The sequence below is a fragment of the Arthrobacter sp. B3I9 genome (assembly GCF_030816935.1).
GTDB lineage: Bacteria > Actinomycetota > Actinomycetes > Actinomycetales > Micrococcaceae > Arthrobacter.
On record NZ_JAUSYO010000001.1, the window covers coordinates 166,883 to 221,547 of the forward strand.

Consider the following 54,665-nt stretch of genomic DNA (forward strand, 5'->3'; position numbering starts at 1 on the left):
GGAAAAGTACGGGTGGGGCGTGCTCATGCCTGAAGCGTACCGGAGCCCGCGGGCGCCGCCTGCCGCCGGCAGTGCCGGGGTCAGGAGGGGGAGAGAAAAATTTCGACGCCGTCGCTGCAGTGCAGCAGCGTCCGCCCCCGGCCGCCGTCGAGATCCACCCAGACCACCGTGTGATCGTCCGTCACGGCGTCGATGAGACCGCCGGTTTCGTAGCCGGGGCGCGTGCGGACGGAGACCCTGTCTCCGCGGCGCAGGTCCTTCCAGCGCGGGTCCGGTTCCACCCGGCGCACGGGTTGTTCGTCCGTCAGTTGCATGCGGTGCCTGGCCATGATTTCCCCACTGTCGCTCGAACGGTCCGTCATGGCATTCAACCTATGGGGCCAAAGTGAACGCGAGTTGGCCGGAAGCTGGGAATCCGGTGATAGGCCGGCAGGCCGGCCTGGATCAAAGGGCCGGGGTCAGGTGAGCCGGACCCCGAGGGCGGCGAGCTTGGCCTCGAGAATCTGGGCCACGCCGTCGTCGTCGAAGTGCGGAGCCTGCTGACCGGCCGCGCGGATGGCTTCCGGATGTCCGCTGGCCATCGCGTACCCCTGCCCGGCCCAGCGCAGCATCTCAATGTCATTGGGCATGTCCCCGAACGCCACCACGTCCCCGGCGTCGATGCCCAGGGCGGCCGCGTACTCGGCCAGCGTGACAGCCTTGTTGACGCCCGGGAGGGACAGTTCCAGGAGGGCGACGTTCGGTGCGGAATGGGTGGCCGAGGCCAGATGCGCGACGGCGGGCGTGACTTCGGCGAGGAACTCGTCCGCGGTGCCCTCCCGCACGACAGCGAGGAACTTCACCACAGAGTCCTCCGCGGTGAGCGTGCTGTCCAGCGGCGCGGGCGTGAATTCTGCGAGCAGCTCGCTGGACCCGTTCTCGATGAAGCCCGGCTCAAGGTGGAATCCCGTCAGGGTTTCGGCGGCGAACAGTGCAGAGGGCCGGATGCCCTGGATGATCCGGCGCGTCTCGAGAACGGCCTCGAGGTTGAGGCCCCGGGACGAAATCACTCCGTCGGCTTCGAGGTCCCAGACCACGGCGCCGTTGGAACAGATCACGGTCCCGGTGTGCCCGAGCTGGTCCTGCAACGGGTGCAGCCAGCGCGGCGGGCGCCCCGTGACGAAGACGAGTTCGACCCCCGCTTCGCGGCAGGCATGGAAGGCACGGACCGTGCGTTCGCTGATTTTGCCGTCGCGGCCGAGGATCGTTCCGTCAATGTCACTCGCTACCAGCCGCATACTGCCAGTCTACGTGGGCGCGCCGAGGCAGGGGCGCGGGCCGTTTCGACGGATGAGCACCCGTTTCGACGGCACGAATCATCGAGTGCGCACGGAACCGTCGAAACGGCCCGGTGAAGAAGGGCTCTGGCGGCCAGGAACGACGTCGGCCGCCTAGCGCCGTTCGTAGACCCCCGTGAGGGTGGCCTTGGCCAGGACGTGGTCCGAGAGCCTGGATTCCAGGCTTGCCGGCGAGGTGCGGCTGTCCACCCCTGACTGCTCCACGTCGAGGGCGTGGACCGTCATGAGGTAGCGGTGCGGACCGTGGCCCGGAGGCGGCGCAGCTCCCACATACCCATGGAAGCCCGCGTCATTCTTCAGCTGCAGGGCACCCGGCGGGAGCTGCGGGCCGTCCTCTGCGCCGGCTCCCTCGGGCAGGGACGTGACGTCGGGCGGCAGGTCCACGACGGCCCAGTGCCAGTACCCGCCGGCGCCGGGGGCGTCCGGATCGAACACGGTCACGGCGTAGCTACGCGTTCCTTCCGGGGCGCCGCTCCAGCTCAGCTGCGGTGATTCGTCCCGTCCGCCGGCGCCCAGCCTGTCGCTGCGCTGCGCCGGCGGAATGGTCTGTCCTTCCTCCAGCGACCTGCTGCTGAGGCGGAAGGTGGGGGCATCGTTGCTTGTCATGGCTTCCTTTCAGTTGGTGGAAAGATCGGCGCTCTCGGGGTCGGCGGCTTCTGACTCCGCAGGCGCGGGAGCCTCCGCTTCGAGCTCCATCCGGTTCAGTTCCGCCCGGGTGGGCGGGTTGGCACCGGCGCGCGAGACCGTCACAGCAGCTGCCCAGGAGGCGCGGGCCAGGAGTTCACGGAGGCTTCCGGCGGCGAGTTCCCTCAGGTCCTTGCGGTTCTGCGCCCCGTCCAGGCCGAGGTCCACGATGCCGGACAGCAGCGCAGCCATGAAGGAATCGCCCGCGCCCACGGTGTCCGCCACGTCGACGGAAGGGGCGGGGAAGTGGGTTTCGCCGGACGCGTTCACGCCCCACGGCCCTTCCGCTCCGCGCGTCACCACGACCATGGCCGGGCCTCCCGAGCCGCCCAGGGACAGCCAGCGGCGGGCGGAATCCAGCGGGTCCTGCCCGGGATAGAGCCACTCCAGGTCCTCATCCGAGGCCTTCACCACGTCCGCGAGCGGAACGAATTTTTCGGCTTGCCGGCGGGCGTAGTCCACGTCGGTGATGATGCTGGGCCGGCAGTTCGGATCGAAGCTGACGGTCACGGACGGATGGGCATGTTCGACGGCGGCCAGCACGTCCGCGGCCCCCGGTGCAAGCATGGTGGCGATCGAGCCGGTGTGCAGCAGGGTGGTGCCCTGCAGCATGAACGGCAGCCGGTCAGCGAGGCCGGGAAGCTCCCAGGCGAGGTCGAAGGTGTAGCTGGCGGCACCGTCGTCGTCGATCAGGGCGGTGGCCACGCTGGTAGGGAGCGCGTCCGGTCCCACCGGAAGCAGCACCGAGCTGGACCGCAGGTGCGCTGCCACCGCCTCCCCGTAAGCGTCCCGTCCGTAGCGGCCGATGAACTGCACCGGGTGGTCCAGCCTGGCCAACCCCACTGCAACGTTGAGGGGACTGCCGCCCACGTGCGCCTGGACACCGGAAGAGCGCTGGACGACGTCGACAAGGCCCTCGCCAATTACTGTCAGCATGCTCATACTCTGCCAGAGAACGCCGCCCGGCGCGCCAGTGTTTCAGCCACTGTCCGATCAGTTCGGCGCGGACCCGGTCCGGTCAAGGGGCATCCCGGCGGTCCCGGCGTCGTGGAAACTGGCGTCGATGTGGACCACGTCCCTGCCGGCCCGGTGCAGGAGACTGGCGGCAATGCCGGCCCGGTACCCGGAGGCGCAGTGCACCCACAGCTTTCCGGCGGGCACTTCCGCAAGCCGGGGCAGCACGTCGTGGAGCGGGATGTTCAGGGCACCGGTTACCCGGGACCGGGCGTATTCGTCGGCGCGGCGCACATCGAGCACGGTATCCTCCGGCGCGCGGCCGGCCAGGACCCCGTCCCAGCCCACCCGCGGATAGGAGTCCAGGCGCGCCTGCGGCGCCAGCCCGTGCGGGTCTGTTCCGACGGCGGTATCCGGGGAGTCGATTCCGAGCCGGGAGAGATCGCGGACGGCGTTCTCCACATCCTTCCGCGAGCCCACCAGAGTCAACGGCTCCCGCACCGGAAGGAGCCAGCCCAGATAGGTGCTGAAGCTGTTGCCGTATTCGAAGCTCACGCTGCCGTGCAGGTGCTGGTGGGCAAAGGCCACCCGCTGCCGCAGGTCCACCACCCATTCGCCATCCGCAAGGCGCCGGCCGAGCTCGGCGGCATCGAGCGATTCCGGCACGGCCAGCTCCGCCGGCCCCGGCCCCCGGGCGTTGGCCTCAGCCATGTGCGCGTAGTAGGAGGGATAGGCCGTGAGGTTGGCGATGAGTTCACGGACGAAATGGTCCTCATCCGGGTCCGTGAGGGCGTGGTTGGCGGCCAGCTGCTCGGCGATGGTCGAGGATCCCGCTCCGCTGGCCGGGCCGGAGGAGCAGAAGGAGCCGAAGCCGTGCGTTGGGAACAGGGACGCGTCGACGGCGGCCTCGCCCACCAGGCGCCGCACCGAGGAGTACTGGTCGTGGGTGAGGCCGACAGTATCGGCAGGGGCGACGAGGTCGGTGCGGCCCACCGAGCCGTACAGCAGGCTGCCGCCGGAGAAAACGGCCTGCTGCTCGCCGTCGTCCACGATGAAGGACAGGTGGTTGTGGGTGTGGCCGGGGGTGGCGACCGCCTTGACGGTGAGCGAACCGACCCGGACGGTCTGGCCGTCCGTGATCGGCTGGCGGTCGAATTGCACAGGCTCGGCGGCGTTGACCAGGTAGGTCGCGCCGTGCGCCCGCGCCAGGGCGAAACCGCCCGTGACGTAGTCATTGTGCAGGTGGGTTTCCGCCACATGGGTGATCCGGACCCGGGCATCGCGTGCTGCCGCCTCGACCCGGTCGATGTCCCGCTGCGGGTCGATGACCAGCGCAACCTCACCGTCGTGGACGAGGTAGCTGCGGTCCCCCAGTTGCGGGGTCTCGATCACGATGACGTCCATGCTTCCTCCTGCTGGATGCGCACCAGCGCCGCTTCAGCCCGCTCTGCTGACTGTCGCGGCTCAAAGACGCCGGCCTGGCTCAGCCGTGGTCGACGGGAAGACCGCCGCGCTGCCATTCATTGATGCCGCCGGTGACGTTGACGGCGTCGTACCCCTGGTCCTCAAGGTAGGCGGTGGCCTGGGCGCTGCGGCCGCCGGCCGCACACATCAGGTAGACGGTCCCCGTGGCCGGGATATCGGCCAGGGACTGCACAAAGCGGGATAGCGGAATGCTCCTGCTTCCGGCGACGCGGACCGCTGCGAATTCGTCGTCCTCGCGGACGTCCACGATCTCCGCGTCCTGGCCCAGCCCTGCCAGTTCCTGGACGGAAATGCTCTTCATGTGTGTCCTTTCGGGTGCCGGTAAGCGGCGGTTGCCTGCCCCTCAATGATATCGGGGAGGCGGGTGAGGACCAGGGCCGGCCGGTGCCGCTAACCCGCACTGTCCTGCTGGTAGACGTCCGGAATGCCGTCGTGGTCCGAATCGATTTTCTCGTCCTCCTCGGCCTTGCGGTAGTGCCGGTTCCTGGTCCGCAACACCACCGTTGCCAGCAGCGCCGCCAGCACGGACGCGGCCAGGATGGCCACCTTGGCCTCGTTGTCGTGGGTGCTGCCGTGACCGAAGCCCAGTTCGGCCACCAGCAGCGACACTGTGAAGCCGATGCCGGCCAGGATCGCGACGCCGAAGATGTCGATCCATTTGAAGGTGTCATCCAGCCGGGCCTTCGTGGCCTTGGTCAGCAGCCAGGTGCTGCCGAGGATGCCCATTGGCTTTCCCAGCACGAGGGCAACGATGATGCCCACGGCAACAGGACTGCCCAGGGCCGAGCCGAGGCCCGCCCAGCCGCCAACCGCGACGCCGGCCGAGAAGAAAGCAAATACCGGCACCGCGATGCCGGCGGAGATGGGGCGGAAGCGGTGCTCGAAGACCTCGGCCAGCCCGGGCCCTGCCTCCGGTCCGCCGCTGGCCCTGGAGCGGAGGACCGGGATGGCAAAGCCGAGCAGGACGCCGGCCACTGTGGCGTGGATTCCGGAAGCGTGCACCAGCGCCCAGACGATGACCCCCAGGGGCAGCAGAATGACCCACGCGGCGACGGCTTTCACGCCGAAGAAGCGCGGGTACTTCTGCACCAGGAAGGTGTAGAAGCCCAGCGGAATCACGGCCAGAAGGAGCGGTACCGGATGGAGCTCGCTGGAGTAGAAGACGGCAATGATGGTGATGGCCAGCAGGTCATCCACCACCGCGAGGGTGAGGAGAAAAATACGCAGGGCACTCGGGAGGTGCGAGCCGATGAGCGCCAGCACCGCGACGGCGAAGGCGATGTCCGTTGCAGTGGGGACGGCCCAGCCGCGCAGGGTTCCGGGGCTGCCGAGGTTGACGAGGACGTAGAGGAGGGCGGGAACGGCCACACCCCCGACGGCGGCTGCCACCGGAACGATGGACTTGCTGAACTCACGCAGGTCGCCGGCGATGAATTCGCGCTTGAGTTCGAGCCCCACCAGGAAAAAGAAGATCGCGAGCAGCCCGTCCGCGGCCCAGGCCCCCAGGCTGAGGTTAAGGTGCCACGGCTCGTAGCCTACGGTGTAGTCCCGAAGCGCAAAGTAGCTGTCGGACGCCGGCGAGTTGGCCCAGACGAGCGCGGTCACTGCGGCCGCCACGAGCAGAGCACCACCCACCGTTTCTTTGCGGAGGATTTCCCCGATCCGCAGCGATTCGGCATAACTGCCGCGGCCGAAGACCGTGCGGCGCGGCGGGACGGGAGGAGGCGACTGGCTCATGCAGGTCCTAAATCTTGGCTCGACAGAATCATGCCGACCAGACTTCCCGGCGCACCTGCCTTCAGTCTAGGTGCAGGCCGCGCCGTGCCGCCAGCGGATGCGGCGCTCCCCCGCCAGCGGACTGCAGGCGTGGTCGGGGAGCGGGCGACGCCGGAAGAACTGACAAGGCCTACCGCGCACCGGTAAGGATAAGTACGCTTAGCGGACCAGGCCGGGAGGCGCGGCATTCCAGCTTCTACGGCTGGTCCAACAGCCTTGATCAACAGCCTTGTCCACAGCGCACTCACCGAGAGAGGACCGCGATGAACGACACGCCAAATCCCATCCAGATCCAGAAGTTCCTGGCGGGCGTCAGTTACCCGGCAGACCGGAGCACCCTCGTCTCTACCGCTGAAAAGGAGGGCGCGGACGGCCCCGTTCTTGAAGCGCTCAAATCCATTCCCGACAAGGAATATGACAGCCCCACCGCTGTGAGCTCTGCCGTTTCGGACAGCGACAAGAAGTAGCAGAGCAGCTTAGCTCAGCAGCAGCTCCACCATCTCGCGGCATTTCCGGTACGCGGGGGCCTTCGGGTCGATGAGCGCGAAGTGGTCCCCGGGGATCTTGAGCAGATGGACGGGCGCTCCCGCGGCTTTGGCCGCAGCCACGTACGTCTCCGACTGGCTCACGGGAACGTCGTCGTCTTCGGTTCCGTGGATAGCGTAGACGGGGATGTTCAGAGGGACGGCGCTCATCGGGTCCGCGTATTTATGCCGCTTCGGGTATTTCTCCGAGGAGCCGCCCAGCAGATTACTGACGGCACCGTTGCTTAGGTTCAGCCGTTCGGCAGCGGCGATGTTCAGCACGCCCGACTGGCTCACGACGCCGGTGAGCCGGACCGCGCCGTCGTCTTTGCGCAACAGCTGGCGGTCGGCATCCGGAGCTCCCACCTGGCCGAGCCGGTCCCGGCCTGCGGCCCAGACCGCCAGATGTCCGCCGGCCGAATGCCCCAGGGCAACAACCTTGTCCAACCCGAGTCCGTGCTCGCCCGCAACGTCGCGCAGCTTGTCGATTCCGGCGAGGACGTCGGAGAACGTGTTCGGCCAGCCCCCGCCGTTGCCCGCGCGGCGGTACTCGAGGTTCCATGCCGCCATGCCGCGGGCTGCGAGGTCCTTGGCCAGCGGCTCACCGAGCTCGGCCCCGTACTGGGAGCGCCAGTAACCGCCGTGGATGACGACCACGACGCCCTTGGGCACCGCCACATCCGGCAGGAAGAGCTCGCCCCACTGGCTCGGGCTCTCGCCATAGCTGTACTTGTGCCGCTTCACGTTGTCCTCCTCAGGGCCTGGTGAACCGGTAGCGGAGTTTGCCCCCAATGCCACCGTCGCTGCGGCCGCGATCAAAATTCCGACGCCGCACAGCAGCCATGTGCAGAGCCTACCTTGGGCAGGGTGCGGCACGGCTGAGCCTGCCGACTGGCCGGGCCGGTTCTTCCGGGCCGGACTGGTTCTTCGTGGCGGGCCGGGCTACTGCGGGTGTGGCGCCTGCCGGAGCCCGCCGGCGGGTGTCAGCCTTCCGCCGTCGGACCTCCGCCGTAAGCTGGACCTATGGCGAGCAACTGGGAACGGCTTGACCCGAGCCAGCGGGAATCCGTGCAGGAAAATGTGGAACTGTACGAGCGGCTCCGTCCTGCCCTGAAACTTGTCACCCGGGAGGTCTTGCTCACGCTGCGCAGCATGCTCAAGGGCACCGAGGTGACCCCGCTGTTCGTCACGGGCCGCACCAAGACGGTGGAATCCTTCCGTGAAAAGATCTCCCGGACGGAGAAGCCCCTGGAGCCGGGCGGGCCGCCGGTCCTGAAGTTCCCGGACCCCTTTCGGACGCTCAATGACATGGTGGGCATCCGGGTTATCACCAAGCTCCCGGCGGAAAACGCGGTGGTAGCCAACCTGATCAAGCGCCAGCGACAGCTCTTCGATTGCCGGGGGGACCGAGAAAAGGACATCGGCTCGATCGAATCGGGCACCTACGGCTACTCCAGCCGGCACCTGATCCTTCGGACCATCCAGAACGAGGCGGTCAAGGCCTACCAGCAGCTCTTGAACCCGGACATCCCGCCCAACGGCAGCTACTTCTTCGAGTGCCAGATCCGGACGGTGTTCGCGCACGCGTGGAGCGAGATCGAGCACGACATCCGCTTCAAGGCCAAGGATCCCCGCGCCTGGACCCCGCAGTTCGACCGGCAGTTCACCGCCACGGCGGCGATGCTCGAAACAGTGGAGGGGGCCTTCTCGGATCTGCACGACCGCTACGAGGAAGTCCGCAGCTACTGGGACATGGACGGTGAAGGCGCTGCCCAGCTCACCCCCAACCGGATCCGGGACGTCTGGCGGACTCTGCTGCCGCACGTGGACCGGAAGGTCGACGACGACTGGGGCTGGGCGGCAGAACTGATGGCGGCGCATGGGCTGAACCAGACCGTCCAGCTCGCCGGGCTGCTCAGCGCAAACCGCATCACCGAGGTCCGCCAGGCCCTTGACCACCGCTACTCCCCCGGCCCCGACCGGCTCCTGGATGACCTGCTGCTCTGGCAGTACGGCACCCAGCACATCGACCTCACCGCCGAACCGGCCGACGTCGTACCCCACCCCCGCCGCGATAGCCTGCTGCGGCGGCTCAAGCAGCTCGAACGGTACCGCCTGACGCAGGCGTAGCATCGGCGCGGCTGTGCGGCCGGCAGGGCTATTACTGCTGGCCCCGTCTGGACGCCCACGCCGATGGCGGCGGATTAGGTCACAGTATTGGGTCTTTTTGCTCGGCGCCCGCAGGCCTACCTTGGATAGAGCGGCAGCCCGCCCCGGGCAGCCGGACCACGGAGGATCTTCCCATGACAACGCACGTGGCAGACTGCACTGTTTCCAACTGCTCCTTCAACGACCATACGCACTGCAACGCCGCGGCCATCACCGTCGGCGGGACCGAAGACCATGCGTCCTGCGCCACCTTCATCGACACCGGCACCCACGGCGGGTTGCCCAAGGTTCTCGCGGATGTCGGCGCGTGCCAGCGTGCCGAGTGCGTCCACAACGACCACCTGATGTGCAAGGCTCCGGAGGTGCACGTAGGCCCGGGCGCGGACAACGCCGACTGCCTCACCTACGCGCACCGATAGGCGCAACCGCCAGAGCGGGCAGCTTCGCTGGATCGGGCTGCACCGGTCTTACGTCTGCCGGCCCCGGAAGCGGCGGACGTAGGCCCGTTGCCACGGTGTTTCCACAGCGCCCCGGCGGTAGTGCTTGCGGACGAAATCGACGGCCTCCGCCGGAGGGACGCCGTCGAGGACTGCGATGCAGGCAAGGGCGGTGCCGGTCCGGCCGCGGCCGGCCCAGCATGCCACCTCGACCCGCTCGCTTTCCGAGCGGCACCAGGCTTCCTGGAGGGCGTCCAAGGCATCAGCATCGTCCGCGGGCAGGCGGAGGTCCGGCCAGCGAACCCAGCGGAAGTCCCACCCAACCGGGCGCGGCCGCTGGCCCAGCAGGTACAGCCCGAACTCCGGCTGCGGCTCTCCCGGCGACGGCGCCCATAGCCCCCTGCCCCGGATGAGGCGTCCGGAGGGAAGACGGAGCACACCGGCATGGCCCGGCTCCCACGTCTGTGCCATAGCCAGAGCCTAGCCGTTCCGGCCGACCCGTTGAAGGACGATTGCGCGCGGAATCTCCCCAGGTTTGAAAGCACGACGGCGGGAGCTCCCGGCGGTTCTGCGGGACACGCCGGCGGGACCTGCGAAAGGTGGGGACATTCCGGCGGCTTCGTGCCGCCTCGGGACGGCTGGATCCCTGAAAACCAAGCCCGCCGGCGCTGGAGCGGCACAAAATCTGACATATTTGGGCCCTGACCGGTCACGAATTGGCGGGTTTGCGGCCGCAGTGCCACCATTCTTGGATGCTTGAGGCAACTAAATCCACCCAGTCCGCTCCGGAAGCCAGCGCCGAAGCTGTCCCGGTCAACCCCGCCCTCGCCGCCGAGGCCAAGATCGCCCGGATCGCGGTCACTGTCTTTCCGCTGCTCGTAGTCGTAGCAGGGGTTGCCGGTTACCTGATGCCGGGTGCCTTCAAGCCGCTCGGCCCGAGCGTGCCGTACTTTCTGGGCATCATCATGTTCTGCATGGGCCTGACCCTGACCCCGCCCGACTTCGCCTCCGTGGCCAAGCGTCCGTGGGCCGTGGTCCTCGGAATCGTGGCGCACTACGTCATCATGCCCGGGGCCGGCTGGCTGATCGCCGTCGCCCTGAACCTGCCCCCGGAACTGGCCGTCGGGCTGATCCTGGTCGGTTGCGCGCCTTCGGGCACCGCGTCCAACGTGATGGCCTTCCTGGCCAAGGGCGACGTCGCCCTGTCCGTCGCCGTCGCTTCGGTCTCCACGCTCATCGCGCCGGTGGTGACGCCGCTGCTGGTATTGTTCCTGGCCGGCTCCTACCTGCAGATCGACGCCGCGGGCATGTTCCTGGACATCGTCAAGACCGTCCTGGTGCCGGTGATCGCCGGCCTGCTGGCCCGCCTGTTCCTCAAGAAGCTCGTCGCCAGGGTGCTTCCGGTGCTGCCCTGGGCCTCCGCCGTCGTGATCTCCCTGATCGTGGCGATCGTGGTGGCCGGCAGTGCCAGCAAGATCGTCGCCGCCGGCGGGATCGTCTTCCTCGCCGTGGTGCTGCACAACGGGTTCGGACTGGGACTGGGGTACCTCGCGGGCAAGCTGGGCCGCCTGGATGACAAGGCCCGCCGCGCGCTGGCCTTCGAGGTCGGCATGCAGAACTCGGGGCTGGCTGCGACCCTGGCGACGGCGCACTTCAGCCCGCTGACCGCGCTTCCGTCCGCGGTGTTCTCGCTCTGGCACAACATCTCCGGCGCGATCGTCGCCGCGTGGCTGGCCCGGCGTCCGCTCCGCGACGCCTAAAGTCCAGCTGCAAGGCGTTCCGGCCTGGACTCAGGCGCCGGGGGCCGCTCCCGGTCCTGCCACTCCACCATCGATTGCTCCGTAACTGCCGTTTTCACGCCTGATAACGGCAGTTACGGAGCAATCGGCGTTATAGAGGGGCATCTGAGCCGGGGGGCGGTGGGGCACCGCCCTCGACACGTTCCGGGAACCGCGGCTAGGTTGTGGAGGGAACAAACAACCGCGCAGTCCCGGAACCGGAGGCACCCATGGCCGAACGAGTCGTCGCTGATCTGATCGTCGAGCGTCTGAAAGCGTGGGGCGTGGACCGCGTCTTCGGCTACAGCGGTGATGGCATCAACGGCTTCATGGGGGCCCTGCGGCGGGCCAAAGAGGACATCGAGTTCGTCCAGGCGCGGCACGAGGAGACAGCGGCCTTCATGGCTGTGGGGCACGCCAAATACACGGGCGGGGTGGGCGTGGTGACCTCCACCCAGGGTCCCGGCGCGGTCCACCTCCTCAACGGCCTTTACGATGCCAAGCTCGACGGCGTCCCCGTGGTCGCGATCGTCGGGCAGCAGGCGCGCACCGTGCTGGGTTCGGCCTATATGCAGGAGATTGACCTCGGCACGCTGTTCAAGGATGTCGCGGCCCAGTTCGCGCAGCTGGTGAGCACTCCGGAGCAGCTCCCCATGGTCCTGGATCGGGCTTTCCGGACAGCCCTGGCCACCCGCTCCCCCTGCGTCGTGATCGTTCCGCATGACATCCAGTCCGCTCCGGCCCCGGAGCTGGAGCAGAAGCACGGGATCGTGGTGACCGCGCCGGCGTGGGGCACCGCGGCGGCAGTCGCCCGCGACGAGGACCTGGACGCCGCCGCGGAAATCCTCAACGCAGGACAAAAAGTGGCGCTGCTGGTGGGGCAGGGCGCCCGGCACGCCCAGGAGGAAGTCGTGGCCATCGCCGAGAAGCTCGGCGCCGGGATCGCGACCAGCCTGCTGGGCAAACCGTACGTCAATGAAGCGCTGCCCTTCGCGGCCGGGACCATGGGACATCTGGGCAGCACCGCGAGCGCGCATCTGCTGGGCAACTGCGACACCCTGCTGATCATCGGCTCCAACGACCCCTGGACGGAGTTCTATCCGCCGCCCGGCGCTGCCCGTGCCGTGCAGATCGACATCGACGAGCGCAAGATCGGCAACCGCTACCCGGTGGAGGCCGGCCTGCCCGGAGACGCCGCCCGCACCATCACCGCCCTTCTGGGCAGGCTCCGGCAAAGGGAGTCCACGCCGTGGCGGCAGGACGTCGAAAACGAGGTACGCAACTGGCACCGGCTCCGCGCTGAGCGGGCTGACGTGCCGGCGCAGGGCGTCAATCCGGAACGCGTCGTCCGGGAGCTGAACGGGCGGCTGCCTGACAACGCCATGGTGAGCGTCGACGTCGGCAGTTGCGTGTACTGGTACGCCCGCCAGCTGGCGCTCCCGCCGGGCGTGCCGGCGCACCTGTCCGGAACGCTGGCAAGCATGGGCTGTTCCATCCCCTACGGGCTGGCCGCGAAGCTTGCCAACCCGGACCGGCCGCTCGTGGCGCTGTCCGGTGATGGCGCCATGCAGATGGCCGGTATCGCGGAACTGATCACCGTGGCCCACCGGTGGCGCGACTGGCAGGATCCGCGCTTTGTGGTCTGCGTCTTCAACAACCGCGACCTGGCCGAAGTGACATGGGAGCAACGCGAAAGCGAGGTCGAGCCGAGGTTCCGGGACAGCCAGGAACTGCCGGACTTCCCCTTCGCGGGCTACGGTGAACTGCTCGGCCTGCAAGGCATCAGGGTCGAGGCGCCGGAGCAGCTCGCCGACGCGTGGGAACGCGCCCTCGCAGCGGACCGGCCGGTGGTGCTCGAGGTCATGACCGATCCCGATATTCCGCTGCTGCCACCGTTCCCCGCGGGCGGCGAGAAGGCAGAGAACATGCGGACCGCCCTTGCAGCGGAAGGCGAAGAAGGCGCCGGCGCGGCCCGGCTGCTGGACACGTACACCGCCCAGGAGGAGGAAGAGCAGTAGGGCTGCGCCGGTACAGGAGAGCAGGGCGGAGCCGAAACAGAAGCCCCAGCATTACCCCAGGTTTCCCGGCGTGGCGCGGCAGGAAGTAGATCTGCGCGGGAGCGCATTACTGGCCTAGCCTGCTAAGTAAGCCCGCGGAACTCAGGAGGTGTGGGACTTGGCGGAGGACAGATTCACCACGGAACGGGACGGTTTCGGGCGTTTGCTGGCGGACCGCGAGGTGTGGCGGCAGGCTGCCAGCATTCCGGCGGCCGGTGAGCTGACTGCACGCTGGCTCGAAGGCAGGAGCGAGTACCAGCCGGGTACTTTTGCGCCCGGTTTCGACGACGAGACCCGGCTGATCGCCGTCGAGCTTGCGGAACTGAACCGCAACGGACTGTTCACCAAGGAATCCCAGCCCGGCGTGATCGCCGAGGGACATGCCCAACGCGCCTATGTGACAGGCTTCTGCTCCGTGGAATCGGCGGCCGCCCTGCTGGACCTTTCAGGCCGGACCGATCTGGTCACCGTTGCGCACGCCCCCGGCGAGACGAGCCAGGCCTCCATCCCCGTAACCCTTCGGGACGGGGAGGTCGTGACCGTGCTGGGCAGCAGCGAGGGCCCGGTGGGCGACGATCAGCTCCGTGACTGGTCCGAGGAGTCGAGCGGCAGCCTGGCCCTGGTACTGGCGGAGTCCTGGTATGTCGAGGTCTTCGACCCGGTCTGGGGCCGGAACGGTGTCCTGCTGCCGGCGGTGCTCGGGGCATTGACCGGCGGGGAGCCCGCGGCCGCGGTGCCTAACCGCCGGGCGCCGGGCGGTTAGGCCGTATCCCGGCCGATGCTGGCCGCCTCGTCCAAAGTGTGCGGCTCAAAATGTTCCAGCATGTCCTTCATGGCCTCGACGCCCTGCGTGAACATCGCGGACGCCCGCCACTGCTCAATCTGCTCGATTGACTCCCACGGTCCCGTGCTGATGAACCGGTTCGGGACATCCTGGTCGTGCATCAGCACGGCGTTGGCATGCGGGAAGTCCTCCTGGGTCTTCCTCGCGAGATCCCGCCAGGCCTGCACGAAATCGTTCTCACGGCCCGGGTGGACCAACCAGATTCCGAGCGTATAAACCGACACGTCGACCGCCTCCTTGTTTGCGCTGGGTGGATAATCCCGATTATGTTCCCGGGGCAGGGAAGGCGGTAGGGCCATTGGAAGATCCCCTTAGCGGCTGGCGCCTCGAAGGGCCCGGCCGAGGATGCGCGCCCCCTCACGGAAGGCACCGGGATTGGGTCCGGCGTAAGTGAGCCGGATGAACGGTCCTTCCGGTTCTGCCGGGAACCACTCGGTGCCCGCGGCGATGATGACACCCGCGTCCTCGCACGTGCGGGTGAGCTGTTCGAGGTCCGTCCCGTCGGGCAGGCGCGCCCAGAGGTTGAGGCCGCCCTTGGGGACTCTGTCGATGTGGGCCTGCGGGGCGAGTTCCCGCAGGCTCGTGACCAGGAGGTCGCGGCGGGACTGCAGCTGGTGGCGCAGGCCGCGCAGATGCGTCTGCCACCCGGGCTGGGTGACGACGTCGAGCGCGGCGGCCTGGAGGAGGCCGCTGACGTACATGGACTCCGCTGCGCGTTCGGCAAGAATGCGTTCGCGCGCCGGGCCGCGGGCGATCACCGCCGCCACACGGATGGCCGGGGAGACGCTCTTTGTGAGCGAGCGAAGGTAGATGACGTGGCCGGAATCGTCCCGGGCTGCGATGGGTTCGGAAGCGGTGCTTATCCCGAAATCGTGCGCCCAGTCGTCCTCGACGAGGAAAGCGCCGTTCGCCCGGACGACGTCGAGTACCTGTTCGCGCCGGCGGGCGGGCCATTGTGCGCCGGTAGGGTTCGCATAGTTGGGCTGGGCGTAGAAAGTACGGGCACCGCTTTCCTCGAAGGCCCGCGCCAGCTCCTCCGGGTCCGGACCGTCGGTCCCGCTGGGTACCGGGACGACGCGGACGCCGGCGTGGCCGGCGGCCAGGATTGCCCCCCAGTAGGTGGGAGATTCGATCAGCAGGGGCTGCCCGTGGCCCACCAGCGCCCGGAAGATCGAGCTGAGCCCGCTCTGGCTTCCCGGCAGCACGACGACGTCGCTTGGGGCCGGCGGAGTGGCCCCGGCCGGAGTCGACGCGGCCAGTTCGTGCGCAAACCAGGACTGCATCTCGGGAAGCCCCGCCGCCGGGGGACGCGACAGGGCGGCATCGCTCCGGGAGGCGCGGGCGAGTGCCGCCCGCACGAGCCGCTCCGGCAGGAGGTCCCGGTCCGGGTAACCCGAGTGGAACGCGATGGCGTCATTCGTTGTGCTCCGCATCGTGGTGGAGGCCGAGCGGGGCGGCGTCTTAGGCGAACCCAGTGCCGCGGTCTGCCAGCCGTAGTCTGACGGCCTTGCCGTGCGGGCAGCCCGTACAAAGGTCCCCACGCCCGGGCGGCTCTCGATCAGGCCATGCGCGGTGAGGGCCTGAAGAGCCTTCTGCACCGTCACGGGGCTGGCCTGATACTCGGCAACAAGGGAGCGCGTGGACGGCAGCCGGGACCCGGGCGGGGCCCCTGCGATCCATTCCTGCAGTCGCGCCGCAATCCGCGAACTGCTATCGTTATTCATGAGAGACAATAGTAGCGCTACTATCCTTATGCGGCCACCGCTACCCACGCGGGAGCCGACCGGGCTCTGGTGGGGCCTGCTGGGGGTGGCGGCTTTTTCGTTCACCGTTCCCTTCACCCGTGTGGCGGTCGGGGCCCTGTCGCCGCTGTTCGTCGGGTCCGCCCGTGCGGCCATAGCCGCCGTCCTTGCTGCGTTCGCCCTTGCGCTCGCCCGGCAGCGCCTCCCCCGTGGGGTGCAGTGGGCGCGGCTGGCGGTGGTGGCCGGCGGCATTGTCGTCGGCTTCCCGCTACTGACATCCTTCGCGCTGACCACCGCGCCCGCCACCCACGGCGCCGTGGTCATCGCCCTGCTCCCGGCCGCTACGGCGTCGGCCGCGGTTCTCCGCGCCGGCGAGCGTCCGCCACTGGCGTTCTGGATCGTCACGGCCGTCGGGGCTCTGGCGGCAATCGTTTTCGCCTTCACGCAGTCCGGCGGCTTCGGCCAGCTGCACTGGGCGGATCTGCTGCTCCTCGGCGCCGTCATGGCCGCCGCCGTCGGCTACGCGGAAGGCGGCCTGCTCGCCCGGGAGCTGGGCTCCTGGCAGACGGTGTCCTGGGCGCTCATCCTCGCCTCCCCGCTGATGGTGTTCCTGACGGCAGTCTCGGCTGCAGGGCAGTTACCGTCGGGCGCGCCGGTCCACTGGGCCGCGCTGGCCTACCTCGGTGTCGTCAGCATGTTCCTCGGCTTCTTCGCCTGGTACCGCGGCCTGGCGGTCGGACCGATGGCCCGGGTGAGCCAGATCCAACTCATCCAGCCCGTACTGAGCATCTGCTGGGCCGGACTCCTGCTGGGCGAGTCGCTGACCTGGACCACCATTATCGGCGGCCTCGCCGTCATCCTCTGCGCCGGAATCGCGGTCCGCGTCCGGCTCGGGCCTCCGCCTCGCAAACCCTGACGGCCGCGCAGCGCAACGCAGGCCTCCGTCTTCCGTTCGAACTCCTCAGACAGAAACGACCATCCATGTACACCCCAAGCCACTTTGCCGCCAGCACGGACGCCGTCCGGAACCTACTCGCCCGGCCGGCAGCAGCCAACCTGATCACCATGACCCCGCACGGCCTGCTCGCCACGCTGCTGCCTTTCACCTTCGATCCCTCGGTCGGTGACCTCGGCGCGCTGCACGGGCACCTTGCCCGGAACAACACCCAGTGGTCCGAACCCGTCACCGGAGAAGCGCTCGTCATCGTCCAGGGCGCCGACGCCTACATCTCGCCGTCCTGGTACGAATCCAAAGCCGAGCACGGGCGCGTCGTACCGACGTGGAACTACTCCACGGCCCACGTCTATGGCCGCCTCGTGATCCACGATGACCCCGCCTGGCTTGCGGGGCAGGTGCGGCGGCTGACGGAGCTCCACGAGGCGCAGTTCGAACACCCGTGGGCTGTGGACGACGCCCCGGAGCGCTTTGTCGCCGGCCAGCTTCGCGCCATCGTCGGCATCGAACTGGTCATCACCAGGATCGAAGCGAAACAGAAACTCAGCCAGAACCGGCCGGACGGGGATATTGACGGCGTCGTGGCAGGACTCGACGCGGGAGGCCAATCAGCGATGGCTGCCGACGTCGCGCAGGCCAGGCGGGACAAAGAGCCCGAAGCACAGGCGGGTTAACTGCTGCCGCGGCGCTTCATGAAGGCGGTTTCATCATCCCTTCATCGGTGCCTCATCTGCGTGGTTCACAGTGGGCACACCAACCCGAGACAGCGGAGCCTATCGTATGAGCTGGTCCTCCCCCATCCCCCTGTCGGCCACGGACGGAACCGGCACCACCTGGCAGATCCTGCGGGCATGGCCGTATACGACGCCGGGAGATTACACCCTGGAGGTCCGTACGTCCGGCCGGCCGGGGGTCCGGGGAGCCCGGTTGCGGGACGGGAGCTTTGAACTTGTCCCGCTGGACGATCCGCGCCTGCCTGCCTTGCGCGCTGCAGCCGAGCAGGGGGTGATCGTCCGGTACATGCCGTACAAGCGGGCGGTTGTCAGCGCGGAGGGCCGCTACATCAAGGTCTTCCGGCGCGGCAACGCGGCCGTACCGGCGGAACGTTGCGCCCAGATGGACGTACTGCTTGAGGCCGGCGCTTTCGTAGCACCCGGAATCATCAGCCGGAGCTCCCAGGACGTCCTCGTCTTCAGCGCCATCCCTGGGCCCACCCTGTACGAGCTCGGCGAGGATGGCTCACCGGCGGGCGATGGACCGTTCGCCCGGGCGTGGGAGAGATGGTCGCAGGCCTGGGTAGCGCAGGTGGCCGGCCTCCATGGCCCCGCGCAGCAAGCCGTCCTCGACAGTCTCCCGCTCCGCTCGGCCGAGACCCAGGCGGCGGACGCGTGGCGGCGGGTGGAGCGTTGGCTGCGCCATTATCAGGATGTCCCGGGGCTCTCGTTCGAACGCAGGACCCTGCTTGCCAGGGCGGAACAGGTGGCGGCGAACCTGCTGCGGACGCCGCCTGATCCGCTGGTTTGGGCGCATGCTGACCTCCACGACAAGCAGATCATCGCCAGCCCCGGCGCGTCCCCGCCCGGATTGCTGGATTTCGACGGGATATCCCGGGCCGAGGCCGCCCTTGACCTCGCCAACGTCGACGCCCATCTTGAGCTTCACCAGCGGCAGGGACTGCTGGCACCCTCCCGCTACCTGACGGCCCACACGCAGGTGCTGGCTGCCGCCGAGGAGCTGCTGGTCAGCCCGGAGAGGTTCCGTGCCTACTCGGACGCCCTCTGGCTCCGGCTGGCATCCTCCCCCCTGCCGGGCCGCCTATCCCTGGCCCTCGGCGTCCTGGCCGAGCGGGCGGATCAGGTTCCGCAGAACGTCCGGTAGGACCCGAAGCTTTCCGGCGCGGCAGCGGCAAACCGCTCGAGGCCGGGGCGCTCGTCGAAGGGGGAAACCACCGCATCCAAGAGCCGGTACAGCGGCTCGAGGTCACCGCCGGTCGCGGCGGCAAGAGCCTCTTCGACGAGGTGGTTGCGCGGAATGTAGACGGGGTTGACCCGGTCCATCACATCGGCGTCCGGTCCTAGGGCACGCCAGCGCGCCGCCCAGGCGTCAAATCCTGCCGGGTCCGGGAACATGCTCCGCGCGGCGTCGGCCTGTCCCCGGGCGGCGGCGCCGAGACGGCGGAAGAACGACGTGTAGTCAACCTGTCCCTCCCGCAGGAGGACGAGAACGTCATCAACCAGGGCCGAGGTCGCCTCGTCGTCGGGACCGCTGGACAGCCCGAGCTTGGCCGCCATGCCGGCCGACCAGGCGGCGCTGTAGGTCCGGCGGAACGCACCGAGGGAGTCGACAGCGAGCGCAACGGCCTGCTCCTCGTCGTCGTGGAGGAGGGGAAGGAGGGCCTCCGCGAGGCGGCTGAGGTTCCACTCGGCCGCCAGCGGCTGGTTCCCGTAGGCGTACCGCCCGGCGTCGTCGATTGAGCTGTAGACGGCGGCCGGATCGAAGGCCTCCATGAAGGCACACGGCCCGTAGTCGATCGTCTCACCCGAGATGGTCATGTTGTCCGTGTTCATCACCCCGTGGACAAAGCCGACGAGCATCCACTGCGCCACCAGCTCGGCCTGGGCCGCTATCACGGCCTGGAACATCGCGAGGTACGGGTGCTCAGCCTCCGCGGCGGCTGCGTAGTGGCGGGCAATGGCATGATCGGCGAGGCGGCGCAGGAGGTCCAGGTTGCCGGTGGCGCGGGCGTACTGGAAGCTGCCCACGCGCAGATGGCTGCTCGCGACCCTGGTGAGCACAGCTCCTGGCTGCAGGCTCTCGCGCTGCACCGAACGCCCCGTCGCCACCACGGCGAGGGACCGGGTGGTGGGAATGCCCAAGGCGTGCATCGCCTCACTGACGATGTATTCGCGCAGCATCGGGCCGACGACGGCACGGCCGTCGCCGTTCCGGGCGAACGGGGTGCGTCCCGAGCCTTTGAGATGTACGTCAACAAGGCGCCCGTCGACGTCGGCGATCTCCCCCAGCAGGAGCGCGCGCCCGTCCCCGAGGCGCGGGGCGTACCAGCCGAACTGGTGTCCGGCATAGGCCTGCGCCACCGGAGTGGCACCTTGGGGGACGAGGTTCCCGGTCAGCAGCTGCAGGCCCTCGGAATCGTGCAGGGAGGCCGGGTCCAAGCCGAGGCTGGCGGCCAGCGGCTCGTTGAGGACTAGCAGCTCCGGGTTCGGGGCTTCCTCGCCCTTCCAGGGAAGGGCCATTTCGGCCAGTTCCCGGGCGAAGTGACCGTTGAAGGCAACAATGGACTCGGCTGTGCGGCTCATCTATCAACTGTACCCGTGCACCCGGACATGGCGTCGGTTGCGGGATCCTGCTGGCCTGCTCAGAAGCCCACCTTGTCCGCACCCTTGAGCTGCAGCATCTCGCGCGCCTCATCCGGGGTGGCGATTTCGAAGTTCAGGGCCTCAAGGATGGTGCGGATCCGGCTGACCTGCTCAGCGTTGGAGGATGCCAGCTGGCCGGGGCCGATCCACAGGGAATCCTCCAGGCCGACGCGGACGTGCGAACCCATGGCCGCGCCGATCGTGGCGAGCGGCATCTGGTTTTTGCCGGCTCCCAGAATGGACCATTCGTAGTCGTCGCCGAGCAGGCGGTCAGCGGTGCGGCGCATGTGCATGAGGTCTTCCGGGTGGGCGCCGATGCCGCCGAGCAGGCCGAAAACGGACTGGACGAACAGCGGGCCGCGGGCCAGGCCGCGGGCGTGGAAGTGCGCCAGGTTGTTCAGGTGGGAGATGTCATAGCATTCGAACTCGAAGCGGGTCCCGTTCTCCTTGCCGATGCCTAGGATGGTCTCGATGTCCTGGAAGGTGTTCTTGAAGACGAGGTCGCGGCTCTTTTCGAGGCCTTCCCGCTCCCATTCGTGGCCGAAGTCCTTGAAGCGGTCCAGCATCGGGTACAGGCCGAAGTTCATCGAGCCCATGTTCAGCGACGCCAGCTCGGGCTTGAACAGCGCGGCCGGCCGCATCCGTTCCTCCACGCTCATGTGGGGGGACCCGCCGGTGGTGATGTTAATGACGGCGTTGGTGTTGCGCTTGAGCTTGTCCAGGATCGGAGCGAAGTGCTCCGGGTCCTGCGAGGGGCGGCCGTCCTTCGGGTCACGTGCGTGCATGTGCACGATCGCGGCTCCGGCCTCCGCGGCACCGATCGCGGCGTCGGCGATTTCCTCCGGCGAGACCGGCAGGTGCGGGGACATGGACGGGGTGTGGATAGCGCCGGTGACGGCGCTGGTGATGATGACTTTGCGTGCAGCAGCCATGGGTTGCTCCTTCGGGATCGGTGGTCTTGCGGTCGAGGAGGACGCCAAGGGCCGGGACCAGCAGCACAGCTAGCTGGTCCCGGCCCTCATGCGCCGTTCCTTGGGGCCCTCGACAGTGGTGTTTCCGCGGTCAGGCCCAACGAAGGACGAGCGGATCGTGGCGTTTGGCCAGTTCGATGAGCTGGGAACGCGTGTCCTGATGAAGCTCCTGTATCGGTGCCCGGGTCTTGTCGCTCTCGATGATGTTCCCCTCCTTCATCAGAACCTTCGTCGCCCGTAACCCGCACTGCCGGTTTTCGAAGTGGATAAACGGGAGCAGTGTTTCCCAGTGCCGGACCGCTTCGTCCCGATTGCCGGCATGGAAATCCCGAACGATCTGCCCCAGCTCATCCGGGACCATGCAGCTGCTCATGGTGCCCTGGGCACCGGCCTCAAGGTCCGGAATGAGGGTGATTGCTTCCTCGCCGTCGAACGGTCCGGGCAGGTCGTTGCCCGTTGCCGCTATCAGGGCGCGCAGTTTGTCCGCAGCCTGGGGCACTTCGATTTTGACGTACTTAATCTGCGGGATTCTCACGTGCCAGGCGTGCCAGCAACGGTACGGACAGAGCCGTGGGGCTCATCGGCGCATCCTGGATCATGATGTCGATCTCCACGCCGTCGGCCACGCGCCGGAAGTACTCCAGGACTGCCTCGTCGTCCGCCTTCATGGTGGCGCCGAAGAACGGCGGCATGAGCATGAGGAGCGATGCGCCCATTTCCTGGGCCTGCAGGTTGCGTTCACGGGCGATCCGGGCGCTGAAGTGGCTGGTCGTCACGCATACGGGGAGCCTGCCGGCGGCCTGCTCCAGGGTCGTCGCGAGGACGAGCTCGCGTTCCTTGTCCGTCAGGGAAAACTGTTCGGAGTAGTTGGCGAGGATGCAGACTGCGTCGGAGCCTCCGTCCACCAGGTAGTCCACCACCCGGCGCTGGCCTTCGAGGTCCAGTTCCTCAGTGTCGGTGAAGATGGTGGGTGCTACTGGCATTACGCCCTTGATGACGCTCATAGTGTGATGCTTCCTTGCTCTTGGTGTGCTGTCACGACCGGGTCAGCGCGGGCGCCGATTCGGTTTCGTAGTCTTCTGCGTCAACATCGCGGCCGTGCGGATCCCATTTGTTGACGAGAATGACCACGATGGCAATTGCAGGGACGACGGCGAGGACGAGCAACGCCTTGGTGCCCCACGCGGCGGTGGCGAGCGGCCAGAAAACGAGTCCCGCGATGGCCCCCAGCCGGATGCCGATCTGCGTGAAGCCTGTTCCGGCGCCACGCAATGACGTCGGGTAGGACATAGTGGCCATCGTCATGCCCTGGGCACCCGGGCCGGCAGCGTGGCAGAAGATGAGCAGGCCAATCACGATGGCGCCGACCCAAGACCAGATCCCCTCGACGTTGCTGAGGTTGCCGGCGATGATCATGCAGAGGAAGGTGCCGCAGAACCCGTACAGGGACAGCTTGCGCGGTCCGATCTTGCCGGACATCTTGGCTCCGAGGAAGCCGCCCGTCACACCAAAGCAGAGATTGAGGATGAGGGACGAAATGATGTTCGTCATGACGTTCTGGGTGTGCAGCATGGCCAGTACGATTTGCCCGACGAAGAAGCCGACAGCGTAGTACTCCATGGCCTGCCCCGCATTGATAACTCCGGCCAGGACCGTGCGTGCCCGGTACTTCTTGCTGACCAGCTTGCCCCACGCCTCGGTCAGCGTCATTTTGAACTGGTTCCGCTCGGCGCGGGGGTCCACAGCGTCCGGAGCCACTTCGGCATCCACGCCGTAGGTCTTCTTGAGGATCTTTGCGGCCTCATGGAGTCCGAGGTTCTGCGCGGCCCAGGACGGCGATTCGGCCATGTACTTCTGGCGGAAGACCATGATCAGGAGGGCCGGCACAGCACCGAACCCGACGACGATCCGCCACATGTGGTTTTCGCCCCAGTGCATGGACTGGAACAGGAAGTACACGGGAATCAGCAGGGCAAAGGTCGAGGCGACGGCCACGTACCACATGGGCTGCCAGAGGGAGACCGTGCCGCCCTTCTTCTTGTTCGACGCGTATTCCGCGAGGAAGCTGAACGCCACCGGAAAGTCCACGCCGATCCCCACGCCCATGATGAAGCGGGCGATGATGAGGGTCCAGACGTCCGGCGCCAGGGCGCAGGCAATGGCGGCCACAACAAAGAACACCATGTCGGCCATGAACACCTTGAAGCGTCCGAGCTTGTCGACGAAGTATCCGCCGACGACGGATCCAAGCAACGCGCCGACCATAATCGAAGCAGAGACCACCGCGAGCATGCCGGGCGTCAGGTTGAAGTCCTTGGCGATATACGGCATCCCGAAGGCCAGCGACGTGAAGTCGTAAGCGTCCAGGAAGATGCCGCCCAGCGCGATCAGGGTGATGGCGAAGGACTTGCCCGTCTTCAGCCGCCCGCTGTTGATCAGTTTTGTCACATCGTGGGCTGATCGCAGGATAATTTTCCCGCCCACTTGTCCCTCGGAAACTGGACCGTTTGTCATGACGCAATTCCTTTCATAAACACACGACAGCGTGCGTTCTAAATTTCGAACAATGATCGAAGTCTTGGCGCGAGTGAAACCGCGCAGTAGTGATGGGGATCACCCAAAAGTGTAGGGAAACGGACCGTACCACGTCAAGGGGCAGCCAAATGCGCCGTTAGACGCGGGAACTTAAGACCTTCTTGCTTGGCCCCCGGGGTTGCGCCGTCCCGGCCTTAGAACGCTAGACTAAATTTCGAACAACGAAGGAGTTGCCCAGAATGGAAGATCGACAAATACCCAAATGGTCGGAACTGCGCGAACTGCTGCAGTTCCGCAGGCTGGAACTGGATCCGGTCGAGCGCAGGCTCGCACAGGCCTTCACCATCGCGGACCTGCGCGAAGGCGCGAGAAAAACCACGCCTCGAGCGGTGTTCAACTACACGGACGGTGCCGCCGACGAGGAGATCACAATCGCCCGCTGCCGTCAGGCGTTCCGGGATATCGAATTTGTGCCCTCGGTTCTTCGCGACGTCTCGAGCCCTGATCCGACCACCGAGATCTTCGGCAAATCACTGGCCTTCCCGCTCGTGCTCGCACCGACGGGTTACACACGCATGATGCACAACGACGGGGAGAAGGCGGTAGCCCGGGTGGCTGCCCGGTACAACGTGCCGTACACCCTCTCCACCGTGGGGACAACGACGGTGGAGGACCTCGCCGAGGCCGCCCCCGACGGGAACAACTGGTTCCAGCTCTATGTGGCGAAAGACCGCGCGAAAACAGTCGAACTCATCGATCGCGTCATCGCCAGCGGCTACAAGGTCCTCATGGTGACCGTTGACACCCAGGTCGGAGGCTCAAGGGTGCGCGAACTCCGTGACGGGCTCACCATTCCGCCGGCACTTTCCGTCAAAACCTTTGCCGACATGGCAACCCACCCCAGCTGGTGGTTCGACAAGCTGACCACCCCGCCGATCGAGTTTGCATCGCTCCGGGGATTTTCGGGTAACTCGGCGGAAGTCGCGGATCAGATCTTCGACCCCGGGCTCACCTTCGAAGACATCGCCTGGCTTCGCAAGGTGTGGCCCCACAAGCTCCTGGTCAAGGGCATCCAGAGCGTCGCAGATGCGGAGCGTGTCGTAGAACTTGGCTGCGACGGCGTCGTGCTGTCCAACCACGGCGGGCGTCAGCTGGACCGTTCGCCGACGGTACTGCGCATTCTCCCGGTTGTCCGGGAACGGTTGGGCTCCGATCCAACCGTACTGATCGACAGCGGAGTGATGTCAGGAAGCGATATCCTGGCCGCCGTCGGCCTCGGCGCCGACGCGGCAATGGTCGGGCGGGCCTACCTGTACGGCCTGATGGCGGGAGGGGAACGAGGAGTGTCCCGCGCCCTGGGGATCCTCCGCGGCCAGTACGTCAGGTCCATGCAGCTGCTGGGGGTAAAGTCCACCGCCGGCGTGACCCGGGAACATGTCTCGTTTGTGGACTGACTCCGGCGCCGTGCACCGGCGTCGGGGCCTGGGCTCAGAGGAAACCGAGCTCCGCGCTGAACCGGGCCGCGCCGTCGGAGGCAAAGGCCGCCCATTCCTCCGCGGGACGCTGGTTCCAGCGCATGTCCGGGACCGAGATACTGAGCGCGGCCACCACCGTTCCGCTGTGGTCCCGGATGGGCGCCGCAACGCAGGAAACGTCCGGATTGGACTCGCCGGCCTCGAAGGCCACACCAGTGGCGCGGACCTGATCAAGCTGGTTCGCCAGCACGTGCGGCTCGGTGATGCTGCGGGCGGTGAGCTTGGCCAGGCCCTTGCGCAGAAGCCTGCTTCGTTCCGCCTCCGGCAGATGCGCCAGAAGGGCCTTGCCCACGGCGGTGCAGCTGGCAGGAACCCGGCCGCCCATCCGGGACACCATCCGGACGGACTGGGTGCTGTCGACCTTGCAGACGTACACGACGTCGGGACCCTCGAGAATGCCGACATGGACCGTTTCATCACACTGCCGGGCCACCGACTGGGCCACCCGCAGGCCGACAGAATGCAGGTCCAGCCGCTCGGCGAACGCGTTACCGAGCCGGAAGACGCTGAGCCCCAGGTGGTAGGTGGCGGTTACGTCGTCGCGGCGGAGGTACTTACGCTCGGCCAGCGTAGTGAGGAGCTCGTGGACAGTTGTCCGGGGAAGCCCGGTCCGCTGGACGACTTCCGGAGCTGTCAGTCCATGGCGGGCATCGAGAAAGAGTTCCAGAACATCCAGACTCCGAAGGACCGCAGGAGTCAAACGTGCCACAGCAATACCCTCTCTAGGCCCTCGGAGTTTCCAGGGCACAACCCATCCTACATTGTAGGTTCGAAATTTCGCACAATGTACGCAGGTATTCCTGCGGCTGTGCAATAGCCTGATAGCCAGCCCGAAGCACTCGACAATCCAAGGGGCCGAACTCCCCGGAAGGAATAGAGCCATGATCACAACACTCGAGCAGACAAACGCCCAGATCGAAGCCGCTCACAATGCCTATGAGCAGGCCAAGGAGATCTCCCCCCCCGCCTGCGCGCGGACTGGTTGGCGGAAATCGCCTCTGCCCTGGAGGCCAACGCCGATGAGTTGGTTGCCCTGGGGCAGCAGGAGACACATCTTGACGAGGGCCGGCTCCGGTTCGAGCTGCGGCGGTCTGTTTTCCAGCTTCGGTTGTTTATGGAGGAGATCATTCAGGGTGAACACCTGGACGCCACCATAGACCACGCCGATCCGTCCTGGGGCATGGGCCCGAGACCGGACATCCGCCGTTTCTCGGTACCTCTCGGCGTCGTAGGTGTTTTTGGCGCCTCCAACTTCCCCTTTGCCTTCAGTGTGATGGGCGGAGACAGCGCCTCGGCGCTTGCCGCCGGATGCGCAGTGGTGCACAAGGTCCATGAGGGGCACCTGCAGCTGGCTCTTCGGACCGGGGCCGTCGTTGAGGAAGCCCTCAAGAAGGCCGGGGCACCGGCCGGGCTTTTCTCCACCGTCGTCGGCCGCCAGGCGGCGGAGACGTTGGTAGACCATCCGCTGGTCAAGGCCATCGGATTCACAGGCTCAACGGCCGGCGGCCGGGCGCTTTTCGACCGGGCCTCCCGGCGTCCCACTCCCATTCCCTTCTACGGCGAACTGGGCAGCATCAATCCGGTCTTCGTCACCGAGGCCGCGTGGAACGCGAGGCGCGAGCAGATCCTCACGGGCTACGCGGCATCCTTCACCATGGGCATGGGCCAGTTCTGCACCAAGCCCGGCCTGCTGTTCGCCCCGGTCGACGACGCCGACGACATCGCGGAGGTCCTCCACCGGGAGCTCAACACGAAGCAGGCCAGCCCGTTGCTCAGCCCGAAGCTGCGTGAGGGCTTCGACAAGGCGCTGAATGCCGTGCGTTCGACCCCCGGCGTAGACGTGCTGGTCGCCGGGGACGACGCCGAGGCGCCCCGGCCCACTGTCCTTGTGACCACTGCGGAGGAAGTCCGGCAGCGGCCGGAGCTCTTGGAGCAGGAGATGTTCGGCCCCGCGACCCTGGTCATCCGCTACACCCCGGGTACTGATCTGGCGGGGATTGCAGCCTTGCTGGACGGGCAGCTGACGGCCACCGTACAGGCGGAACCCGAGGAGGACGTCAAGGAGTTGCTCGCCGTGCTGCGCGAACGGTCCGGCCGTTTGCTCTGGAACGCCTGGCCCACCGGGGTGACCGTATCGTACGCGCAGCACCACGGCGGCCCCTACCCCGCCACCACCGCCACCACCACATCGGTGGGCACGGCAGCGATCGGCCGGTTCATGCGTCCCGTCGCCTACGATTCCTTCCCGGCCTCGCAGTTGCCCGAACCGTTGCAGGACGACAATCCGTGGCGGATCCGCCGCCGGGTCGACGGCGTCTGGCAGTCCGCGGCTGCAGCGGAGGCAGGCAAATGAGCCAGGCGATGCCGCAGCAGATCCTTCCCGCCGACGCGGAGGACGCGATCCTCATCGGCCGGGTGTGGGACCCGTCCACCCAGGGCCCGCGGGTGGTCTGTGTCCGGGGCGAAGAGCTTTTCGATCTGACGCCCGAGGTCCGTACAGTCGCTGAACTTCTGGAACGTGAGGACCCGGCGGGCACGGTGCTCCGTGCAAAGGGCACCCCGCGCTGGACGCTCGCCGAAGTTGTGGAAGCGTCGGTCCAGCAGGACCGCAGCAGGCCCCACTGGCTGGCCCCGATCGATCTGCAGGTGGTCAAGGCCTGCGGAGTGACGTTTGTCGAGAGCATGATCGAAAGGGTCATCGAAGAGCGGTGCGGCGGTGATTTCAACCGGGCAGCAGAGGTCCGTAAAACGGTTGCCGACGTCCTCGGCGGCAGCTTGGACTCCCTCCGGCCCGGATCCGAACAGGCACAGGAGGCCAAGAAGGTACTGACGGCCCAGGGGATGTGGTCACAGTATCTCGAAGTCGGGCTCGGACCGGACCCTGAGGTGTTCACAAAGGCCCCGGTCCTGTCCTCTGTCGGGTACGGAAGCGGCATAGGCATTCCCAGCTTTTCCTCCTGGAACAATCCGGAGCCAGAGCTGGTGCTTATCCTCAACTCCGCCGGCCAGGCCAGGGGCGCCACCTTGGGCAATGACGTGAACCTCCGGGACGTGGAGGGGCGCAGCGCCCTGCTGCTCGGCATGGCGAAGGACAACAACGCCTCCTGTGCCATCGGCCCTTTCATCCGGCTGTTCCACGGCGGCTTCACGATGGACTCCCTCCGGACCGAAGAGATCACGCTGACAGTGGACGGAAAGGACGGTTACCGGTTGGAAGGCCGGAACAGCCTGGCCCGCATCAGCCGCCCGTTCGAGGAACTGATCCACGCGGCGCACGGCAGGCATCACCAGTACCCGGACGGGTTCGCACTCTTCACCGGAACGCTGTTTGCCCCCACCCAGGACCGTGAAACTGAAGGCCTCGGCTTCACCCACAAGGACGGTGACCTCGTCACAATCAGCAGCCCCCTGCTTGGTGCGCTTATCAACCGGACCGAGCAAACGGAACAGATGCAGCCTTGGACCTTCGGAATCACCGCTCTGTTTGCCTATCTCGCAAGCCTGGAGTCCGAGACCGAGTTCCTGCAGCTGAAGTAGAAGAGAGAAGATCATCGTGCCTTCCATCATTTCCATCCATACCCAGGACGTCCGCTTCCCCACGTCCCTCGAGCTCGACGGCTCCGACGCGGTCAACGTCGACCCTGATTACTCGGCCGCCTACGTCGTCGTGCGCACTGATGCAGGCGACGAGGGGCACGGCTTCGTCTTCAGCTGCGGCCGTGGCAACGAGATCCTGACGCATGCCATCGATTCCTACGCCAAGCTGCTGCTCGGCCGCGACATCGACGAGCTCATCTATGACCTCGGCGGGGCCTCGAAGCGCCTCATCCATGATTCCCAGCTCCGCTGGCTGGGCCCGGAAAAGGGTGTGACGCAGATGGCGTGCGGTGCACTCGTGAGTGCGCTCTGGGATATCCGCGCACGGCGCGAAAACAAGCCCCTGTGGCTCCTGCTCAGCGAGATGCCGGCGGAGGAGATTGTCGACGTCGTCGACTTCACCCACATCCGGGATGCCCTGAGCCCGGAGCAGGCACTCGACATCCTGCGCGCGGGCGAGGACGGCAAGGCCGGCCGCATAGCGGCCCTTAAGGCGGACGGTTTTCCGGCGTACACCACGTCGCCGGGCTGGCTCGGCTACAGCGACGAGAAGCTGGTCCGGCTCAGCAAGGAAGCGGCCGCCGACGGCTTCTCCATGATCAAGCTCAAGGTGGGCGGGGATATCGACGACGACCGCCGCCGGATGGCCCTGGCGCGGCAGGCCGTCGGCGACCTGCCCATCGCCATCGACGCCAACCAGCGTTGGGAAGTCTCGGAAGCCATCGACTGGGTCAGGCAGCTCGGCGAGTTCAACCCCTACTGGATTGAGGAGCCCACCAGCACCGATGACATCCTGGGCCACGCGGAGATCCGCAGGGGCGTTTCTCCCGTGCGCGTCGCCACCGGCGAGGCCGTCGCCAGCCGTATCGTCTTCAAGCAGCTGCTGCAGGCCGGCGCCATCGACGTGCTCCAGCTGGATTCCACCCGGGTGGGCGGCGTGAATGAAAACATTGCCAACCTCCTGCTCGCCGCGCGCTTCAACGTGCCGGTGTGCCCGCACGCCGGCGGGGTCGGACTGTGCGAGCTTGTCCAGCACTTCTCCTTCTTCGACTATGCCGCCGTCAGCGGCAGCCAGGACGGACGGATGATCGAGTACGTTGACCATCTCCACGAGCACTTTGCAGAGCCTGTCCGGATTGTCAACGGCCGGTACGCTGCACCCCAGCTCCCCGGCACAGGCGCGGAAATGATCAGCGCTTCCCGATCGCGGTGGGAATTTCCTGGCGGTGCGGGCTGGCTGGAGGTCGGCAACCGCGCCGCCGTCACCGGCCGTTAAGGCCCGGGGGCGTCGGCCCGGGCGGATGCCTGCTTAGGTCCGCCCTCTTGACAAGCCAGCCGGCCTTCGGGCATATCTTGACGGTCGCGGGGCGCAAATGGGATGAGCGTGATGGCCCTGCAGGTGAGGTAATTGAATGCCCGTGCAGCGTTGCAGGTGCGTTGACTCCTGGAACACTGTTTCGCCACAGACTGCAGGAGGACCCGATGCCGGAAAACAACGAAGACTTGTCCCTCGCGCCGGAGGAGGTTGCGGCGGCCGTCCGCCTGGCCGATGAGGCGCAGGCCAATCTGAAGGATCTGGCCATGTTGGTGATGCGCCGGCTCGGCAGCACGGGTGCCGCAGGTCAACCAGCCGGTGCGGCGCCGCAGTCCTCATACTGGGCGGAAGTCGTGCCGGCTCCGGACGGAGGGACACTGTGGAAACTCCACGAGGGAGACCAATGCCTCGGCGTCTACGACTATGACCGCGGTGTCTGCCGCCCCTGCTGAAAGACCCTAGAGGGATCGGCCGAAACAGCCTAGGGTGGTCTGTTGAAAGACCCTAGGGGGATGGGCCGTCCACACGCCACTAAATCGATGAGGCGTTGGATCACGTCTGTACCCGCAAATCCGTCGTTCAGAACAGCTGTAGCAACATAAATCCGAGAGCAGCATTGGAGGAACCGTGAGCGGGACAACTTCTATTGAAAAGCTGTGGGACGAATTGGATCCAAAGACGCAGGAGTGGCTGCGAGCCAATCCGGGCACTGTGGTACTCCCCCGGAGCGTAACCGCGGTCATCCGTAAGGCCATGGGGACGACTGACGACCTGGACGGTACTGACCGGAACGAACAACTGAGCCTTTCCCCGGAGGATCATGCCTTCATCAAGACCATGGCAAACTCCGCACCTGTGGGCCATCCGGTCTCCATGACCGGCCAACAGCTCGACTGAGGGACCAACGCCCGCCGGGCCGCCTCGGGCTGGGGCCACCTGTGGGTGGCCGCCGGCCCGTGCCCGGTTCTTGTGCCCGGTGCTCGCGCCGGCGGCCCTGGCAGGTTGTACGCCTGCCCGGGCCGCCTACCCCGGCTTCAACTGCACCCATGCGCACCGCCGTGGTTTCTCCATCGTCACTCCGGGCCTGCCATCCCGAGTAGGGGCGTTTGGCCCCTTTGTTGTTTGACCCCTTGTACTGCACCGGGGTCTCCGGGTCAGAGGAGGGTGCTGGTGGCCTGACGGTCATCGAGCCAGCCGACGGGGAGCCCAAGTTCGTTCACGCTCTGCGGCGTCAGGGTATTTTGGCTGTTGAGCACCGCGAGGGCGTCTGTATGCGTCGCCCATCCCACCTTGCGCGTCCAAGCCAGGGTGTCTGAGGGCTTGCGGGTGGCGTCCACCACGAGCCACACCTGGTCCGCCTTCAGCTCGGCCAGTGCGGGGGCGCGCACAGTGCCGTCAGCGCCCAAACCGAATGCCACAAAAACCGGTGTTCCGGCGATAACGGCGTCGGCCCGCACGGAGGTGAACCCGGTGCGGCCGACCAGGTGGCCGTAGCCTTCGGCCCGGAACGACCCCGCCGTCCTCACCAACGAACCCTTCCGGGGCGGATGCCATGGACAGCGCGACGGTTAGCGCGTCGGGCCCGAGGCCGACGATCAACACGGCGTCGCCCGGGCCTTCGAGCACGGCCGGCACGGCGGGCACACCGGGCACTTCGGTAACTGCTTCCGGCTCTGCAGCCCCCGGCAGCCCGTCCAGGAGGGCGTCAAACGCTCCTGATGCGGTGGAAACAACCGGCAACTCCTCCCGCGCGGCATTGCCATCACGCATGGCAGCCTCGGCTTCGTCAGCGCCCTGGAGCAGGGCGGCGACTCCGGCGCCTGCGGGCGCAGGCTGCGACGCCGGGCGGGCCGGAGGCGGGACCGCCGTCGGGCGGACCGGGGGCGGGACAGAGATGATGTCCGGGTCCGGTATCTCAACCACGGCCTCGTAATAGTGCCGGGCGAGGAACCCCGCAATGCCGCCCTCGGTAACCTTCTCGGCGGCCACAATTTTCGCGCCGGCCGGAAACTTGTTCAGGACCCGGGCTTCCAGGCCTTCCAGCGTGGAGCCCTTAATTTGTAATCTGGTCGGCACTCCGTACCACTCCTACTGTTTCAATCTGGACGTTCGCGGCTGTTGCTTCCTGGTATGAGAGCACCGGCAGCCCGCCGCTCTGCGCGGATACGAGCTTCCGGATGGCGGGCCGTAACGCCGGTGCGCACACGAGGACGGCGCTGATGCCTTCCCGTTCTGCGGCCGCGACGGCTTCCCGGAGCGAGCCGAGGACGGCTTCGATCCTCTGGGCGTCCATCAGGATCTGGGTGCCGTGCTCACCGGGCCGCAGGCCTTCCAGCATCGATTGTTCCAGTCCCGGATCGATCATGATGATGTTCAGCCGTCCCTCGTACAGGTGCCGTGCGGCAAGTGCAGGGCCCAAGGCAGCGCGCGCGGCTTCAATGAGGCTTTCCGGGTCCGTGGCGGTCTTTCCGCGCAGGGTCAGGGCCTCGTAGATCCGGGGCAGATCGTTGATGGGGACCTGCTCGAGGAGAAGCCCCTGCAGCACCCGCTGGACTTCGGCGAGCGTCAGCACGCCGGGGATGAGCTCCTCCACTGCAGACGGGCTTTGTTCGCGGACGCCTTCGGTGAGGACCCGGACATCTTCCCGCGTCAGCAGGCGGGCGGCGTTGTCGGTGACTATGGACGAAAGATGGGTGATCAGCACCGAGACCCGGTCGATCACGGTGGCGCCGGCAATCTCGGCGCTGTGCCGCAGCTCCGCCGGAACCCATTTTCCTTCGAGGCCGAACACCGGCTCGACAACTGTGGCACCCGGCAGGGTTTCCAGCATTCCGCCCAGGGCCAGCACCTTCCCGGCTGGGGCGCTCCCGCGTCCGGCCTCCACGCCCGCGATGCGGATTGCGTAGGTGCCCGCGGCCAGGTCCATGGAGTCCCGGGTCCGTACCGGCGGAATCACCACGCCGAGGTCCATGGCGATCTTGTGCCGGAGTATCCTTACCCGGCCGAGCAGGTCGTCGGAGACGTCGGAGACAATGTCGACCAGGTCGGGCGCGAGCCGGATTTCGAGGGCGTGGACGCGCATCTGTTCCATCAGCTCCTCCGCCGGGTCCCGTACCGCAGGAGTTGCTTCGGCGGCGGCGGCATCCTCCGCGGTTTTGGCGTCGGAGGCCTTGATGCGCCGGGAGGCAACGATCAGGACGAGGCCCACCACAATGAAGGGAAGCGGCGGCATGCCGGGAATCATGGCCATGGAGATCGCCGCTATTCCGGAAATCAGCAGCGCCGTCGGGGCCTGCATCAGCTGCGTCGAGGCGGTGGAGCCCATGTCCGAGGAGGCGTTGGAGCGGGTGACGATCATGCCGGTGGAAACGGCCATCAGCAGGGCGGGGATCTGGGTGACGAGCCCGTCACCGATGGTCAGGATCGAGTAGGTCGAGAGGGCGTCCTCGATGGACATGCCGCGCTGCATCAGGCCTATGGCGATGCCGCCGACCATGTTGATGACGATGATGATGATGCCGGCGATCGCATCACCCTTGACGAACTTCGAGGCGCCGTCCATGGCGCCGTAGAAGTCGGCCTCCGAGGAGACGTCGGCGCGGCGTTCTTTTGCTTGTTCGTCGGTGATGAGGCCGGCGTTCAGGTCGGCGTCGATCGCCATCTGCTTGCCGGGCATGGCGTCCAGGGTGAAGCGCGCCCCGACTTCCGCGACGCGTTCGGCGCCTTTGGTGACGACGACGAACTGGATCACCACCAGGATCAGGAAGATCACCACACCGATGATGAGCGAGCCGTTCACGGCGATGTTGCCGAACGCGTTGATGACCTGGCCGGCGTGGGCATGCCCGAGGACCAGCCGGGTGGACGCGACGTTGAGGCCGAGCCGGAACAGGGTGGCGATCAGCAACAGCGACGGGAACACCGAGAAGTCCAGCGGCTTCTGCACGAACATGGTGGTCAGCAGGGTCACCAGGGCCAGCAGGATGTTGACGATGATCAGGACGTCCAGCAGCGGCGCCGGAATCGGGACAATCAGCAACAGGACGATCCCGACGACGCCGATAGGCACAGCGAGTTTGGCGAGGTTGCGGTTCTTCACGGTGAGGCCTCTGGGTTCAGGAAGGAGGTGGTGGTGGGGTTTTCTATCCGCCGGAAGCTCCCGCGGGACTTCATCTGCATCACGAACGCCAGGACTTTCGCGACGGCGGTGTACAGCTCGGCAGGGATCTCCTCGCCGATCCCGCAGGCGGCGTTCAACGCCCTCGCGAGCGGGATGTCGCGGACCATGGGCACTTTCTTCGTTTCCGCTTCGCCGCGGATCCGGGCCGCCATGGCCCCGGACCCCTTGGCGACCACGCGGGGCGCCGATACGCCGGGTTCGTATTTGAGCGCGACGGCGATGTGCGTCGGGTTGAGCAGGACGACGTCGGCGCCGGCGACCGCGGCGATCATCCGGTTGCGGGACATCGCCAGCTGGCGCGAGCGGCGCTGGCCCTTCACCAAGGGATCACCCTCGGAGTTCTTGTTCTCGTCGGAGACTTCCTTCTTCGTCATCCGGGTCTTCTTCCGGTTGCGCCGCATCACTACGAAGACGTCCGCGGCAGCCAGCACGAGGCCCGCGAACACGGCAAACTGCACCAGGGACGAGACCCCGCCGGCAGCTTCACCCAGCAGGGAAGACACGGGCATGGCCCCGGAACCTGTCAGCACCGGCAGCAACCCCTGGATCACCGCATACATGACCAGGGCGACGACGGCGGTCTTCAGCAGGGACTTCGCCCCGTTCCACAGCGCCTGGCCGCCGAAGGTCCGCTTCATGCCCGTGAGCAGGTTGAACTGCTCGAAGTGGCCCTTGAACTTCTGGAAGTGGATGCCGCCCTGCACTGCGGATGCGGCGAGGACGGCGACCGCCACCACCGCGAGCATCGGGCCGAGGGTGCCGGCGGCAGAGGCGGCCGCGGCATCCAGCGCCTGCATGGCCTGCCCCGGGTCCGGGTTGGCCACAATCGAGGCAACGGTGAACAGCTGGCTCGCTGCGGCGGACGAGGCCCGGTCGATCGTCGTCGGGATCATGAGGGCTGCTGCGCCCACGCCCACCCACGCGGTCACGTCCTGGGACTTGGAGAGCTGCCCCTTGGAGCGGACCTCCTTCATCCGCTTTTGGGTCGCTGCTTCTGTTTTTTCCTGCGAATCGGACATCAGCGCACCCCCGCCACGATGCCGGTCATCTGCTGGACAAGGGCAGCGACGACGCGCGGGAGCACGGCGAACACCACGCCCCCGAGCGCCAGGGTGAGGAGGATTTTCAGCGGGAAGCCCAGGGAAAAGGCGTTCAGGGCCGGGGAGACGCGGGTCAGCAGGCCCAGTCCGACGTCGGCGAGGAACAGGACCACGATGAGCGGCCCGGCGATCTGCAGGGCAGCGAGGAACATGGCGGACACGGCGGCGATCATGGCTTGGGCCGGGCGGGCCAGGTCCAGGGCGCCTCCCAGCGGCAGTGCGGCGAAGGTCCGCGTCAGTCCCCCGATAACCAGCTGGTACCCGTCAGAGGCGAACAGCAGCACGATTGCGGTCATCTGGAACAGGCGGGTGAACTGGGCGCCGTTGATCATGCCCTGCGGGTCGAACGCGGCAGCCATCTGGAAGCCGGCGAACAGGTCCACCAGGGCGCCGGCAGACTGCACGGCGGAGAAGACGAGGTAGACCAGGAAGCCCAGGGCCGCGCCGGTGACGAGTTCAAAGACCAGGCCCAGGATGAACCCGGCCGTGTCCGGCGGAGTGTAGCCGCGGGTGACCACGGGGGACACTGCGACCGCGATCCCAAGAGCCAGGATGCCTTTGATCCGGAGCGGGATCGCGTTGTGTGAAAAAGGCGGGGCGATCACCAGGAATGCGATGATGCGGACCCCGGCAAGCATGACGGCCTCCAGCCACGTTTGGTCGATGGGGATGTTCATGCCCTAGCCGCCCGCCAGCAGGCCGGGGATCTTCTCGAACAGGGCATGCGTGAAGTCGACCATTTCGGAGATCATCCAGTGTCCGGAGATCAGCAGGACGATGGCTACCGCGACGGCCTTGGGCACGAAGGCGAGCGTCGGTTCCTGGATCTGGGTGACTGACTGGAAGAGGGAGATGGCGAAGCCGACAACCAGGGCAGTAATCAGGACCGGCGCGGCAAGCTTGGCGGCGGCGATCATCGCCAGCATGCCGATGTCCATCAGGGCGTTGGTGTTCATCGTCAGCCGCCCCGGTAGGACTGGATGAGGGAGGTGATGACCAGGCCCCAGCCGTCAACGAGGACAAAGAGCAGAATCTTGAACGGCAGCGACACCATGACCGGCGGAAGCATCATCATGCCCATCGACATCAGCGCGGCGGAGACGATGATGTCGATAATCAGGAACGGGATGAAGATGACGAATCCGATGACGAACGCAGCCCGCAGTTCGGAGATCATGAACGCCGGGATCAGGGTGGTCAGCGGGACGGAAGCCATGTCGGCGGGGTTCTCCATGCCGGCGGCGCGGGTCATCAGGGCTACGTCTTCCTGCCGGGTGTGCGCTCCCATGAATGTCTGCAGGGGCCCTGAACCGGCCGCGAGCGCGCCGTTGAAGTCCAGCGTCCCGTTCAGGTAAGGCTGGACGCCACTGGTGTTGATCTCGCCCAGCACCGGTCCCATGATGAAAAAGGTCAGGAACAGGGCCAGGCCGGCGAGGACCTGGTTGGGCGGGATGTTCGGCAAGGCCAGCGCGTTGCGGGTCATGGCCAGGACGACGAAGATTTTCGTGAACGAGGTCATCATCAGCAGTAGTGCCGGGGCGACCGAGAGCAAGGTGATGCCGATGAGCGTGGTGACCGCCGTGGACGGCGAACCGTCGGCGCCGTTGATGGAGATGGAGGGCGCGGCCGGCGCCGTCGCCGGGCTGGACGGACCGGCGGGATCCGCCGGGTCGGCAGGGGCGGCCGGGCTGACGTTCTGGACGCCTCCGGGCGCAACAAGGCCGGGCGTGTAGGCCGGGGCGGTCGGCGAGGGGGCCGGCATGGCGGGTGCGGCGTGGGCCGGCGCTGGCGCGGTCAGCATGAGCGCGAGCGCGGCCAGAAGAGCGACGGCAAGCAGCGCTGCAAATTGTGCCACCCGCGACGCCGGGGCGGTGGCGTTCAACCGAGGAGTCCCTTCCGGGCTGCCGCTGCCGCCTGCCGCCAGGTGTCCGCGGACAGGAACGACCCCGGGGGCGGCCCGGCCGGTCCGCGTCCCTGACGGCGCCGGCGCATCACGGGGGCGGGATCGTCGGCGGAAGCCTCGGCGAGCTTGAGGGCGAAGACCCTCCCGTTTTCCGGGGCGGCCTCCGCCTCAGCCTCCGCTACGGGGGCGTCGGAGGTGTGCAGGACGTTGACGGAATGTTCGGTCACGCCGAGCAGGAAGCGTTTTCCGTCCGTTTCGACGACGACGACGGCGGACTTCTGCCCCAGACCGCGGCGGGAGACGACGTTGAGGACGTCCCCGGTCCGGGGACCCCGCTGGGAGCCGGCCACCCTGCGCTGGATGATCCAGAGCAGCGCGACAACGGCTCCGAGCGACAGGATCACCCGGACGGCGAGCATGAGGGCGTCCACTTTAGCCGAGACCCTCTGCGACGTCGAGAATGCGGGTGATCTTGACGGCGTAGTCCTGGTCGACGACGACGATCTCGCCGTGGGCGATCAGGCGGCCGTTGAGCATGATGTCCGCCGGGGCACCGGCGGAACGGTCGAGTTCGATGATTTTTCCCGGTTCCAGGTCCAGGACGTCGCGCACCGACAACCGGGTGTGGCCGATCGCGACGGTGAGCGCCATTTCAACGTTGTGGATGCGGTTCAGCTTCCGCGCGGAGACCGGCGTCGGCTGGGCGCCGCCGCCGTTGTTGACGGTTCCCTGTGTCCGGATGCGGATAGCGAACCAGCCGGCTGCGGTCCCGCCCGAGATCAGCTCGAACACGACCGATTCTGCGTCGGTGAACAATGCTGCGGCGTCCTGCCTGCGGGGTTCCCCGAGCACCCCCGCCCCCAGCACGGAGGCAGCGTGCTCCAGGGCCGGGCGGAGGATGTCGGCGGAGGAGATGAGGGCCGAGTCGGCACCCGCGGCTTCAGCCAGGAATGAGGTGTCCGGCAGGATCAGGCCCAGGTCCGCGGTGGCCGATCCGACAAACGTGGCAGTAATTGCCTCATGGGTCCGCCCCTCCAGCACCGTGCGGTCGGCCAGGACGGCGCTGCCGTAGGGCAGCGGTGTGGGGAGCTTCTCGGCCAGGGCGGCCACGGCAGCGGAGTGCAGTGCGGTACTCATTGGATTTTCTCCTCGATGGAAACGATGACGGCGGCGAGACGGGAGCCGTTGGTGCCGGCAGACGCCTGGGCAAGCCTGTGGCCGTCTACGACGACGTTGAAGGGGGCCGTGGTGGAATGGGGCAAGGGAAGCACGTCGCCGACCGAGAGGTTCAGGATGGTCGCCGGCCTTACGACGGCCGGGGCGAGCTCAAGGGATACTTCGACCGGCACCTGCGACAGCTGCGCCCGGACCTGCGTCTTGGGATCCCGGCTGGACTTGGCGGCAGCACCGGCGTTCAGGTGCGGCATCAGCACCCCCGCCGGGATGGCCAGGGTGGCCGCCGCGGCGGAATCTCCCACCTTGATCGTGAAGGCGGCCACGATCATCAGGTCGGACGGCGCTGCGGCCTGGGCGAACTGGGAGTTGAACTGGATGGAACCTAGCTCGACGGGGGCAGTGAGCATCGCGCCGAACGAGTAGCGGAGGTCCTCCAGGGCGTTTTCCATCAGGTGCCTGACCAGGGCCTGCTCGATCGGAGTGAACGCGGTCCGCTCCAGATGCTGCTGGGTTCCGGAGCCGCCGAGCATGTTCGAGATCCAGGAGAGGGCGGCGGTGATGGGGAACTGGATGACGGCACGGGCGTCCATGCCTTCAAAGACGCAGAGCACCATGGCGGTCGACGGCGGCAGCGACGCCGAGTAGTCGTCGTACGTCTGCATGAGGACGTTGTCGCAGGTGATCTGGGTTTTCACCCTGATCTTGGCGGTCGACTGCGTGCCCCACTGGCGCGCGAACGTTTCGAAGGCCATTTCCAGGACGCGGCTGTGTTCTCGAGCGAGGGTGGTGGGACGGCTGAAGTCATAGACCTCAACGATTTTCGGATACTGGGACGCGGCCCCGTAGGGCGCGGGATCGGTCAATGCCGTCACGCTCGGTACTTTCGGTTTAGTCGGTTCATGGGTCAATCGCTGGGTTCTGCTAGTGGACGCGGGCCTGGAGGACCTGTGGAATCAGGGCACGGATTTTGTCCGGCTGGTCAGACAGGACCACAACGTCCACGCGCCGGTTCTCCATGTGTTCGGCTTCGGTGGCATCCTGGTTCACCTGCCGGGCCGAGCCGTAGCCGACGGCGCCGATCCGGTTGCCGGCGACCCCTCCGGATTCGACGAGGGTGCGCAGGACCGCCGTGGCCCGCGCCCCGGACAGCTCCCAGGTGGAGGCATAGGCGGTGATGCCGTTGGCGGCGTGGCCCTCGACGGCGATCTCCTCCGGAATCGGTGCCAGCACCGGAGCGATGGCGCCGAGGATGCTCAGCGTCTGGGGCTGCAGCACCGGGCTGTCCGGCAGGAAGTAGGACTGCGAGCCCACTAGTTTGACGGTCAGGCCGCGCTGGTCGATGACGAAGGAAACCGTTCCGGCCAGGCCCTGCGCCGTGAGGTTGGCGTTCATGTGCTCTTTGAGGGCAGCCAGCTGGTCGACCTCCTTCTCGGCCACCTGCAGGTCAGTGAACCCCTCGGCGTTCATGTCGACCTGCGTCGCCGGGACGACGGTGCCTTCAGCCGTATCGACCTTGCCTTCGTTAACCGTCCCGAAACCGGTGGCCAGGGAGTTGCGAAGCTTTTCATACTTTTCCACGTCCACCGACGACATCGCGAACAGCACAATGAACAGGCACATCAGGACGGTCACCATGTCCATGTAGGAGGCCATCCACCGTTCGTCGACGTGGTGTTCCTCCGTCTCGCCGCGGGTGGCGCGGCCCCTCCCCCGGCCCCGGCTCATGCAGCGGCCTTCAGCTTGTCTTTCCTGCCATCCTGGGCCGTGCCCTTGGTGTCATTCTTGCCGCCGGATGATCCGGCTTTGCCGGCTTTGAGCGTGTGCGGCGGGACCATGGATTTAAGGCGCTCCCGCAACAGCAGCGGCTGGGAGCCGGCCTGGACGGCCAGGACGCCTTCCATGAGCAGCGTCATCCGGTCCAGTTCGAGTTCGGAGATTTTTGCGAGCCGGTCCGCAAGCGGCAGCCACAGGAAGTTCGCGCTGAGCAGCCCCCACAGGGTCGCGACGAAGGCACTGGCGATCATCGGGCCCAGGTTTGAGGGGTCGGAAAGGTTTTCCAGGACATGGGTGAGTGAGACAACGGTGCCGATGATGCCGATGGTGGGGGCATATCCGCCAAGGGATCTGAAGAACTTCGAGGCGGTCTGGTCCGAGACCTTTTTGGAGTGGATCTCATCCTCCAGCATGAGGCGAAGCTCGTCGCCGTCGGTCCCGTCGGCAATGTTCTGCAAGGCTCCGGCAAGGAAACTGTCCTTGGTCTCCTGGGCGTCTGCTTCCAGGGAGAGCAGGCCTTCGCTCCGGGCCTTCTCGGCCAGGGTAACCACCTGGTCGATGCTGTCCAGCGGTGCCACGGTCCGGCCTTTGACGGCTGCCGGAATGGACTTGAACGCGTGGAGCGTGCTCTTGAGCGTGGAGCCTGCCAGGCCGACGGCCAACGTTGCGCCGAAGACCAGGACCATGGGCGGGAGTAGAAGGAGGCTTTCCACATGGCCGCCTTCCATGGTGACCATGGCGAAGACGGAACCGAACGCGAGCAGGATGCCGATGAGTGTTGCTGGATCCATCGTGGTTACTTTCTGGGTGTTTGCGGTGCAGGATCTTGGCTACGGCCGTCCGCCGCGTGGACGATGCTGAGGCCCGGTCCTGTACCCGCGGGAGCGGACGTCATGTCCCGGGCCATCCTGATCACACTGGCCCGGTAGGCGGTGATCAGGTCGATGACCTCACCCATGGACTCGGTCACGATGTAGGTGGCGCTGTCTGCGAGGTGGAGAGTGGTGTCTGGGCTGGCGTAGATGCGCTCAATTAGGTCAGGGTTGATCGCAAACTGAGTGCGGTCCAACCGGGTGACGACGATCATGGCTCTTCCTTCACGAGGCGCTGCCGGTGTTCGGCTGCCTCTTTGCACTGTCGGCAGCAGACGGGCCGTCGTAAGGCAAAGAGGCGCACGAAAATAGCGGCCCCCTCCGAGCAGCGGTCGGAGGAGAGGGCCGCTCCTGTTTTCGGCGCGTTAGCGCTTCAGGTTCGTCAACTCGTTCAGGACCTCGTCGGAGGTGGTGATGATGCGGGCATTCGCCTGGAAGCCGCGCTGGGCGACAATCAGGTTGGTGAATTCCTGGGACAGGTCCACGTTGGACATTTCTAGGGACCCTGCAGCGATCGACCCGAAGCCGCCGTTGCCCGCGGTGCCAAGGACGGCCCCGCCGGAGTTGGCGGTGATCCGGTATTCGGAGTTGCCGGCCTTTTCCAGGCCGGCCGGGTTGGTGAATTTGGCCATCGCGACCTGTGCCACCGGCTGCTTCGCTCCGTTGCTGAACGATCCGATGACGGTGCCGTCCTTGGAGATGGAGAAGGATTCCAGTGTGCCGGCCGCGCGGCCGTCCTGGCTGTCGATCACGGCGGAAGTCATTCCGGTGAAGCCCGTCATCCGGGTCAGGTCGACGGTGATGCCGCCAACGGCCATGGTTCCCCCGGAGGTCATCTGCCCGGCGGCGAACGCCATCGACGTCGTCCCCGTGTTGCCGGCCGCGTCCCTGCCGGTGACGTTCCAGCCGGCGGCCGTGCGGGTGAACTTCAGGTCCAGAGGGGTCATGTTCCCGGTGCTGTCGAAGACGTTGACCTGGCGGTCCAGGACGGTGCCGGCGGCCGCTTCGTCCGGGACGTTGCCCGCTACTCCTGCCGCCGTGGTGGCGCGGGCCGGAGACACGGCCGTAGAGGAGACCGTGATCTCGGAGAGCGGCCCGCCGACGGGCACCACGCCGTTCACGGCGGCCCAGCCCTGGAGGACGGCGCCGTCGGCGGTGACGAGACGGCCGGAAGCGTCGGGGCTGAAAGCCCCGGCCCGGGTGTAGAGCTGCTGGCCGCCCACGTTGACGGCGAAGAACCCGTCACCGGAAATCATCATGTCTGTCGCTTTGCCTGTTGCCTGGGCGGAGCCCTGGTTGAAGTTGGTGGCGATGCCGGCAACCTGCACGCCGAGGCCCACCTGCGCCGGGTTGGTGCCGCCGTCGGTGCCGGGCGCACCGGCACCCTTGGTCAGCTGCGAGAGGGTGTCCTGGAACTGAACGGAGGAGGACTTGAACCCGGCGGTGTTGACGTTGGCGATGTTGTTGCCGGTGACGTCAAGCATGGTCTGGTGCGAGCGGAGGCCGGAGATGCCGGAGTACAGGGAACGGAGCATGGTGAATGCCTTTCGGAAGAATGAAGCAGGAGGGTTAGTTGCCGATGCCGGTGAGGGCATCCAGGGCGATGCTGCTGCCGTTCACGCTCACGGCGGGCACGGACCCGGTGAAGGAGACGGAAGTTGCGGTACCCGTGACGGCGGAACCGTCCGGGCCGGCGTAAGTTACAGTCTTGCCGATTAGCGAGGCAGCTGCGGAGCGCATCTGCAGGGAGAAATCCTGCCCTGACGTGCTCTCCAGGGAGGTGAGCTTTTCCATCATGGCCAGCTGGGTGGTCTGCCCGATCATGGCGTTCGTATCCATCGGCGAGGACGGGTCCTGGTTCTTGAGCTGGATGACAAGCATGTTCATGAACATGTCCGCGTCCATGGTCTGCTTCGGCGCGCGGGTGGGTGCCATCGACTGGACACCCTGGGCGGGAACGGTCGAAGCGACGGGGGTTATCGGCATGGTCTTCTCTCCTGTCAGGCCATCACATCGAGGGTGCCGTCGGTGCCGCGAAGGCCCGGGGTCACTCTGGATGCCTGACTGTTCATTGGTGACTGTCGGTTGTCGGTGGCACCGGGGTAAGCCACCGGGGCCCGGCGATTCATAAACTCGTCCCTGCTGCCGTGTCCGCCGCCGGGTTGTCCACCGGAGGGATGCCCGCCGGAAGAAAGGTCCAGGGTGGCGTTAAGTCCGGATCCAGCCAGATCGCGCTTGAGGTCCGGGAGGATCTGGCGCAGCACGTCGCGACCGTCGGGGCTGGCCGCGAAGAGTTCGACGCGGACGCCGGAGGCGCTGATGTGCGCCTGGACCGTCACGGGGCCGAGGTTTTCCGGATTCACTGCCACCGTCATGGTGTGCTCGCCCAGCCCCGCGGACGCGAGTGTAAAGACGGGGCGGGCCAGCTGCGCCGCGAACCCTGCCGGAACGGGGAGCACATGCGCCGGCGCTTGGACCGGTCCGGACGTCGTGACAGCCGGTGCCAGGGGTTGCCCGGCCACGGCCGTCACCGGGGTGCCGGCGGGAACGGCACCGACTGCCACAGCGTCTGTCCTGGGGCCGGTTCCGAGAGCTCGTTCTGCCCCGCTGAGGGCAGCAGCAGACGAGGACACCGGGGTCGGTTTGCCTGCCAACCCCGGTTCGACAACCGTGGGCGCCGTTTCGGTGACATATGCAGGGGCAGCCGCCATGGCCATTCCCGATGCGGGCTTCAGGCCGTTATTTTCACCTTTCAGGCCGCCAGTAAGGTTGCCGGCTCCAGTCAGCGGGTGCGGGGCCGGCACAGAGGCACCCACCGGGCGGGCAGCGGCATCAGGAGCTGCCGGTCCCCCAGGCACCGCCGTGAGTCGTGATGCGTCCGCCGGGACGGCTCCGGGACCTGCCGGCAGCTGGAAGACCACAGGGGCGGGCTGCGCCGGCACCACTACGGTGTCTATCGGCGGCATGACGACCGGCGCGGCAGGCTGCGACGAGTCTACGGAAACGGCATCCGCATCCGGTGCATCACCCGGTCCTTGCCGCGGAGCGTCCTGCTTCCTCGGTTCGGCCGGAAGTACGACGACGGCCGCGGGGGCCGACGTCGGGGCCACGGCGCCTGGGAGTGCGGCGCTGGCAGTTTCGGGGGTCGCGGAAACTGTCCCGCCGAGGCTCTCTACCTCCGCCGCGGCGCCCCGCGCGTCCTTCCCCTTGTCGGCAGCGGATGATGCTGACGAGGAGCCGACCGGCAGCTGGAAGACCGCCGGTACGGGCTGCGCCGGGTACAAGGGCTTGGGAGGTGTAGACGGTGACCCCTCCGGCGGGCTTGCCGGTGCCTCTTGGCTGCCAGGACTGGCCGGTGCAACTCCGGCTGCCCCCGGGAGTGCGGCAAGGATGGAGGAAAGCGTTCCGTCGAAGCGGTCGGCCCCCGGCGCGGCGCCCGGCGCGGCTTTCACGGTCCCCTGCGGCGGCACGGGGGCCGTCGTCACGGTGTTCATGCGGCACGTCCCGTGGCGAGGGCGGCCTGCAGGGTGGAGAGCAGGTCGGCGCCGGCCGGGAGCGCAGGAGCGGCCGGCGCGTTCGGGATAATCCGCGCGATTTTGTCGAAAACGGCACCCGCAGGAATGTTTTCGATGCGTACGCGTTCTCCGGGCGCTGGGGCATGGATGTACTGGTTGTTGCCCATGAAGATGCCGATGTGCTGGCCGCCGTTCATGACGAGCAGATCGCCGGGCTGGGCTGCGGCCAGGTTCGGGACCGCCGTCCCCGCATTGCCCTGGTCGATGGCGACACGGGGCAGGTCGATGCCGAGATCCTTGTACACGCGCTGGACGAGCCCCGAGCAGTCCAGCCCCGTCTTGGGGTCGGTTCCTCCCCAGACGTACGGGACGCCTAAGTACTTTTTGGCATCGGCGGCAATAGCCGCACCGGTGGCTGAGCCGGTGCCTGGGGCGGCGCCGGACAGTTCGGGAACGGCCGGGAATGCGGGTGTGCCGGCGGCGGCGAGCGTCTGGGCGAAGGTGGCGGACGTCGTCGCGTTCGGAGCGGACGTCGTGGAGACCGGGGCCCCACCGGTGTTAAGCCGGGTCAGGGTGGCCTGGATCTGGCTGATGGTGCTGATCGCGTCGGTCATGCTCATCGGGGAAGGCTCTCCTTCTGCCGGTGCCATGATCCGGAGGCGATCTCGTCGAGGACGAGCTGTTCGGCGCGGAGGTCCTCCACTGCCAGGCGTGAGGCGTGCTTGTCTTCGAGTTTTTCGAGTCCCACCGTGGCCGCCCGGGCCTGCTGGAAGTCCCCGTGCGCCTGGACGGCGTCCGCTTCCGAAACTGCCGTCAGCGCGGACAGATCGGTGAGCATGCTGCGCGAGGAGGCGCGGGCGATGGCGGCCGCGCGGAGGGCTGCGGCGCTGGCGACGTCAACGGGCGATGCCGCCAGGTCGCGGAGCAGGGCGCCGTGCCGGGCCTGCAGGGCGGCGTGCCGGCGGTTGGCCGCCGACAGTGCGGACGCGGCCTGGTCTTCTTCCAGGCGTCGCAGCCCCAGGAGCCCCGCCAGGGGAAAGTTCCGAGCCATTTATGCCCCTCCAAGTATGCGCGTGAGATGTTCCAGCGAGTTCCATGCGTCAGCATCCGGCGTCTGGTCGTCCATGCGTTGCTGCAGGAACGCGTTGATCGAATCCTCGTGGGACAACGCGGCGTCGACGAGCGGGTTGGCGCCCGTCTTGTAGGCCCCGACGTCGATCAGGTCTTGGGCGTTCTTGCGGGCCGCGAGGACCCGCCGCAGCGTCGAGGCCATCGCTGTGCGCCCGGCGGGGTTCACTTTCGACGAAAGCCGGGAGATGGAGGCGAGCACGTCAATGGACGGGAAGTGTCCGGTGACGGCCAGCTTGCGGTCGAGGACGACGTGTCCGTCCAGGATGGACCGGGCGGCGTCTGCGATCGGCTCGTTGTGGTCATCGCCGTCCACGAGCACCGTGTATAGGCCGGTCACGGATCCCGTCTCCGCTGTTCCGGCCCGCTCGAGAAGCTGGGCCAGGACGGAAAACGTCGACGGCGGGTAGCCGCGGGTGGCCGGGGGTTCCCCTACGGAGAGCCCGATTTCGCGCTGGGCCATCGCCACGCGGGTGAGGGAGTCCATCATCAGGACGACGTCGGCGCCCCGGTCCCGGAAGGATTCGGCAATCCGCGTAGCGGTGAAGGCGGCGCGCATGCGCATCATGGCCGGCTCGTCCGACGTCGAAACGATGACGATGGACCGGGCCAGCCCCTCAGCGCCGAGGTCATCTTCGAGGAACTCGCGGACTTCACGGCCCCGCTCGCCCACCAGGGCAATTACGGACACCTCGGCGTCGGTCCCCCGGGCGATCATGGATAGCAGCGAGGACTTGCCGACGCCCGAGCCGGCGAACAGGCCCATGCGCTGGCCGCGGCCAAGCGTGGTCAGGGTATCCAGTACCCGGACTCCGGTCTGCAGCGGGCTGTGGATCCGGGCACGCTGCATCGCCGACGGAGTGTCGTTGTGGACGGGCACCATGCCGTCCCGGGCCAGCGGGCCTTTCCCATCGATGGGTCGGCCGAGGCCATCCAGGACGCGCCCGAACAAGCCGGTGCCCGTGGGCACCAGCAACGGAATGCCGCGGGTGCGTGCCGGAGAGCCTGCCGCGATGCCGGTCATTCTGGCCAGCGGCATGCAGCGGGCACCGGTGCGGGTGGTGGCGACAACCTCGGCGTCCACGCCCGGGCGCTCCCCCAGGGTGACGAGGTCGCCGATGGAGACGTCCAGGCCTTCCAGTTCAGCGCCAAGGCCGACCACGGAGGAGACCGTTCCTACCCGCTCCGGACGTCCCGCGGCCACGGCGGCAGCGAACCGTTCCGCATGGGGGCGCCACGTGGTGGCCGTCATGCCTGGTCCTCCAGCAAGGCCGCCCGGGCCCGGGCCAGAGCGGTGCCGATCCGGGCGTCGAGGTGGCCCGCTTCGAAGTCGGTGAACGCGTCCCCGCGGTTCAGGCTGTCGTCCGCCGTGAAGATGATCCCCGGCGTTTGCTTGACCGTATCGCCCAGGAGACTCAAGTCCGCCGGGTGCATGCGGACCGTGGGTGCGCCGGCCGACGGCGTGTCAGCAAGGGCCCGGGCGAGGGCGGCGCGGGCGGAGCTGTCTGTATCCGAGAGCTCGCGGCCCAGTATGGCTTCGGCCAGGTCCAGGGCGGAGGCCGCCAGGGCATCCTGGGCGTCGTCGAGGACCGGCACAACAGCAGCCTGAAGGGCTGCGGCTGCGGAAGCCAGGGTGGCAAGGAGGCGTCCGGTGCGTGCTTCGCTCTCGCTGAGGACAGCGGCGTGTTCGGCCTCCATCTGTACCCGGCGTATTTCTGCCTCGACGGCGGCCCTGCGGAGGCCGGACGTGTAACCGGCCGTGTGGCCGTGAGCGTAGGCAAGGCTACCGGTGGCAGCATCAGGTGATGCCTTCAGGAGGGGGAACTGTGCGCGGGAGAAGGGGAGGTCAGTAGACGAGGTCATCTTCGTCATTCCTCCGCACCACGATGTTTCCGGCTGCTTCCATTTCACGGACCTGACGGACGATATCGGCCCGTGCTTCTTCGACGGCCGAGGCGCGGACCGGACCGACGGCGGCAATTTCGCTGTCCAGGATTTCCCGGTTGCGTTCCGAGACGTTGGCGCGGATCACGTCTATGACGGTCGGCGATGCGCCCTTCATTGCCAACGCCAGCACGGCCGCGTCGGTGCCGCGGAGGACCAACTGCACGTCCCGCGGCTCAAGTTTGACGAGGTCGGCAAAGGTGAGCATCCGGGACCGGATCTCTTCGGCAAGGTCGGGGTCGCGCGCATCCAAAGCGTCGAGCAGGGCGCGCTCGGTGGCGGCGTCGGAGCCGTTGATGATGTCCACGAGGGGTTGCACTCCACCGACAACTTCGGCGTGTTCCTTGTCGGACATGATGGTTCCGGCCCGGCCCTTGAGTGTCGCCGCGACGATGGCCACAGCATCCGGGTTCGAAGAGCCCATGACGGCGATCGCCTGGGCGACGTCGGTGCGGACGCTGTCTGCCATGAGGGTCATGACGGCGGATGCCTGGCGGGAGCGCAGATGCGCCAGGACCAAGGCTATGGTCGTCGCCATTTCACCGTCCAGCAGTGCGGCAATCTGCCCCGGCTCCGCGTCATCCAGGAATTCGAAGGACCTCCCCGCGAGCGTTGACTCGAGCTTGTTCATCAGGCCGGCGGCTTTTTCCGAGCCGAAGGATGCCGCAAGCAGATCGCTGGCGAAATCCATCCCGCCGCGGGCGCCGGTGCGGCCGTTCACGGCGATGTCGTAGAACTCGCCCATCACTTCATCGGCGACGTCGGGGTCCACCGTGCGCAGCCGGACGATCTCCGCCGTGACTTCGGACGCTTCGCTTTCGGTCAGTTGGGCCATTACGGCCGCCGCGCTGTCCCTGTTGAGCTGCATGAGGACGACCGCGACCTTTTGAGCGCCCGTGAGCGTGTCGAGGGTTCTCATACCGGCTGCTTCGAATCCATCAGGCCACGCAGGTATCCGACGGCCTTGTCCGGATCATCGGTCATCAGGGCCTCGATCTGGGCGCGTTTCTGCGCGGCGTCGGTGTGCTCTTCGGGCAGGGGCGGGATTTCGGCCTTCACCGGGACCGCGACCTGCGCAATGGCGGCGGTGGAGGGTCCGAATTCAAGAGGCAGGACCGGGTCCGTGCGTTCTCCCAGGTCTACGAGCTCACGCCTCTGGCGGCGGTTCTTCCGCGCGTAAAGGAACAGGGCGAGGACAGCCGCGAGGAGGACGACGGCGGCAATCAGGATCATTTTCCACAGCTCGGCGGCCGCTTTGGCATCCTGTTCCGCCTTAGCGGCGGCGAGGGCATCCTGCGCGGCCTGCGCTCCGGCGGTGTTGAACGCGACGCTCTCGACGGTCACAACGTCACCCCGTGCGGCGTTGATACCCGCTGCGGCAGAGACGAGGCTCATCATCTGGGCCCGGTCCGCGCCGGCGGTGGAGTTGATGGCCACCGACACGGCCTGGCGCTTGAGGAGCCCGGCCGGGATGTTTGTGGTCTGGGTGGACTTGTTGACCGCGTTGTTCTTCGTTGCCTTGTCCTGGGTAAAGGTGCCGTTGCCGGAGGTTCCGCCGGGGACAGCGATGTTGTCCGGGCCCAGGACACCGGCAGCGCCGCCTCCGGTGCCGGTGTAGGACTGCTTATCGGAGGACTCGGCCAGGGCCGGGGCATTCTCCGGTGCAGTGAACGTCTCGTCGACTTTAGTGCCGGACTGGGCGTCCATTTCGGCTGCAACAGTGACTGTGGCGTTGCCCGGGCCCAGGACGCGGTCAAGCATGGCCTGGACGTTGCCGGTGACGTTTTTCTCGTAGTCGCTGGCCTGCTTCGAGGACGATCCGGCGAGGCCGGTGCCGACGGCGGAGAGGGTTTGCCCGGCGGCGTCGACGACGGCAACATTTGCCGGCTTCAACCCGTCGATGGAAGCGCTCGTCAGGTGGACTATCGCCTGGACCTGGTCGGCGGAGAGGGTCTGGCCGGGTTTTGTCTCGATGAAGACTGACGCTGTCGGGTCAGCCTTCTGCGAGGTGAACACGCTGTCTTTCGGCATGGCAAGCTTCACGGTGGCCAGCTTGACGCCGTCCATCGCCGCGATGGTGTTGCCCAGCTCGCCTTCCATGGCCCGCTGGTAAGTAACGTTCTGCTGGAATTCCGAGGACGTGACGCCCATGTTGTCGAGCAGTGAATACCCCGTGCTGGACTTGTCCGACGGCAGGCCCGCCGCGGCTGCCTTGAGGCGTTCGGCGTAGACGTTGTCCTGCGGGACCATGATGGTGCCGCCGCCGTCGGTAATCTCGTAAGTCACGCCGTCGGCCTTGAGCTGGTCGGTGACCTTGGAGGCATCCGTCGCCTGCAGGCCGGTGAACAGCGGCGACATGGTCGGCTTGGCCAGCCACGTGGAGAGCGCCACGGTGCCCAGGACGAGGCCGGCGACGGCAAGCAGGGCAATGGTCTTCTGCGCGGAGGTGAACCCGCCGACGTAAAGTTTCGCGCGGTTCAGGACCGCTGTCAGCTGCGGGGGCATCAGGCCTGCATCCTCATGATCTCGTTGAACGCGTCAACGCCCTTGTTCCGGACGGTGGAGACCAGTTCCAAGGTCACCTGCGCCCGGGTAGCGGCCAGGGTGGCGTTGTGGATGTCGGTCAGGTCGCCGGTGACAGCCTGGACTGCCAGGGACTTCGAGGTGCTCTGCAGCGACTGCAGGTTATCGACGGCACCGGTGAGGCTGCCGGCGAACGCCGACCCGTCGGTGGCTTCGGGGCCTTTCACTGCCGAGAGATAACCGGTGCCGGTTACTCCGGTGACGGGGGCGATGGCGGGGACGGTCATGACTTTCCGATCTGGAGTGCTGCTTCGTAAGCGGTCTTTGCGCGGTCCACGACGCCGGCGTTGGCCTGGTAGCCGCGCTGGGCCATGATCAGGCTGCCCATCTGGGCACCGAGGTCGATGTCAGGCATCCGGACGTACCCTTCGGCGTCGGCCAGGGGGTTCGCCGGGTCATGCACGAGTCGGCCTTCCGCGTCGCCCAGCGCCGTGCCGTCAACATAGACGCCTGTGTTCCCGGCACCTTCAACGGCCTGCACATACCGCGCTTGGAAGGCCGGGCCGGACGTGGGCTTGGCGGTGTTGATGTTGGCGAGGTTGTCCGCGGCTGCGTCGAGCCATTTGCGGTGGACGGTCAGGGCGGTGCCCGCGATGCCGATCGCGTCAAAAGTCATTAGTTCGTCCTCATCGCGGTACGGACGGCGGTGAACTCCGAGCCGGCGGCCTGGGCCGCGAACTGGAAGCGCAGCACGGTGTCGACATTGGAGAGTGTCTCGGTGTCCAGATTGACGTTGTTGCCGTTGAGCTGCGTCGGCTCCAGGGAGAGCTGCGTCGCGGCGGCCACGCGGCCGCTGCCCGCCCCCACGGACTGGGCCAGGGCGTCTTCGAAAGTGACGCGCTTGGCATGGTAGTCCGGGGTGTTGACGTTTGCGATGTTGTTGGCGATCACGCGCTGGCGCAGCGCAAGGCCGTCCAGGGCGCTAGAGAGCGCGACGGAGGTCACAGAATCGAACACGACGGCCTGCCTTAGGGCATAAGAGGGAGAAAAGGCCGATCCGTGGCCGTGCGATGAGCGATCCATGCTCACTGCTCACCATCGGCGGGCGGTGCCTATCCGTAAGCAGAATGTCGGGATTACTTTTTATTCGTTGAAAGCGGCATTTCCGCAGGTCAGCCGCGGACGTCGAGATACTGCGGGTGCCCGGTCCGTTGCGGATCCTGCACCGCTTTGAGGGCGCCCAAATGAGCACCGGCACGCTGGCGTTCCTTCGACAGCATGGCCTCCGTTTCACGCTGGGCGTCCAGTACCCGCAGGGCCCTGTCAGCGAGTTCCGCAGGGCAGGGGCCGAGGTCTTCCGGCGGGGCCCACGGGCCGGGAGTGCCGCCGGATACGGCCAGGGCGATGTCCGCTTCGAACCGGTCCAGGACTGCGGCCCAAGAGGTGGCGGTGTCAGCCGACACCGAGCGTCCCGTTCTGGCGCAGCGCCGGGGTCTGGGCGGAAAGCTGCGAGGCGGCGTCGTGCCAGCCTTGTCGCATAGGTTCCAGAAGCACGATGCACTCCTTGGTCCGTTCAACGTCGCGGTGGATGTTCGCCCCGATCATCGCCTGCATGGCGTAGTCGTAGATGCCGAGCAGGTTTTCCGCCCCGTCCCAGGCATCGGTTTTCAGCGTGGACGCGAGTTCGGCGACGATGGCCTGGGCATGGAGGAGGTTTTCGGACGCGACGGACCAGCTTGCGTTCTCCTGGGCGAACTGGGCTCGATTCAGATCCAGCAGGAGCCGGTCATAGAGCATGGTCAGCAATCGGGCCGGCGGGGCCGAGAGGATGGCGTCGGTGCTGTACTGGGAGAGCTGGTTGGCGCGGCGCGCGGTTGCTGTCATGGTTTAGTTTCCTGAGTTTGAGCTGGCGGTGAGCCCGGCGAGCTGGCCGGAGAGCCATGCGGACTGCGACTGGAGCCCGCCGAGCATGACTTCCATGCGGCTGTAGACCGCTTGCAACGTGGACTGCCGGTCGGCAAGCCGCCGGTCCCAGTCCGCGATCTGGCCAGTCAGGCCGGTCGATTCCGACTGACGGCCCTTGATGAGGTTGGTGACGGTCCCCTTGAAGGGATCTGTTGCGGCCGTTGCGGCGGCAGCCACCCGGGCGGAAATCTCCTGGAGCGCGGCCTGCGTACCGGCGGGGTTAGCGGCGAGGGACGCAGCGAGCTTGTCCTTATCGAAGGTGAAGTCGCCGTTGCGGCTGATGACAATGCCGTATTCGGACGGCGATTTGCCGCCGACAGGTGCGGCCATCGCGCTCAGCAGGGCGTCGTTGACGCCCCGGACACTTGAGTTTCCGGTGAAGATCCCACCCTTGGCTGTGGAGGTACCCAGGGTGGTGGCAGTGGTTGTGACTGCGCTGCTGTCGGAGATGAACCCGAGGACGTCGTTGAAGGCCTTGACCAGGTCCTCGGCCTTCTTGGCAACGCCTGCGATGTCGCTGACCACCGTGACGGTCACCGGCGCCGCGCTGATGGCGGTCGCGGTGACGGAGACGCCCGGCAGCAGGTCCTTGAAGGTGTTCGTCGCGGAACTGATCGTCACCTGGGCCGCTGTTCCGGCGTAGAGGAGTGCCTCGGCGTTCTGGGCGGGCTTAACGACGGCAGCGTCCTTGACAGTCATCAAGTCAGTGGCGGTGCCGGCGGTGACCTCGGCAGCGGAGCCCTGATACACCTTGAAAGCGCCGGACTCACCGGGGACAGTGCTGGTGAACTGGAGTCGATAGGTGCCGTTACCCGCTGGCACCTTCACCGCCGAGGCGCCACCTCCGCCAGCGTTCACGGCGGTGACCACGTCGTCCAGTGACGTGGAGGCCGGTGAAATCTCGGTCTGCTTGCCTGTTCCGTCCACAAGGGTGAGCTTCACGGGTGCTCCCGTGCCGTCTGCAGGCCAGGCGGTCATGGCAGCGGCGACATTGACCTGGGTTGACGCGAGCTTCGTGATGGTGACGTCGATGGAGCCGGCGGTGGCCGACGTCGTCGTCGCCGCCGTCAGGGACTGGTTGGAGCTAGTAGCCGTGAACAGGTTCAGGGCGCCGGGCTTCGAAGCAGCCGCGGCTATACCCTGCAGCTGGGTCATCCGGGTGTTGAGTCCCTGCAGCGCAGTGATCATGGACTGGTTCGACGCCAGTTTCGTTTTCAACTGGGTCTGCGGCAGCGCTTCGACGGCCATGAGGGAGTTAACTATGGCCGTGGTGTTCATGCCGCTGGCGAGGCCGTCAATCGCTGCCACAGGGATCCTTCCGGTAAGTCTCAGGGCGCCGCTACCGGCTGGTGTTCAGATGCCGATGGCGGCCACGGGGTACAGGGCCCCGTGGCCGCCACCGGCTGTTAGTGCGTCTCCGTTACCGGAAGGGCCTAGCGCAGGAGCGACAGAACGCCCTGGCCGGACTGGTTGGCCTGGGCCAGCATTGCGGTGCCGGCCTGGGCCATGATGTTGGCCTTGGTGAACTTGACCATTTCCTCAGCCATGTCGGTGTCGCGGATACGGGAGTTCGCAGCCGACAGGTTCTCCTTGGAGACCTGCAGGTTCTTGATGACGCTCTCGAAGCGGTTCTGGCTGGCGCCGAGTTCGGCCCGAGCCGTCGAAACGGACTTGATCTGCCCGTCTACAGCGGCGATCGTGGTGAGGGCATCGCCAGCCGTGTCGAAGCCCGTGCCGCTGGCGAGGGCCGAGATGGCCGTGCCGATGCCCTCGACGTCGAAGCGCTTCACATCGATCTGATCGTTCCCCGCGGTGGAGCCGGCGCCGATCTGGAACGTCAGGGCGGTGCCGGCCTTGGCGGCCGAGAGCAAGTCGATGCCGTTGAAGTTGGTGGACGTACCGATGCGGGTGAGCTCCTTGCCGAGCTCGGCCACTTCGGTGGAGATCGCCTTGCGCGATTCTGTGTTGTTCGAGTCGTTGCCAGCCTGAACGGCCAGGTCACGGACGCGCTGCAGGATCGAGTGAACCTCGTTCAAGGAACCTTCGGCGGTCTGGATGACGCTGATGCCGTCCTGGGCGTTGCGCGCGGCTACAGCCGAACCGGACACCTGGGACTTCAGCCCTTCGGAGATGGCCAGGCCGGCAGCATCGTCGGATGCGCGGTTGATGCGCAGGCCGCTGGAAAGCTTCTCCATTGACCGTGACACGCTGTTCTGTGTTTCGTTGAGGTTGCGGTAGGCGTTGTTCGCCAGTGCGTTGGTGTTGATCTGCATGCCCATGATGTTTCCTCCATGATTGGGTCTGGTGCTACTTCCAGGCCATCCGTGGCCTGTCATTTATGGCTATCGGCGGCCCCGCCAAGGTTCGTAAGCAAAACGCGAAAGAAACTTTTTCCGGATGTTCGCGGCGGCGGGCCAAAGGGCCGCTGCTGCTGCAGTACGCAAGATTTGTTCACCGGATCAGTTACCGGCGGCCCGGGTTTGCCGATGGTTATTGGTGAGGACGCCAGCACCG

General features: G+C 66.9%; 62 protein-coding genes (1 of these 62 cut by a window edge). 15 read left to right on the forward strand and 47 right to left on the reverse strand.

What is annotated here, in order from left to right; all coding sequences use genetic code 11:
• The 8 genes from QFZ65_RS00830 to nhaA all read right to left on the reverse strand — a co-directional run.
• Positions 1–27 carry the start of a glycerophosphodiester phosphodiesterase gene (locus QFZ65_RS00830; protein ID WP_306907491.1) on the reverse strand. It extends 774 nt beyond the left edge of the window, so the window shows 27 of its 801 coding nt (coding positions 1–27); it begins with the start codon at positions 25–27; the stop codon falls past the left edge of the window.
• 53 nt (positions 28–80) lie between these two features.
• Positions 81–329 (reverse strand): hypothetical protein, encoded by a 249-nt coding sequence (locus tag QFZ65_RS00835; protein ID WP_306912463.1) that lies wholly within the window; start codon positions 327–329, stop codon positions 81–83.
• Positions 330–458: 129 nt separating this feature from the next.
• Entirely contained in the window at positions 459–1,277 is an 819-nt protein-coding gene (locus QFZ65_RS00840) for an HAD family hydrolase (RefSeq protein ID WP_306907492.1), read from the reverse strand.
• Between the two features lie 153 nt (positions 1,278–1,430).
• Positions 1,431–1,943, reverse strand: a complete 513-nt coding sequence (locus QFZ65_RS00845; RefSeq protein WP_306907493.1) for a YbhB/YbcL family Raf kinase inhibitor-like protein — start codon at positions 1,941–1,943, stop codon at positions 1,431–1,433.
• A 9-nt stretch (positions 1,944–1,952) separates the two neighbouring features.
• On the reverse strand, positions 1,953–2,957 hold the full coding sequence (locus tag QFZ65_RS00850; RefSeq protein WP_306907494.1) for a carbohydrate kinase: 1,005 nt from the start codon (positions 2,955–2,957) through the stop codon (positions 1,953–1,955).
• A 57-nt stretch (positions 2,958–3,014) separates the two neighbouring features.
• The gene (locus tag QFZ65_RS00855) at positions 3,015–4,379 is read right to left on the reverse strand and encodes a rhodanese-like domain-containing protein (RefSeq protein ID WP_306907495.1); all 1,365 of its coding nucleotides are present in this window, start codon (positions 4,377–4,379) and stop codon (positions 3,015–3,017) included.
• A gap of 79 nt (positions 4,380–4,458) precedes the next feature.
• Complete coding sequence (locus tag QFZ65_RS00860; RefSeq protein WP_306907496.1) at positions 4,459–4,761, reverse strand: rhodanese-like domain-containing protein; 303 nt, start codon at positions 4,759–4,761, stop codon at positions 4,459–4,461.
• 89 nt (positions 4,762–4,850) lie between these two features.
• Positions 4,851–6,197, reverse strand: coding sequence for a Na+/H+ antiporter NhaA (nhaA, locus tag QFZ65_RS00865; protein WP_306907497.1), 1,347 nt, complete (start codon positions 6,195–6,197; stop codon positions 4,851–4,853).
• Between the two features lie 302 nt (positions 6,198–6,499).
• On the opposite strand from nhaA, the gene QFZ65_RS00870 reads away from it, so the two are divergent.
• Entirely contained in the window at positions 6,500–6,703 is a 204-nt protein-coding gene (locus QFZ65_RS00870; RefSeq protein WP_306907500.1) for a DUF2795 domain-containing protein, read from the forward strand.
• Between the two features lie 9 nt (positions 6,704–6,712).
• Here QFZ65_RS00870 and QFZ65_RS00875 read toward each other — a convergent pair whose 3' ends face one another.
• Positions 6,713–7,504, reverse strand: coding sequence for an alpha/beta hydrolase (locus tag QFZ65_RS00875; RefSeq protein WP_306907501.1), 792 nt, complete (start codon positions 7,502–7,504; stop codon positions 6,713–6,715).
• A 279-nt stretch (positions 7,505–7,783) separates the two neighbouring features.
• Between QFZ65_RS00875 and QFZ65_RS00880 the strand changes: the two genes are divergently transcribed.
• Together QFZ65_RS00880 and QFZ65_RS00885 are read left to right on the forward strand one after the other, a co-directional pair.
• Positions 7,784–8,890 carry a GTP pyrophosphokinase family protein gene (locus QFZ65_RS00880; protein WP_306907503.1) on the forward strand — a complete coding sequence of 369 codons (1,107 nt, stop codon included), beginning with the start codon at positions 7,784–7,786 and terminating at the stop codon, positions 8,888–8,890.
• Between the two features lie 173 nt (positions 8,891–9,063).
• A complete protein-coding gene (locus QFZ65_RS00885) occupies positions 9,064–9,348 on the forward strand; it encodes a DUF1540 domain-containing protein (RefSeq protein WP_306907505.1) in 285 nt (94 codons plus the stop codon).
• A 48-nt stretch (positions 9,349–9,396) separates the two neighbouring features.
• Here QFZ65_RS00885 and QFZ65_RS00890 read toward each other — a convergent pair whose 3' ends face one another.
• The gene (locus tag QFZ65_RS00890; RefSeq protein WP_306907507.1) at positions 9,397–9,837 is read right to left on the reverse strand and encodes a protein-tyrosine phosphatase family protein; all 441 of its coding nucleotides are present in this window, start codon (positions 9,835–9,837) and stop codon (positions 9,397–9,399) included.
• 281 nt (positions 9,838–10,118) lie between these two features.
• Between QFZ65_RS00890 and QFZ65_RS00895 the strand changes: the two genes are divergently transcribed.
• From QFZ65_RS00895 to QFZ65_RS00905, 3 genes are all read left to right on the forward strand, one after another.
• Positions 10,119–11,126 carry a bile acid:sodium symporter family protein gene (locus QFZ65_RS00895; RefSeq protein ID WP_306907509.1) on the forward strand — a complete coding sequence of 336 codons (1,008 nt, stop codon included), beginning with the start codon at positions 10,119–10,121 and terminating at the stop codon, positions 11,124–11,126.
• Between the two features lie 248 nt (positions 11,127–11,374).
• Positions 11,375–13,162, forward strand: coding sequence for a thiamine pyrophosphate-requiring protein (locus tag QFZ65_RS00900; RefSeq protein ID WP_306907511.1), 1,788 nt, complete (start codon positions 11,375–11,377; stop codon positions 13,160–13,162).
• A 157-nt stretch (positions 13,163–13,319) separates the two neighbouring features.
• Entirely contained in the window at positions 13,320–13,964 is a 645-nt protein-coding gene (locus QFZ65_RS00905) for a hypothetical protein (protein WP_306907512.1), read from the forward strand.
• Here the strand turns inward: QFZ65_RS00905 and QFZ65_RS00910 are convergent.
• Positions 13,961–14,269, reverse strand: coding sequence for an antibiotic biosynthesis monooxygenase (locus tag QFZ65_RS00910; RefSeq protein WP_306907514.1), 309 nt, complete (start codon positions 14,267–14,269; stop codon positions 13,961–13,963). The genes QFZ65_RS00905 and QFZ65_RS00910 overlap by 4 nt on opposite strands.
• A gap of 87 nt (positions 14,270–14,356) precedes the next feature.
• Positions 14,357–15,769: a PLP-dependent aminotransferase family protein gene (locus QFZ65_RS00915; protein ID WP_306907516.1), complete on the reverse strand. Its 1,413-nt coding sequence runs from the start codon at positions 15,767–15,769 to the stop codon at positions 14,357–14,359.
• On the opposite strand from QFZ65_RS00915, the gene QFZ65_RS00920 reads away from it, so the two are divergent.
• From QFZ65_RS00920 to QFZ65_RS00930, 3 genes are all read left to right on the forward strand, one after another.
• Complete coding sequence (locus QFZ65_RS00920; RefSeq protein ID WP_306907519.1) at positions 15,768–16,703, forward strand: DMT family transporter; 936 nt, start codon at positions 15,768–15,770, stop codon at positions 16,701–16,703. The genes QFZ65_RS00915 and QFZ65_RS00920 overlap by 2 nt on opposite strands.
• Before the next feature lie 65 nt (positions 16,704–16,768).
• Positions 16,769–17,416 carry an FMN-binding negative transcriptional regulator gene (locus QFZ65_RS00925; RefSeq protein ID WP_306907521.1) on the forward strand — a complete coding sequence of 216 codons (648 nt, stop codon included), beginning with the start codon at positions 16,769–16,771 and terminating at the stop codon, positions 17,414–17,416.
• Between the two features lie 106 nt (positions 17,417–17,522).
• The gene (locus tag QFZ65_RS00930) at positions 17,523–18,620 is read left to right on the forward strand and encodes a phosphotransferase (protein ID WP_306907524.1); all 1,098 of its coding nucleotides are present in this window, start codon (positions 17,523–17,525) and stop codon (positions 18,618–18,620) included.
• Here QFZ65_RS00930 and QFZ65_RS00935 read toward each other — a convergent pair.
• The 5 genes from QFZ65_RS00935 to QFZ65_RS00955 all read right to left on the reverse strand — a co-directional run bounded on the left by QFZ65_RS00935 (position 18,596) and on the right by QFZ65_RS00955 (position 23,604).
• Positions 18,596–20,059: a YdiU family protein gene (locus QFZ65_RS00935; RefSeq protein WP_306907526.1), complete on the reverse strand. Its 1,464-nt coding sequence runs from the start codon at positions 20,057–20,059 to the stop codon at positions 18,596–18,598. The genes QFZ65_RS00930 and QFZ65_RS00935 overlap by 25 nt on opposite strands.
• 59 nt (positions 20,060–20,118) lie before the next feature.
• Positions 20,119–21,051 carry a 3-keto-5-aminohexanoate cleavage protein gene (locus tag QFZ65_RS00940; protein ID WP_306907527.1) on the reverse strand — a complete coding sequence of 311 codons (933 nt, stop codon included), beginning with the start codon at positions 21,049–21,051 and terminating at the stop codon, positions 20,119–20,121.
• A gap of 130 nt (positions 21,052–21,181) precedes the next feature.
• Positions 21,182–21,625, reverse strand: a complete 444-nt coding sequence (locus QFZ65_RS00945; RefSeq protein WP_306907529.1) for a dihydrodipicolinate synthase family protein — start codon at positions 21,623–21,625, stop codon at positions 21,182–21,184.
• On the reverse strand, positions 21,606–22,094 hold the full coding sequence (locus tag QFZ65_RS00950; protein ID WP_306907531.1) for a dihydrodipicolinate synthase family protein: 489 nt from the start codon (positions 22,092–22,094) through the stop codon (positions 21,606–21,608). The genes QFZ65_RS00945 and QFZ65_RS00950 overlap by 20 nt, the downstream gene beginning before the upstream one ends.
• Positions 22,095–22,125: 31 nt before the next feature.
• Positions 22,126–23,604, reverse strand: a complete 1,479-nt coding sequence (locus QFZ65_RS00955; protein WP_306907533.1) for an MFS transporter — start codon at positions 23,602–23,604, stop codon at positions 22,126–22,128.
• Positions 23,605–23,864: 260 nt separating this feature from the next.
• Between QFZ65_RS00955 and QFZ65_RS00960 the strand changes: the two genes are divergently transcribed.
• On the forward strand, positions 23,865–25,079 hold the full coding sequence (locus QFZ65_RS00960; RefSeq protein ID WP_306907535.1) for an alpha-hydroxy acid oxidase: 1,215 nt from the start codon (positions 23,865–23,867) through the stop codon (positions 25,077–25,079).
• 34 nt (positions 25,080–25,113) lie between these two features.
• On the opposite strand, the gene QFZ65_RS00965 is transcribed toward QFZ65_RS00960, so the two are convergent.
• Positions 25,114–25,869: an IclR family transcriptional regulator gene (locus QFZ65_RS00965; RefSeq protein ID WP_306907537.1), complete on the reverse strand. Its 756-nt coding sequence runs from the start codon at positions 25,867–25,869 to the stop codon at positions 25,114–25,116.
• 273 nt (positions 25,870–26,142) lie between these two features.
• On the opposite strand from QFZ65_RS00965, the gene QFZ65_RS00970 reads away from it, so the two are divergent.
• From QFZ65_RS00970 to QFZ65_RS00990, 5 genes are all read left to right on the forward strand, one after another.
• On the forward strand, positions 26,143–27,513 hold the full coding sequence (locus QFZ65_RS00970) for an aldehyde dehydrogenase (NADP(+)) (protein ID WP_306907539.1): 1,371 nt from the start codon (positions 26,143–26,145) through the stop codon (positions 27,511–27,513).
• A complete protein-coding gene (locus QFZ65_RS00975) occupies positions 27,510–28,697 on the forward strand; it encodes a fumarylacetoacetate hydrolase family protein (protein ID WP_306907540.1) in 1,188 nt (395 codons plus the stop codon). Before QFZ65_RS00970 ends, QFZ65_RS00975 begins: the two co-directional genes overlap by 4 nt.
• Positions 28,698–28,713: 16 nt before the next feature.
• Positions 28,714–30,033 carry an enolase C-terminal domain-like protein gene (locus tag QFZ65_RS00980; RefSeq protein ID WP_306907542.1) on the forward strand — a complete coding sequence of 440 codons (1,320 nt, stop codon included), beginning with the start codon at positions 28,714–28,716 and terminating at the stop codon, positions 30,031–30,033.
• A 206-nt stretch (positions 30,034–30,239) separates the two neighbouring features.
• Entirely contained in the window at positions 30,240–30,524 is a 285-nt protein-coding gene (locus tag QFZ65_RS00985; RefSeq protein WP_306907543.1) for a hypothetical protein, read from the forward strand.
• Positions 30,525–30,699: 175 nt separating this feature from the next.
• Complete coding sequence (locus QFZ65_RS00990; RefSeq protein WP_306907544.1) at positions 30,700–30,969, forward strand: hypothetical protein; 270 nt, start codon at positions 30,700–30,702, stop codon at positions 30,967–30,969.
• Between the two features lie 257 nt (positions 30,970–31,226).
• On the opposite strand, the gene QFZ65_RS00995 is transcribed toward QFZ65_RS00990, so the two are convergent.
• From QFZ65_RS00995 to QFZ65_RS01135, 29 genes are all read right to left on the reverse strand, one after another.
• Positions 31,227–31,490 (reverse strand): hypothetical protein, encoded by a 264-nt coding sequence (locus tag QFZ65_RS00995; RefSeq protein ID WP_306907545.1) that lies wholly within the window; start codon positions 31,488–31,490, stop codon positions 31,227–31,229.
• A complete protein-coding gene (locus tag QFZ65_RS01000; RefSeq protein ID WP_306907546.1) occupies positions 31,468–32,148 on the reverse strand; it encodes a hypothetical protein in 681 nt (226 codons plus the stop codon). The genes QFZ65_RS00995 and QFZ65_RS01000 overlap by 23 nt, the downstream gene beginning before the upstream one ends.
• The gene (locus QFZ65_RS01005; protein ID WP_306907547.1) at positions 32,126–34,171 is read right to left on the reverse strand and encodes a flagellar biosynthesis protein FlhA; all 2,046 of its coding nucleotides are present in this window, start codon (positions 34,169–34,171) and stop codon (positions 32,126–32,128) included. Before QFZ65_RS01005 ends, QFZ65_RS01000 begins: the two co-directional genes overlap by 23 nt.
• Positions 34,168–35,271, reverse strand: a complete 1,104-nt coding sequence (locus QFZ65_RS01010; RefSeq protein WP_306907548.1) for a flagellar biosynthesis protein FlhB — start codon at positions 35,269–35,271, stop codon at positions 34,168–34,170. The genes QFZ65_RS01005 and QFZ65_RS01010 overlap by 4 nt, the downstream gene beginning before the upstream one ends.
• On the reverse strand, positions 35,271–36,029 hold the full coding sequence (locus QFZ65_RS01015; protein ID WP_306907550.1) for a flagellar biosynthetic protein FliR: 759 nt from the start codon (positions 36,027–36,029) through the stop codon (positions 35,271–35,273). The genes QFZ65_RS01010 and QFZ65_RS01015 overlap by 1 nt, the downstream gene beginning before the upstream one ends.
• A 3-nt stretch (positions 36,030–36,032) precedes the next feature.
• On the reverse strand, positions 36,033–36,308 hold the full coding sequence (fliQ, locus tag QFZ65_RS01020) for a flagellar biosynthesis protein FliQ (RefSeq protein WP_306907552.1): 276 nt from the start codon (positions 36,306–36,308) through the stop codon (positions 36,033–36,035).
• A 2-nt stretch (positions 36,309–36,310) separates the two neighbouring features.
• Entirely contained in the window at positions 36,311–37,234 is a 924-nt protein-coding gene (gene fliP, locus QFZ65_RS01025; protein ID WP_306907554.1) for a flagellar type III secretion system pore protein FliP, read from the reverse strand.
• Positions 37,231–37,686: a flagellar biosynthetic protein FliO gene (gene fliO, locus QFZ65_RS01030; RefSeq protein ID WP_306907556.1), complete on the reverse strand. Its 456-nt coding sequence runs from the start codon at positions 37,684–37,686 to the stop codon at positions 37,231–37,233. The genes fliP and fliO overlap by 4 nt, the downstream gene beginning before the upstream one ends.
• A 1-nt stretch (position 37,687) precedes the next feature.
• Positions 37,688–38,392 (reverse strand): flagellar motor switch protein FliN, encoded by a 705-nt coding sequence (fliN, locus tag QFZ65_RS01035; RefSeq protein ID WP_306907558.1) that lies wholly within the window; start codon positions 38,390–38,392, stop codon positions 37,688–37,690.
• Positions 38,389–39,303, reverse strand: a complete 915-nt coding sequence (locus QFZ65_RS01040; protein ID WP_306907559.1) for a flagellar motor switch protein FliM — start codon at positions 39,301–39,303, stop codon at positions 38,389–38,391. Before QFZ65_RS01040 ends, fliN begins: the two co-directional genes overlap by 4 nt.
• A gap of 49 nt (positions 39,304–39,352) precedes the next feature.
• Positions 39,353–40,156 (reverse strand): flagellar motor protein MotB, encoded by an 804-nt coding sequence (locus tag QFZ65_RS01045; protein WP_306907560.1) that lies wholly within the window; start codon positions 40,154–40,156, stop codon positions 39,353–39,355.
• On the reverse strand, positions 40,153–40,995 hold the full coding sequence (locus QFZ65_RS01050) for a motility protein A (protein ID WP_306907562.1): 843 nt from the start codon (positions 40,993–40,995) through the stop codon (positions 40,153–40,155). Before QFZ65_RS01050 ends, QFZ65_RS01045 begins: the two co-directional genes overlap by 4 nt.
• A 5-nt stretch (positions 40,996–41,000) precedes the next feature.
• On the reverse strand, positions 41,001–41,291 hold the full coding sequence (locus tag QFZ65_RS01055) for a flagellar FlbD family protein (RefSeq protein WP_306907563.1): 291 nt from the start codon (positions 41,289–41,291) through the stop codon (positions 41,001–41,003).
• Between the two features lie 150 nt (positions 41,292–41,441).
• Complete coding sequence (locus tag QFZ65_RS01060) at positions 41,442–42,611, reverse strand: flagellar hook protein FlgE (protein ID WP_306907565.1); 1,170 nt, start codon at positions 42,609–42,611, stop codon at positions 41,442–41,444.
• Between the two features lie 34 nt (positions 42,612–42,645).
• On the reverse strand, positions 42,646–43,062 hold the full coding sequence (locus QFZ65_RS01065; RefSeq protein ID WP_306907568.1) for a flagellar hook assembly protein FlgD: 417 nt from the start codon (positions 43,060–43,062) through the stop codon (positions 42,646–42,648).
• Positions 43,063–43,076: 14 nt separating this feature from the next.
• On the reverse strand, positions 43,077–44,570 hold the full coding sequence (locus tag QFZ65_RS01070) for a flagellar hook-length control protein FliK (protein WP_306907570.1): 1,494 nt from the start codon (positions 44,568–44,570) through the stop codon (positions 43,077–43,079).
• Complete coding sequence (locus QFZ65_RS01075) at positions 44,567–45,211, reverse strand: C40 family peptidase (RefSeq protein WP_306907572.1); 645 nt, start codon at positions 45,209–45,211, stop codon at positions 44,567–44,569. Before QFZ65_RS01075 ends, QFZ65_RS01070 begins: the two co-directional genes overlap by 4 nt.
• Complete coding sequence (locus tag QFZ65_RS01080) at positions 45,208–45,642, reverse strand: flagellar export protein FliJ (RefSeq protein ID WP_306907574.1); 435 nt, start codon at positions 45,640–45,642, stop codon at positions 45,208–45,210. Before QFZ65_RS01080 ends, QFZ65_RS01075 begins: the two co-directional genes overlap by 4 nt.
• On the reverse strand, positions 45,643–46,971 hold the full coding sequence (locus QFZ65_RS01085) for a FliI/YscN family ATPase (protein ID WP_306907575.1): 1,329 nt from the start codon (positions 46,969–46,971) through the stop codon (positions 45,643–45,645).
• On the reverse strand, positions 46,968–47,582 hold the full coding sequence (locus QFZ65_RS01090) for a FliH/SctL family protein (protein ID WP_306907577.1): 615 nt from the start codon (positions 47,580–47,582) through the stop codon (positions 46,968–46,970). Before QFZ65_RS01090 ends, QFZ65_RS01085 begins: the two co-directional genes overlap by 4 nt.
• Positions 47,566–48,582 carry a flagellar motor switch protein FliG gene (fliG, locus tag QFZ65_RS01095; RefSeq protein WP_306907579.1) on the reverse strand — a complete coding sequence of 339 codons (1,017 nt, stop codon included), beginning with the start codon at positions 48,580–48,582 and terminating at the stop codon, positions 47,566–47,568. The genes QFZ65_RS01090 and fliG overlap by 17 nt, the downstream gene beginning before the upstream one ends.
• The gene (gene fliF / locus QFZ65_RS01100; RefSeq protein ID WP_306907581.1) at positions 48,579–50,168 is read right to left on the reverse strand and encodes a flagellar basal-body MS-ring/collar protein FliF; all 1,590 of its coding nucleotides are present in this window, start codon (positions 50,166–50,168) and stop codon (positions 48,579–48,581) included. Before fliF ends, fliG begins: the two co-directional genes overlap by 4 nt.
• Positions 50,168–50,473 (reverse strand): flagellar hook-basal body complex protein FliE, encoded by a 306-nt coding sequence (fliE, locus tag QFZ65_RS01105; protein WP_306907583.1) that lies wholly within the window; start codon positions 50,471–50,473, stop codon positions 50,168–50,170. The genes fliF and fliE overlap by 1 nt, the downstream gene beginning before the upstream one ends.
• Positions 50,470–50,862 (reverse strand): flagellar basal body rod protein FlgC, encoded by a 393-nt coding sequence (locus QFZ65_RS01110; RefSeq protein ID WP_306907585.1) that lies wholly within the window; start codon positions 50,860–50,862, stop codon positions 50,470–50,472. The genes fliE and QFZ65_RS01110 overlap by 4 nt, the downstream gene beginning before the upstream one ends.
• Positions 50,862–51,203 (reverse strand): flagellar basal body protein, encoded by a 342-nt coding sequence (locus QFZ65_RS01115; protein ID WP_306907587.1) that lies wholly within the window; start codon positions 51,201–51,203, stop codon positions 50,862–50,864. Before QFZ65_RS01115 ends, QFZ65_RS01110 begins: the two co-directional genes overlap by 1 nt.
• Before the next feature lie 155 nt (positions 51,204–51,358).
• Positions 51,359–51,649, reverse strand: a complete 291-nt coding sequence (locus QFZ65_RS01120; protein ID WP_306907589.1) for a hypothetical protein — start codon at positions 51,647–51,649, stop codon at positions 51,359–51,361.
• A complete protein-coding gene (gene fliS, locus QFZ65_RS01125; protein WP_306907591.1) occupies positions 51,639–52,070 on the reverse strand; it encodes a flagellar export chaperone FliS in 432 nt (143 codons plus the stop codon). The genes QFZ65_RS01120 and fliS overlap by 11 nt, the downstream gene beginning before the upstream one ends.
• Positions 52,071–52,073: 3 nt before the next feature.
• Positions 52,074–53,459 (reverse strand): flagellar filament capping protein FliD, encoded by a 1,386-nt coding sequence (fliD, locus tag QFZ65_RS01130; protein WP_306907593.1) that lies wholly within the window; start codon positions 53,457–53,459, stop codon positions 52,074–52,076.
• Between the two features lie 125 nt (positions 53,460–53,584).
• On the reverse strand, positions 53,585–54,430 hold the full coding sequence (locus QFZ65_RS01135; RefSeq protein ID WP_306907594.1) for a flagellin: 846 nt from the start codon (positions 54,428–54,430) through the stop codon (positions 53,585–53,587).
• Positions 54,431–54,665: the final 235 nt, after the last annotated feature.

What these genes read in the sequence shown, in the direction of transcription:
- QFZ65_RS01070 (WP_306907570.1), bottom strand. Translation starts at nt 44,570, where the DNA reads ATGAACACCGTGACGACGGCCCCCGTGCCGCCGCAGGGGACCGTGAAA.
- fliF (WP_306907581.1), bottom strand. Translation starts at nt 50,168, where the DNA reads ATGCCCCCGCAGCTGACAGCGGTCCTGAACCGCGCGAAACTTTACGTC.
- QFZ65_RS00840 (WP_306907492.1), bottom strand. Translation starts at nt 1,277, where the DNA reads ATGCGGCTGGTAGCGAGTGACATTGACGGAACGATCCTCGGCCGCGAC.
- QFZ65_RS00850 (WP_306907494.1), bottom strand. Translation starts at nt 2,957, where the DNA reads ATGCTGACAGTAATTGGCGAGGGCCTTGTCGACGTCGTCCAGCGCTCT.
- QFZ65_RS00920 (WP_306907519.1), top strand. Translation starts at nt 15,768, where the DNA reads ATGAGAGACAATAGTAGCGCTACTATCCTTATGCGGCCACCGCTACCC.
- QFZ65_RS01015 (WP_306907550.1), bottom strand. Translation starts at nt 36,029, where the DNA reads ATGAACATCCCCATCGACCAAACGTGGCTGGAGGCCGTCATGCTTGCC.
- QFZ65_RS00885 (WP_306907505.1), top strand. Translation starts at nt 9,064, where the DNA reads ATGACAACGCACGTGGCAGACTGCACTGTTTCCAACTGCTCCTTCAAC.
- QFZ65_RS01110 (WP_306907585.1), bottom strand. Translation starts at nt 50,862, where the DNA reads ATGACTTTTGACGCGATCGGCATCGCGGGCACCGCCCTGACCGTCCAC.
- QFZ65_RS00915 (WP_306907516.1), bottom strand. Translation starts at nt 15,769, where the DNA reads ATGAATAACGATAGCAGTTCGCGGATTGCGGCGCGACTGCAGGAATGG.
- QFZ65_RS00935 (WP_306907526.1), bottom strand. Translation starts at nt 20,059, where the DNA reads ATGAGCCGCACAGCCGAGTCCATTGTTGCCTTCAACGGTCACTTCGCC.
- QFZ65_RS00960 (WP_306907535.1), top strand. Translation starts at nt 23,865, where the DNA reads ATGGAAGATCGACAAATACCCAAATGGTCGGAACTGCGCGAACTGCTG.
- QFZ65_RS00880 (WP_306907503.1), top strand. Translation starts at nt 7,784, where the DNA reads ATGGCGAGCAACTGGGAACGGCTTGACCCGAGCCAGCGGGAATCCGTG.
- QFZ65_RS00900 (WP_306907511.1), top strand. Translation starts at nt 11,375, where the DNA reads ATGGCCGAACGAGTCGTCGCTGATCTGATCGTCGAGCGTCTGAAAGCG.
- QFZ65_RS00870 (WP_306907500.1), top strand. Translation starts at nt 6,500, where the DNA reads ATGAACGACACGCCAAATCCCATCCAGATCCAGAAGTTCCTGGCGGGC.
- QFZ65_RS00930 (WP_306907524.1), top strand. Translation starts at nt 17,523, where the DNA reads ATGAGCTGGTCCTCCCCCATCCCCCTGTCGGCCACGGACGGAACCGGC.
- QFZ65_RS00835 (WP_306912463.1), bottom strand. Translation starts at nt 329, where the DNA reads ATGGCCAGGCACCGCATGCAACTGACGGACGAACAACCCGTGCGCCGG.
- QFZ65_RS01085 (WP_306907575.1), bottom strand. Translation starts at nt 46,971, where the DNA reads ATGACGGCCACCACGTGGCGCCCCCATGCGGAACGGTTCGCTGCCGCC.
- nhaA (WP_306907497.1), bottom strand. Translation starts at nt 6,197, where the DNA reads ATGAGCCAGTCGCCTCCTCCCGTCCCGCCGCGCCGCACGGTCTTCGGC.
- QFZ65_RS01060 (WP_306907565.1), bottom strand. Translation starts at nt 42,611, where the DNA reads ATGCTCCGTTCCCTGTACTCCGGCATCTCCGGCCTCCGCTCGCACCAG.
- QFZ65_RS00855 (WP_306907495.1), bottom strand. Translation starts at nt 4,379, where the DNA reads ATGGACGTCATCGTGATCGAGACCCCGCAACTGGGGGACCGCAGCTAC.
- QFZ65_RS01065 (WP_306907568.1), bottom strand. Translation starts at nt 43,062, where the DNA reads ATGCCGATAACCCCCGTCGCTTCGACCGTTCCCGCCCAGGGTGTCCAG.
- fliS (WP_306907591.1), bottom strand. Translation starts at nt 52,070, where the DNA reads ATGACAGCAACCGCGCGCCGCGCCAACCAGCTCTCCCAGTACAGCACC.
- QFZ65_RS01050 (WP_306907562.1), bottom strand. Translation starts at nt 40,995, where the DNA reads ATGGATCCAGCAACACTCATCGGCATCCTGCTCGCGTTCGGTTCCGTC.
- fliG (WP_306907579.1), bottom strand. Translation starts at nt 48,582, where the DNA reads ATGAGAACCCTCGACACGCTCACGGGCGCTCAAAAGGTCGCGGTCGTC.
- QFZ65_RS00940 (WP_306907527.1), bottom strand. Translation starts at nt 21,051, where the DNA reads ATGGCTGCTGCACGCAAAGTCATCATCACCAGCGCCGTCACCGGCGCT.
- QFZ65_RS00950 (WP_306907531.1), bottom strand. Translation starts at nt 22,094, where the DNA reads ATGAGCGTCATCAAGGGCGTAATGCCAGTAGCACCCACCATCTTCACC.
- QFZ65_RS00895 (WP_306907509.1), top strand. Translation starts at nt 10,119, where the DNA reads ATGCTTGAGGCAACTAAATCCACCCAGTCCGCTCCGGAAGCCAGCGCC.
- fliQ (WP_306907552.1), bottom strand. Translation starts at nt 36,308, where the DNA reads ATGAACACCAACGCCCTGATGGACATCGGCATGCTGGCGATGATCGCC.
- QFZ65_RS01010 (WP_306907548.1), bottom strand. Translation starts at nt 35,271, where the DNA reads ATGTCCGATTCGCAGGAAAAAACAGAAGCAGCGACCCAAAAGCGGATG.
- QFZ65_RS00845 (WP_306907493.1), bottom strand. Translation starts at nt 1,943, where the DNA reads ATGACAAGCAACGATGCCCCCACCTTCCGCCTCAGCAGCAGGTCGCTG.
- QFZ65_RS00955 (WP_306907533.1), bottom strand. Translation starts at nt 23,604, where the DNA reads ATGACAAACGGTCCAGTTTCCGAGGGACAAGTGGGCGGGAAAATTATC.
- QFZ65_RS00985 (WP_306907543.1), top strand. Translation starts at nt 30,240, where the DNA reads ATGCCGGAAAACAACGAAGACTTGTCCCTCGCGCCGGAGGAGGTTGCG.
- QFZ65_RS01090 (WP_306907577.1), bottom strand. Translation starts at nt 47,582, where the DNA reads ATGACCTCGTCTACTGACCTCCCCTTCTCCCGCGCACAGTTCCCCCTC.
- QFZ65_RS01080 (WP_306907574.1), bottom strand. Translation starts at nt 45,642, where the DNA reads ATGGCTCGGAACTTTCCCCTGGCGGGGCTCCTGGGGCTGCGACGCCTG.
- fliE (WP_306907583.1), bottom strand. Translation starts at nt 50,473, where the DNA reads ATGACCGTCCCCGCCATCGCCCCCGTCACCGGAGTAACCGGCACCGGT.
- QFZ65_RS01045 (WP_306907560.1), bottom strand. Translation starts at nt 40,156, where the DNA reads ATGAGCCGGGGCCGGGGGAGGGGCCGCGCCACCCGCGGCGAGACGGAG.
- QFZ65_RS01055 (WP_306907563.1), bottom strand. Translation starts at nt 41,291, where the DNA reads ATGATCGTCGTCACCCGGTTGGACCGCACTCAGTTTGCGATCAACCCT.
- QFZ65_RS00890 (WP_306907507.1), bottom strand. Translation starts at nt 9,837, where the DNA reads ATGGCACAGACGTGGGAGCCGGGCCATGCCGGTGTGCTCCGTCTTCCC.
- fliN (WP_306907558.1), bottom strand. Translation starts at nt 38,392, where the DNA reads ATGAGTACCGCACTGCACTCCGCTGCCGTGGCCGCCCTGGCCGAGAAG.
- QFZ65_RS00860 (WP_306907496.1), bottom strand. Translation starts at nt 4,761, where the DNA reads ATGAAGAGCATTTCCGTCCAGGAACTGGCAGGGCTGGGCCAGGACGCG.
- QFZ65_RS01075 (WP_306907572.1), bottom strand. Translation starts at nt 45,211, where the DNA reads ATGAGCATGACCGACGCGATCAGCACCATCAGCCAGATCCAGGCCACC.
- QFZ65_RS00975 (WP_306907540.1), top strand. Translation starts at nt 27,510, where the DNA reads ATGAGCCAGGCGATGCCGCAGCAGATCCTTCCCGCCGACGCGGAGGAC.
- QFZ65_RS01135 (WP_306907594.1), bottom strand. Translation starts at nt 54,430, where the DNA reads ATGGGCATGCAGATCAACACCAACGCACTGGCGAACAACGCCTACCGC.
- QFZ65_RS00925 (WP_306907521.1), top strand. Translation starts at nt 16,769, where the DNA reads ATGTACACCCCAAGCCACTTTGCCGCCAGCACGGACGCCGTCCGGAAC.